The sequence below is a fragment of the Primorskyibacter sedentarius genome (assembly GCF_004342065.1).
GTDB lineage: Bacteria > Pseudomonadota > Alphaproteobacteria > Rhodobacterales > Rhodobacteraceae > Primorskyibacter > Primorskyibacter sedentarius.
The window spans coordinates 1-57,671 of record NZ_SLZU01000012.1; the positions used below are offsets into that span (position 1 = coordinate 1).

Annotated in this window: 49 protein-coding genes and 1 tRNA gene (1 of these 50 running past the window's edge); 24 read left to right on the forward strand and 26 right to left on the reverse strand. The window is 60.5% G+C overall.

What is annotated here, in order from left to right; all coding sequences use genetic code 11:
- Nucleotides 1-307 (forward strand): ATP-binding protein (locus EDD52_RS15390; RefSeq protein ID WP_132246558.1); only part of this gene is annotated, 307 nt, incomplete at its 5' end.
- A 186-nt stretch (nucleotides 308-493) separates the two neighbouring features.
- Here EDD52_RS15390 and EDD52_RS15395 read toward each other — a convergent pair.
- The 4 genes from EDD52_RS15395 to EDD52_RS15410 form a co-directional block, all read right to left on the reverse strand.
- A complete protein-coding gene (locus tag EDD52_RS15395) occupies nucleotides 494-1,120 on the reverse strand; it encodes a hypothetical protein (RefSeq protein ID WP_132246560.1) in 627 nt (208 codons plus the stop codon).
- Nucleotides 1,121-1,305: 185 nt separating this feature from the next.
- Nucleotides 1,306-3,342 carry a tyrosine-type recombinase/integrase gene (locus tag EDD52_RS15400; RefSeq protein WP_165907561.1) on the reverse strand — a complete coding sequence of 679 codons (2,037 nt, stop codon included), beginning with the start codon at nucleotides 3,340-3,342 and terminating at the stop codon, nucleotides 1,306-1,308.
- Between the two features lie 131 nt (nucleotides 3,343-3,473).
- Nucleotides 3,474-3,548 (reverse strand) — tRNA-Asn (locus EDD52_RS15405).
- A gap of 80 nt (nucleotides 3,549-3,628) precedes the next feature.
- Entirely contained in the window at nucleotides 3,629-4,543 is a 915-nt protein-coding gene (locus EDD52_RS15410; protein ID WP_132246564.1) for an MBL fold metallo-hydrolase, read from the reverse strand.
- A gap of 51 nt (nucleotides 4,544-4,594) precedes the next feature.
- Here EDD52_RS15410 and EDD52_RS15415 point away from each other — a divergent pair, with 51 nt between their 5' ends.
- Nucleotides 4,595-5,884 carry an ATP-binding protein gene (locus EDD52_RS15415; RefSeq protein ID WP_132246566.1) on the forward strand — a complete coding sequence of 430 codons (1,290 nt, stop codon included), beginning with the start codon at nucleotides 4,595-4,597 and terminating at the stop codon, nucleotides 5,882-5,884.
- Nucleotides 5,885-5,927: 43 nt separating this feature from the next.
- Here the strand turns inward: EDD52_RS15415 and EDD52_RS15420 are convergent, their stop codons facing one another.
- The 3 genes from EDD52_RS15420 to EDD52_RS15430 form a co-directional block, all read right to left on the reverse strand.
- Entirely contained in the window at nucleotides 5,928-8,150 is a 2,223-nt protein-coding gene (locus tag EDD52_RS15420; protein ID WP_132246568.1) for a hybrid sensor histidine kinase/response regulator, read from the reverse strand.
- A gap of 5 nt (nucleotides 8,151-8,155) precedes the next feature.
- A complete protein-coding gene (locus tag EDD52_RS15425) occupies nucleotides 8,156-9,289 on the reverse strand; it encodes an FIST N-terminal domain-containing protein (RefSeq protein ID WP_243651967.1) in 1,134 nt (377 codons plus the stop codon).
- Between the two features lie 82 nt (nucleotides 9,290-9,371).
- A complete protein-coding gene (locus tag EDD52_RS15430) occupies nucleotides 9,372-10,067 on the reverse strand; it encodes a response regulator (RefSeq protein WP_132246572.1) in 696 nt (231 codons plus the stop codon).
- A 183-nt stretch (nucleotides 10,068-10,250) separates the two neighbouring features.
- On the opposite strand from EDD52_RS15430, the gene EDD52_RS15435 reads away from it, so the two are divergent.
- On the forward strand, nucleotides 10,251-10,910 hold the full coding sequence (locus tag EDD52_RS15435) for a LysE family translocator (RefSeq protein WP_424449920.1): 660 nt from the start codon (nucleotides 10,251-10,253) through the stop codon (nucleotides 10,908-10,910).
- Nucleotides 10,911-10,989: 79 nt separating this feature from the next.
- On the opposite strand, the gene EDD52_RS15440 is transcribed toward EDD52_RS15435, so the two are convergent.
- Nucleotides 10,990-11,784 carry an SDR family NAD(P)-dependent oxidoreductase gene (locus EDD52_RS15440; RefSeq protein ID WP_132246574.1) on the reverse strand — a complete coding sequence of 265 codons (795 nt, stop codon included), beginning with the start codon at nucleotides 11,782-11,784 and terminating at the stop codon, nucleotides 10,990-10,992.
- An 11-nt stretch (nucleotides 11,785-11,795) separates the two neighbouring features.
- The gene (locus EDD52_RS15445; RefSeq protein WP_132246576.1) at nucleotides 11,796-12,764 is read right to left on the reverse strand and encodes an LLM class oxidoreductase; all 969 of its coding nucleotides are present in this window, start codon (nucleotides 12,762-12,764) and stop codon (nucleotides 11,796-11,798) included.
- 141 nt (nucleotides 12,765-12,905) lie between these two features.
- Between EDD52_RS15445 and EDD52_RS15450 the strand changes: the two genes are divergently transcribed.
- The 5 genes from EDD52_RS15450 to EDD52_RS15470 all read left to right on the forward strand — a co-directional run bounded on the left by EDD52_RS15450 (nucleotide 12,906) and on the right by EDD52_RS15470 (nucleotide 18,515).
- The gene (locus tag EDD52_RS15450) at nucleotides 12,906-13,829 is read left to right on the forward strand and encodes a LysR family transcriptional regulator (RefSeq protein WP_132246578.1); all 924 of its coding nucleotides are present in this window, start codon (nucleotides 12,906-12,908) and stop codon (nucleotides 13,827-13,829) included.
- 278 nt (nucleotides 13,830-14,107) lie between these two features.
- Nucleotides 14,108-14,638: an SRPBCC family protein gene (locus tag EDD52_RS15455; protein WP_132246580.1), complete on the forward strand. Its 531-nt coding sequence runs from the start codon at nucleotides 14,108-14,110 to the stop codon at nucleotides 14,636-14,638.
- A 48-nt stretch (nucleotides 14,639-14,686) separates the two neighbouring features.
- Nucleotides 14,687-15,172 (forward strand): (2Fe-2S)-binding protein, encoded by a 486-nt coding sequence (locus EDD52_RS15460; RefSeq protein WP_132246582.1) that lies wholly within the window; start codon nucleotides 14,687-14,689, stop codon nucleotides 15,170-15,172.
- Nucleotides 15,173-15,255: 83 nt separating this feature from the next.
- Entirely contained in the window at nucleotides 15,256-17,619 is a 2,364-nt protein-coding gene (locus EDD52_RS15465; RefSeq protein ID WP_132246584.1) for a xanthine dehydrogenase family protein molybdopterin-binding subunit, read from the forward strand.
- A gap of 107 nt (nucleotides 17,620-17,726) precedes the next feature.
- On the forward strand, nucleotides 17,727-18,515 hold the full coding sequence (locus EDD52_RS15470; protein WP_132246586.1) for an FAD binding domain-containing protein: 789 nt from the start codon (nucleotides 17,727-17,729) through the stop codon (nucleotides 18,513-18,515).
- Between the two features lie 259 nt (nucleotides 18,516-18,774).
- Here the strand turns inward: EDD52_RS15470 and EDD52_RS15475 are convergent, their stop codons facing one another.
- The 8 genes from EDD52_RS15475 to EDD52_RS15510 form a co-directional block, all read right to left on the reverse strand.
- The gene (locus tag EDD52_RS15475; protein ID WP_132246588.1) at nucleotides 18,775-20,241 is read right to left on the reverse strand and encodes a mannitol dehydrogenase family protein; all 1,467 of its coding nucleotides are present in this window, start codon (nucleotides 20,239-20,241) and stop codon (nucleotides 18,775-18,777) included.
- A gap of 1 nt (nucleotide 20,242) precedes the next feature.
- Nucleotides 20,243-21,016 (reverse strand): L-iditol 2-dehydrogenase, encoded by a 774-nt coding sequence (locus EDD52_RS15480; RefSeq protein WP_132246590.1) that lies wholly within the window; start codon nucleotides 21,014-21,016, stop codon nucleotides 20,243-20,245.
- Nucleotides 21,013-22,017, reverse strand: coding sequence for an ABC transporter ATP-binding protein (locus tag EDD52_RS15485; RefSeq protein ID WP_132246592.1), 1,005 nt, complete (start codon nucleotides 22,015-22,017; stop codon nucleotides 21,013-21,015). The genes EDD52_RS15480 and EDD52_RS15485 overlap by 4 nt, the downstream gene beginning before the upstream one ends.
- 10 nt (nucleotides 22,018-22,027) lie before the next feature.
- On the reverse strand, nucleotides 22,028-22,858 hold the full coding sequence (locus tag EDD52_RS15490; protein WP_132246594.1) for a carbohydrate ABC transporter permease: 831 nt from the start codon (nucleotides 22,856-22,858) through the stop codon (nucleotides 22,028-22,030).
- A 13-nt stretch (nucleotides 22,859-22,871) separates the two neighbouring features.
- Nucleotides 22,872-23,735, reverse strand: a complete 864-nt coding sequence (locus EDD52_RS15495) for a carbohydrate ABC transporter permease (RefSeq protein ID WP_132246596.1) — start codon at nucleotides 23,733-23,735, stop codon at nucleotides 22,872-22,874.
- A 113-nt stretch (nucleotides 23,736-23,848) separates the two neighbouring features.
- Entirely contained in the window at nucleotides 23,849-25,150 is a 1,302-nt protein-coding gene (locus tag EDD52_RS15500; RefSeq protein WP_132246598.1) for an ABC transporter substrate-binding protein, read from the reverse strand.
- A gap of 106 nt (nucleotides 25,151-25,256) precedes the next feature.
- Complete coding sequence (locus EDD52_RS15505; RefSeq protein WP_207906040.1) at nucleotides 25,257-26,282, reverse strand: LacI family DNA-binding transcriptional regulator; 1,026 nt, start codon at nucleotides 26,280-26,282, stop codon at nucleotides 25,257-25,259.
- 260 nt (nucleotides 26,283-26,542) lie between these two features.
- A complete protein-coding gene (locus EDD52_RS15510) occupies nucleotides 26,543-27,007 on the reverse strand; it encodes an Lrp/AsnC family transcriptional regulator (protein ID WP_132246600.1) in 465 nt (154 codons plus the stop codon).
- 107 nt (nucleotides 27,008-27,114) lie between these two features.
- Here EDD52_RS15510 and EDD52_RS15515 point away from each other — a divergent pair, with 107 nt between their 5' ends.
- From EDD52_RS15515 to EDD52_RS15560, 10 genes are all read left to right on the forward strand, one after another.
- Complete coding sequence (locus EDD52_RS15515; protein WP_132246602.1) at nucleotides 27,115-28,575, forward strand: aminotransferase class V-fold PLP-dependent enzyme; 1,461 nt, start codon at nucleotides 27,115-27,117, stop codon at nucleotides 28,573-28,575.
- Complete coding sequence (locus EDD52_RS15520) at nucleotides 28,572-29,909, forward strand: MFS transporter (protein ID WP_132246604.1); 1,338 nt, start codon at nucleotides 28,572-28,574, stop codon at nucleotides 29,907-29,909. Before EDD52_RS15515 ends, EDD52_RS15520 begins: the two co-directional genes overlap by 4 nt.
- 37 nt (nucleotides 29,910-29,946) lie before the next feature.
- Complete coding sequence (locus EDD52_RS15525) at nucleotides 29,947-31,419, forward strand: NAD(P)-binding domain-containing protein (RefSeq protein WP_132246606.1); 1,473 nt, start codon at nucleotides 29,947-29,949, stop codon at nucleotides 31,417-31,419.
- A complete protein-coding gene (locus tag EDD52_RS15530; RefSeq protein ID WP_132246608.1) occupies nucleotides 31,416-31,898 on the forward strand; it encodes a hypothetical protein in 483 nt (160 codons plus the stop codon). Before EDD52_RS15525 ends, EDD52_RS15530 begins: the two co-directional genes overlap by 4 nt.
- Entirely contained in the window at nucleotides 31,895-32,482 is a 588-nt protein-coding gene (locus EDD52_RS15535; protein ID WP_132246610.1) for a peroxidase-related enzyme, read from the forward strand. Before EDD52_RS15530 ends, EDD52_RS15535 begins: the two co-directional genes overlap by 4 nt.
- A gap of 112 nt (nucleotides 32,483-32,594) precedes the next feature.
- Nucleotides 32,595-33,698: an NAD/NADP octopine/nopaline dehydrogenase family protein gene (locus EDD52_RS15540; protein ID WP_132246806.1), complete on the forward strand. Its 1,104-nt coding sequence runs from the start codon at nucleotides 32,595-32,597 to the stop codon at nucleotides 33,696-33,698.
- Nucleotides 33,699-33,748: 50 nt separating this feature from the next.
- Nucleotides 33,749-34,855, forward strand: coding sequence for an ABC transporter substrate-binding protein (locus EDD52_RS15545; protein ID WP_132246612.1), 1,107 nt, complete (start codon nucleotides 33,749-33,751; stop codon nucleotides 34,853-34,855).
- Between the two features lie 185 nt (nucleotides 34,856-35,040).
- A complete protein-coding gene (locus EDD52_RS15550; RefSeq protein WP_243651970.1) occupies nucleotides 35,041-35,919 on the forward strand; it encodes an ABC transporter permease in 879 nt (292 codons plus the stop codon).
- Nucleotides 35,916-36,701, forward strand: coding sequence for an ABC transporter permease (locus tag EDD52_RS15555; protein WP_132246616.1), 786 nt, complete (start codon nucleotides 35,916-35,918; stop codon nucleotides 36,699-36,701). Before EDD52_RS15550 ends, EDD52_RS15555 begins: the two co-directional genes overlap by 4 nt.
- A gap of 2 nt (nucleotides 36,702-36,703) precedes the next feature.
- Nucleotides 36,704-37,789 (forward strand): ABC transporter ATP-binding protein, encoded by a 1,086-nt coding sequence (locus EDD52_RS15560; protein WP_132246618.1) that lies wholly within the window; start codon nucleotides 36,704-36,706, stop codon nucleotides 37,787-37,789.
- Between the two features lie 67 nt (nucleotides 37,790-37,856).
- On the opposite strand, the gene EDD52_RS15565 is transcribed toward EDD52_RS15560, so the two are convergent.
- The 3 genes from EDD52_RS15565 to EDD52_RS15575 all read right to left on the reverse strand — a co-directional run bounded on the left by EDD52_RS15565 (nucleotide 37,857) and on the right by EDD52_RS15575 (nucleotide 41,110).
- Nucleotides 37,857-38,441: an ester cyclase gene (locus EDD52_RS15565; RefSeq protein ID WP_132246620.1), complete on the reverse strand. Its 585-nt coding sequence runs from the start codon at nucleotides 38,439-38,441 to the stop codon at nucleotides 37,857-37,859.
- 131 nt (nucleotides 38,442-38,572) lie between these two features.
- A complete protein-coding gene (locus EDD52_RS15570; RefSeq protein ID WP_165907563.1) occupies nucleotides 38,573-40,123 on the reverse strand; it encodes a winged helix-turn-helix domain-containing tetratricopeptide repeat protein in 1,551 nt (516 codons plus the stop codon).
- A 201-nt stretch (nucleotides 40,124-40,324) separates the two neighbouring features.
- The gene (locus tag EDD52_RS15575; protein ID WP_132246624.1) at nucleotides 40,325-41,110 is read right to left on the reverse strand and encodes an SDR family oxidoreductase; all 786 of its coding nucleotides are present in this window, start codon (nucleotides 41,108-41,110) and stop codon (nucleotides 40,325-40,327) included.
- 643 nt (nucleotides 41,111-41,753) lie between these two features.
- Here EDD52_RS15575 and EDD52_RS15580 point away from each other — a divergent pair.
- Together EDD52_RS15580 and EDD52_RS15585 are read left to right on the forward strand one after the other, a co-directional pair.
- A complete protein-coding gene (locus tag EDD52_RS15580) occupies nucleotides 41,754-42,170 on the forward strand; it encodes a universal stress protein (RefSeq protein WP_132246626.1) in 417 nt (138 codons plus the stop codon).
- A 45-nt stretch (nucleotides 42,171-42,215) separates the two neighbouring features.
- Nucleotides 42,216-43,856 carry a BCCT family transporter gene (locus EDD52_RS15585; protein ID WP_132246628.1) on the forward strand — a complete coding sequence of 547 codons (1,641 nt, stop codon included), beginning with the start codon at nucleotides 42,216-42,218 and terminating at the stop codon, nucleotides 43,854-43,856.
- A gap of 125 nt (nucleotides 43,857-43,981) precedes the next feature.
- Here the strand turns inward: EDD52_RS15585 and EDD52_RS15590 are convergent, their stop codons facing one another.
- The 5 genes from EDD52_RS15590 to EDD52_RS15610 all read right to left on the reverse strand — a co-directional run bounded on the left by EDD52_RS15590 (nucleotide 43,982) and on the right by EDD52_RS15610 (nucleotide 50,825).
- Nucleotides 43,982-44,761 (reverse strand): tellurite resistance TerB family protein, encoded by a 780-nt coding sequence (locus tag EDD52_RS15590; protein WP_132246630.1) that lies wholly within the window; start codon nucleotides 44,759-44,761, stop codon nucleotides 43,982-43,984.
- A 168-nt stretch (nucleotides 44,762-44,929) separates the two neighbouring features.
- A complete protein-coding gene (locus tag EDD52_RS15595) occupies nucleotides 44,930-46,348 on the reverse strand; it encodes a protein adenylyltransferase SelO (RefSeq protein ID WP_132246632.1) in 1,419 nt (472 codons plus the stop codon).
- A 39-nt stretch (nucleotides 46,349-46,387) separates the two neighbouring features.
- On the reverse strand, nucleotides 46,388-46,834 hold the full coding sequence (locus EDD52_RS15600; protein ID WP_132246634.1) for a GNAT family N-acetyltransferase: 447 nt from the start codon (nucleotides 46,832-46,834) through the stop codon (nucleotides 46,388-46,390).
- A complete protein-coding gene (locus EDD52_RS15605) occupies nucleotides 46,831-47,772 on the reverse strand; it encodes a nucleoside hydrolase (protein WP_132246636.1) in 942 nt (313 codons plus the stop codon). Before EDD52_RS15605 ends, EDD52_RS15600 begins: the two co-directional genes overlap by 4 nt.
- 437 nt (nucleotides 47,773-48,209) lie before the next feature.
- Nucleotides 48,210-50,825: a calcium-binding protein gene (locus tag EDD52_RS15610; RefSeq protein WP_132246638.1), complete on the reverse strand. Its 2,616-nt coding sequence runs from the start codon at nucleotides 50,823-50,825 to the stop codon at nucleotides 48,210-48,212.
- Between the two features lie 657 nt (nucleotides 50,826-51,482).
- Here EDD52_RS15610 and EDD52_RS15615 point away from each other — a divergent pair.
- Nucleotides 51,483-52,634 (forward strand): RsmB/NOP family class I SAM-dependent RNA methyltransferase, encoded by a 1,152-nt coding sequence (locus EDD52_RS15615; protein ID WP_132246640.1) that lies wholly within the window; start codon nucleotides 51,483-51,485, stop codon nucleotides 52,632-52,634.
- 128 nt (nucleotides 52,635-52,762) lie between these two features.
- Nucleotides 52,763-55,057, forward strand: a complete 2,295-nt coding sequence (locus EDD52_RS15620) for an ATP-binding protein (protein ID WP_132246642.1) — start codon at nucleotides 52,763-52,765, stop codon at nucleotides 55,055-55,057.
- 22 nt (nucleotides 55,058-55,079) lie between these two features.
- On the opposite strand, the gene EDD52_RS15625 is transcribed toward EDD52_RS15620, so the two are convergent.
- Nucleotides 55,080-55,673: a gamma-glutamyl kinase gene (locus EDD52_RS15625; protein ID WP_132246644.1), complete on the reverse strand. Its 594-nt coding sequence runs from the start codon at nucleotides 55,671-55,673 to the stop codon at nucleotides 55,080-55,082.
- 196 nt (nucleotides 55,674-55,869) lie between these two features.
- Between EDD52_RS15625 and recA the strand changes: the two genes are divergently transcribed.
- Nucleotides 55,870-56,949 carry a recombinase RecA gene (gene recA, locus EDD52_RS15630; RefSeq protein WP_132246646.1) on the forward strand — a complete coding sequence of 360 codons (1,080 nt, stop codon included), beginning with the start codon at nucleotides 55,870-55,872 and terminating at the stop codon, nucleotides 56,947-56,949.
- A gap of 126 nt (nucleotides 56,950-57,075) precedes the next feature.
- A protein-coding gene (gene alaS, locus EDD52_RS15635; RefSeq protein WP_132246648.1) for an alanine--tRNA ligase crosses the window boundary here: on the forward strand, nucleotides 57,076-57,671 show its start. 2,065 nt of this gene lie beyond the right edge of the window; the window shows 596 of its 2,661 coding nt (coding positions 1-596); it begins with the start codon at nucleotides 57,076-57,078; its stop codon lies off the right edge, out of view.

Consider the following 57,671-nt stretch of genomic DNA (forward strand, 5'->3'; position numbering starts at 1 on the left):
CCTGATGCGCCTCCAGCGCCAGTTGGCCAAAGTCAAGCTGCTGATCATCGATGAACTGGGCTTCGTACCACTGAGCAAGACCGGCGCCGAGCTCCTGTTCGAACTCATCTCGCAACGCTACGAACGCGGCTCAACCCTGATCACATCGAATCTGCCGTTCGAGGAGTGGACCGAGACTTTCGGCACCGAGCGCCTGACAGGGGCCTTGCTTGACCGCCTCACTCACCACGTCAACATCCTCGAGATGAACGGCGAAAGCTATCGCCTCAGCCAGAGCCGAGCCCGCCTCGCCGCTGCAAACAAATAATCCGACCAGAATTGGCCTCCCGGCCAATGCGCCTTGGACCGTGCTGGCTACATGATGGCCTCACGCTCCAAGGCGCTCGCCCATGTGGCCGACTTTTGCTCCGCCACACTGGCCGGGTTTTGCTCCGCCGTTGACAGTCAGGTCGATTTCTTGCTGCGCCGCGTCACACAGCAATAACTTCGTTGCTCAAGTGGGTAGAACTGGTGCTTGCGGCACAGGGTCGGTGTGCTGTCCCAGCGTTTCCTGCAATATCGCAATCATCTTTGCGCGGAAGTCTTCGTCCCGTTCAAGTTCGGAAATCCGTGCCTTATGAGTTGATGCCTCGATGATTTTTGCTGCCAGTCGCTGCTTAAGAGCGTTGTTTTCTTCCTCCACAGAAGCAATCTCCGCGTCTTTTCTATCGACTTTGGTGAGAAGCTCCCGAATCTGCTCCCGCTGATTTCCGAGATCAACTTTCAATTCCGCCAGTTTTCTGCCCGAAATCGTTGTCAGCGAGCCGTATTGTTCGCCCAGATGCCCGAGGACCGCAGCCTCAACGAGAGTGCCAATCTGCTGCACGGTATCGCGTGTTTCAGCGGGCAATGCCGCGATCAGCTTGTCGCGGCGCTGCTGTTCACGCTCTTCCAGAAGCCTCTGCACCTCCCTGTCAAGGCTTTGTGCATTGATGCCGCTGGTCACGTCCAGTTGCGTGCACATGGCCTTCTTGACGGTGTCCCCGGTTGGGGTGTCACCACTGCGTTCGACGATTTCGATACCCTCCAACACTTGTGCTTCGGTGTATTTTGGCGGGCGTCCATTTCTCTTCTCAGTCATTTTATTTCCTCGGTGCATTTCGCAAATACTTTGCGAAAGTGGGTTTGTGAAAGTGGCAGTCTCTTCTGCTGAGGAGAACTTGGGTTCGATCGACATGCCCCCAAAATCGAATTGGCCGATTTGGAAATGAATTGCGGGACGTTCGGTCTGGAGACCCTCGGGACCATCGTGCCATACCGCAATCCTCACCTGACGGTGGTAAGTTTGTGAACATTCGTATCGTCGGGGGAACCGAAAGGACGTAGGATCCGCGAGCAATCCACGTCGATCCGGTTGACGTAGTCCCGCATCATTTCGATGGTGTCGCCTTCGGGATAATAGTGCTTGTGGGTCACATCGGTAAGTTCGTGGCCCATCAGGAGCTTTCGCGAGTGATAGGGAACCTGTGCCCGGGTCAGCTTGGTCTGGAAGTCTTTCCTGAGCGAATGGAAATCCCGCGAGCGATCATAGATGTCGCATTTCTTGCGGTAGTTGGTGAACCTCTTCGAGAAAATTTCGCCGAACGTGCCTTTTGCCTGTCCCCGTTCGAGGTAGGTGAACAGCCGACCCTGGCCGGCTTTACGACGCAGTTCGACCAGCGACAGGATCCCGAGATCGAGCAGCGTGTCGTGGATCGGAATGCCGCGCTTTGCGGCCTTCGATTTCCTGCTTTGCGCCGCACCGCTGATCTGGACCTTGATTACATGCACTCCGTCGTCAGTGTCGAAGTCATCGGTTCCGAGTTGCAATGCCTCTTCCAGGCGAAGTCCTGCGAAAAGGCCCAGCAGCGGTGCCCAGAACAGCGGATTGCCCGGTTCGTCAAGCGGGCTGGAATAGATCGGAGAACCAAGGAGCCCGGGCAGACGGTCTCCCCAGGGCAAGCGATCGGAATCCTCTTCGTTGGCAAGACGGCGCGAAATCTCTTTTCGGGTCCACTTGACCTGCTTGGCCGGGTTGTCCTGCCGCAACCCTTCGAACTGTGCGAAGGCCATGATCTGGTCGATGGTGTCCATGTGGCGCTTGCAGGTGTTTGTGCGAAGCCTTCTGACATGCAACGTGTCGAGGATTTCTTCGGCTTCGCCGGGACTCAGGCCATCGCGTTGTATCTCGGCCTCCCGACGCTTAATCGTGTTTCGCTCGTCCCGGTCCGCCTCCTTGATGACCTGGCGAATGGGACGACGGTCTTTCGAGGACTTGCCGTGGGTGGCCGGGATCCGGTCGAGAAGCGAGAAGAATTCCACCAGCAGCGCCTCGTCGATGTTTTCCACGAGCATGTCGCCATGGGCTTCGAGAAAGAGCCGAATGGTGCCCTCGAAGTTCGCACGGCTGGTCTTGGTGAAACGCTCTCCCGCCTTGGCGTCGGGCGTCTCGTGACGTCGCTTCAGATCAAATCCCTGCGCGCGCAGATCGAGGAACCGCCCGGCATGTTCGGAAAACCGCCGTCCCTCCCTATGCTTCCCGGAAGCGGCGCGATCGACCCGGGCGATCTTCGCCGGGCCTTGCGCCTTGGAGTGTACCACGGGAGCCGAGATTGCCTTGATGTCACCGGTCACCGACGAGAGGGCGCCGCCAAGCCCTGCGAGGGAGGGCAGGGCGTCGGCGGGATCAAGTCCCTTTCGCACGCAATAACGCAGGTATTCCTCCTGCAGGGTAAAGAGCCCTGTCAGCATCATGTCGAATTGTGCCACGATCTCGTCCGGATCCTCGTGCCACCAGCCCTCGCGGTCGGCCATCTCGAGGAGTGCGCGCTCGAACTCCGGATCGTTGATTCGATTGGAGGACTGGGTGCCGTTTGCGTTCGGTTGCTCGCGCAGCGGGTCTGCTGTCGGCGCCTCGACCGTCATCGATGCCTGTGGCGGCGCGACGATTACAGTCGTGCCCCCGGCATCCATCTGGCGGGCCATCATTTCGGCTTGCGCGCGCAGCGTCGCCGCCATGTCCGCCATGGCACGTTCAAGGTAGCTCTGATCACTCATCCCCAAGTTTCCCGATCTGGCGATCTCGATGCTGCGCCTCTTCTCCTCGAACAGGTGGTTCAGGCGGGCCGCACGACGGCCGGCTTCCCTGAGACAGGGAGTGCGCAGGCTGATCGCGATATGGCCCGGCGCCCCGGACCGATTGTCGTCGGTGCGCACACAGGCGTTTTCAGTGCCACGGGAAGGTTGCAAAAGTATGAAAACGGGCTTGCGTCGGCGCCACCAGAACATGTTGCCGCGCTTCACGAGGTAGGGGATCTTCGTCATTCCGGTCGTCTCCGGGCACAGGCCCGGGCGACAGCCGCGGGCACAGATATGGGCACAGAGGACGGATAAAATGGTCTGGAATCGCAGTGATGCCATATAACAATATGATATCGCTGGATTTTATGAAGAATTGGCTCCGGCGGTAGGGATCGAACCTACGACCAATTGATTAACAGTCAACTGCTCTACCGCTGAGCTACGCCGGAACACGGGGCGGATATAGCAACCTCGGTTGGGGGCGTCCAGAGCATTTGTGGGTCTATCCGATGAAAATGACAGAAAAATGTCATAGCCTGCGGAATTGCCCGTCCGGTTTGAGCGATCCGACAGGCGAGATGAGGTTTTTTCCATTTAAATCAATGAGGTGCGCAAGGACGTTTCGTTCTGCTGCCGGCAGGAGGTTGCTGGGGGTTTCTTTGTAGATGCGCGCGGCCAGGCCTCTGGGCGTGTCGGGCCCGGCCTCTAGCGCTTTCAGAATGGCACCTTCCCGGGTCTCGCGGTGTCGAAGCAACCAGTCGATCCGGTCCGCGGCCGACTCTACAGCGGCGCCGTGGCCCGGCAGGAGTCGCCTCCATGGGGTTTGGGAAAGCCTGCGACAGGAGGCCATGAAATCGGTGAGATCCCCGTCAGGCGGTGACACAAGCGACGAGGCCCATCCCATCACGATGTCCCCCGACAAGAGGGTGTTCCCCAATGCGAAACAGAGGTGATTTCCGAAATGGCCGGGTGTGTGGAGGGCCGTCAGCCGCCAGCCATCTCCCTCGACCTCGGCGCCATCGGCAAGGCACTGGTCAGGCTCGAACGTGACATCGACGCCTTCACCGCCGCCAATAAACCCTTGCGCGGCCAGATTCTGCATGACCGCGCTACGGCCCGACAGCGCATCGCCGAAGGCCAGAACCGGTGCGCCAGTGGCGTCAGAGAGGGGACGCGCCAGAGGAGAATGGTCCAGATGCGCATGGGTCACAAGAATATGGCTGATGCGTTGTCCCGGCCGTAGACTGGCAAGAATCGCCTTCATATGAGCCGGATCATTCGGGCCGGGATCGATCACCGCCACGTCGCGATCCCCCAACAGATAGGTATTCGTGCCCCGGAATGTCATGGGCGACGGGTTCGGCGCCAGAAGACGCCTTAGCCCGGGCTGCACCTGCTCTGCGAGGCCGGGCGTGGGCTGGAAGGAAGGATCCGGATCTTTCATCAACGTCTCTTTCGGCATGGCATGCATCACGGCTCCGGGCTAGGTTTAGCCATGACTTTCCGCTGGCTCAAACGCTATATGCCCCATGGCCTTTACGGCCGCGCCTTGTTGATCCTGATTCTGCCCGTTGTGACGTTGCAGCTTGTGGTCTCGGTCGTCTTCATACAGCGGCATTTCGAAGGTGTGACCCGCCAGATGAGCACTGCGGTCGCGCGCGAATTGAACCTTGTTCTGGAGGTGGGCGAGGAAGACCGCCTGGCCGATGCATTGTCCCTTACGCTGCGCAAGGTGATGGAGGCAGAGGTGCCGCAAACCAACCAGCGCAGATGGTACGATTTTTCCGGCCTCGTGGTGATCGGCACCCTGATGGAGCGTGTGCCGGATATCCGGGCCGTTGCCCTGCCGAATGACCGGCTGGTCACGGTCTATGCAGATGGGCCGGACGGGCCGGTTGCTGTCTCTTTCGACAGGCTTCGCGCGTCTGCCGACAACCCGCATCAGCTCTTGGTAAATATGGTGATTTTCGGGGCACTCATGACGGTGATTGCCTATCTCTACCTGCGAAATCAGCTGCGTCCGATCACCCGGCTGGCAGAGGCAAGCCAGGCGTTCGGGCGGGGCAGGGTGGTGCCCTATCAACCGGCTGGCGCCACAGAGGTGCGCGCGGCCGGCAATGCCTTTTTGGACATGCGCGCCAGAATCGAACGGCAAATCGAACAACGCACGATGATGTTGTCCGGTGTCAGCCACGATCTGCGCACACCTTTGACGCGGATGAAGCTGGGCCTGTCCATGCTGGATGCCGATGATGCCGAACCTCTGGAACGCGACGTGCGGGATATGGAGCGGCTGGTCGATGCCTTTCTGGATTTCGCCCGCGATGATGTGGGCCAGGCTACGGCAGAACCCGTCGACCCGGTGGCGCTGGTCACTCAGCTTGTCGAGGATGCGCAGCGCGGCGGCAAGGCTGTGACACTGAAAGAGGTTGAGGGCGAAGGGCAGGTGGCCTTGCGCCCCATGGCCATCAGCAGGGCGATGGAAAACCTTATCAACAACGCGGTGCGCTATGGCACAAGGGCCGAGGTTTCGGTCACCCTTACGGAGAAATCGCTGAGGTTCCGGGTCGAGGATGACGGGCCGGGCATTGCGCCTGACCGGCGCGAGGATGCGCTCAAACCCTTTGTCCGACTTGATCCCGCACGCAATCAGGATCGTGGTTCGGGCGTCGGGCTGGGTCTGGCGATTGCGGCGGATGTTGCGCGGTCGCATGGTGGCATCCTGCGGCTGGGAGAGAGCAGCACCATGGGCGGGCTGCGGGCCGATATCGTGATCGCGCGGTAGCGGGCAGTTCTCGCCGGGCGCTGCGCTGCCACAATTGAGAGAGTCAGGGCCGACCAGTGCGGCCCTGCGCCTGTGCAGCCGCGTCAAGAACCGCACTCAGACGGTGGCGGTCAAGTGGTTTCGGCAGAAACTCCAACCCGCGCGACTGGCAGAACTGGTCAAGCGGTTCCGACCGGTTGGCGGAAATCACCGCCCCTGGCAGGGGGCCGAGCCGTGACGTGATCGCGTCGAAAAGCTCCAGCCCGTTCATGCCGTTGCCAAGCTGGTAATCAAGCAACAATGCATCCGGCGTGATTTCCAGGTCGATCAAAAGCTCCAACGCGCTGTCGGCATCGGATGCTTCGATGACGTTGACGCCCCAGCTTTCGACAAGGATCGTGATTGCGCGGCGCAAGGCGGGATCGTTTTCGACCAGAAGCGCGATAAGCCCGGACTGCGCCAGACGTTGCGGTCGCGGACCGGGACGCGCGGCATGCGTCACCTGATGGGGCAAGGTCGCAACCGGAACATTCACCATGAAACAGCTGCCCCGGCCGGGTTCCGACCACAGGCGAAGCGGGTGGTTCAGCTTGGCACAGGCGCGTTCGACGATCGCAAGGCCAAGACCCAGCCCTTCGTTGGCGCTGGCTGTCGCGTCAAGGCGGCGGAATTCTTCGAAAATGGCATTCTGGTCCTGCTTGGCAATGCCCGGCCCGGTATCCCAGACTTCGATCCGCGCGGCGCCATTGACACGCCTGACACCCATCACCACCCGGCCGGACTCTGTGTAGCGGATGGCGTTGCCCATAAGGTTCTGAAGTATTCGCCGCAGGTAGGCAGGGTCGCTTTCGACAACCAGCCCGCTGTCGACGATCCGCAGGTCCAGCCCCTTGCGTGCGGCCAGAATGCCCATCTCGTCGCGGAGCGGCGCAAAGACCTCGCGCAGCGCCATGGGCCTTACGTCAAAGGAGATACGCCCTGATTCCAGCTTCGAGATGTCAAGAAGCGCGTCGATGATCTTTTCCGCACCGGAAAGCGCGCTTTCGGCCTTGCCCAGAATGGCCCGGTCATCGTCCTCGGGGCACTTGTCCGCCAGCGATGAGATAAAAAGTTTCGCGGCGGAAAGCGGTTGCAACAGGTCATGGCTTGCCGCTGCGACAAAACGCGATTTCGATGCATTGGCCCGTTCGGCCGCATTCAGCGCGTCCTCAAGCTCCAGCGTGCGCTCCATCACGCGCTGTTCGAGAATTTCGTTCATTTCGGTCAGCCGATGGGCGGCTTCACGCTCTGCGGTGATGTCTGTGCAGCTGATGACAAATCCACGGTCGGGCATTTCGCGGCCGAAGATATGCAGCACCATCCCGTCCGAATGCGAAACCTCGAAAGAAAGCGGTTTGCGGGGCTCCTTTGACAAGGCCCAGTCGCGGAACCCGTCGCGGTCAATGCCTTTGGAAAAAGACAGCTCGCCGTCGATATGCCCCAAGAGGACCGGGAAGGACGCGCCAAGATGCAGACGCCGCGCGGGCAGTGACAAAAGCGCGCCGATCTTGGCGTTCCACCCGACCAGCCGCGCCTGTTCGTCAAAGATGCTCACGCCCTGATCAAGGTGATCCAGCGTGGCGCGGATCATCTGCGCCTGCTTGTCTTTCAGCCTGTCGCGTTCCTGCCGTTCCAGACGGATGATGTCTGTGACGTCCGTTTGCAGGATGACCGTGCCGCCATCGGGCGTGCGATGCTCGCTGACCTGCAGCCAGCGGTCACCGACCAGCTGGGCGTTGAACATGACGTGGCGGTCCTGATGGCGACGGATGCGCCGCTCTGCCCAACGCGCATGGGTTTCGTCGGGCGGCAATGCGAGGTAGCGCGAGCGGCTCACCCTGTCGACATATTCGCCAAAGGGCAGGCCGGGGCGCAGCATGTCGAGCGTGTCGCGGAAATCCCGGCAGAACCGGGTGTTGCACATCACCATGACGTCTTCGGGATCGAAGAGGGCAAAACCCTCGTGCACGGTTTCGATCGCATTGGCGAGGTTCGAACGCGCGGCTTCCGTCTCCCGATTGGCCTCTGCCAGACGGGCGTTGGATTCGTGCAGAAGGTCGAGCGTGCGCTCCAGCTGGGTCGTGCGTTCGCGCACCTGCTTTTCCAGCAGGGCGGCGCGTTCGAACTGGGCGTAGGCGGCGCTCGACTGTTCAGAGCCGTATTCCACCCGCCGCATCAGCGCCTCGGAAATCTTGAGCAGCTTTTCGTTCTGACGTTCCAGGCTGTCTTGTGGATTGATCAGCGCCATCGTGCCTAGGCCTCGGGAATGGGTGGATAGATGGCGACGCCCGTGAAGGTCTGATTGACATGCAGCGCGCCGATCTGTTCGCCATAGGTGCCAAAGCCCACAACACGGTTTTCGGCAAGGATCTGACTGATTTCCCGGCTCTTTTGGGCCTGACCCGCCTCGATCCGGCGCAGCACGCAATCGCAGCCAAGGATGTGGTCGGGCGGCCCGTCCGTGGCCAGCTCTGCAAGGCGGCGTTGCAGATGGTCTGCCATATCCTGATGATCGGCAAGCGTCAGCACCATGCCTTCGTTGATGGCGGAAAAGAACACCAGGTTGCCCTCTTCATCGACGCGCTGGATTGCGCGGACGTGATGCGTGTCGCCCAGCCGGACCACGACGGGGTGCGCGGCAAAGGTGAACGGGTCGAGCTGTTGCGGATCCTTGCCCAGCAGGCGGGCATATTCCTGCGCCGCGGGTTCTGCATTGATCTCGTGCACGATGCGCCTTGCAGGGTCGGCAACCGTCACGACCATGCGCTTTTCGGTTGGCACAAGATGGTCGAGAGAAAAGACCCGGATGGGACAGGTCGTCCGCACCAGCGTAATCACTGCGCTGTTGCGCGATACGACGCCGTCACAGGCAAGCCAGGCAGCATCGAAACGCGTGCCGTCGCCTGCGGAACCCCCGAACATCGGCACCGGCCCCAACCCGGTGGACAGGACAGAGGTCAGGTTCTCTTCGGCCAGCGACAGCCCGTCGATCATGATGAACGCGAATTCCTGCGCCATTCGCGGATTGGCGCGGGCAAGCGCCATACGTGTCTGGATCAGCCGGTCGATCTGCGCCTGCGCGTCAAGCAGTTGGAGATTCTCGATCACATAGCTGGCCGTTGCGAAATGCTCGGCAGACAGGCCAATTGCCACGATTTGCCCGTCCTCGTAGCCCTTGCTGCCAAGTTCTCCGGCGGTTGTGCAGGCACAGACCTGTGTTCCTGCAAACGCCTCTTGCGCGGCCGCGACGACAGCGGGAAAATCCGCCTCTGGTGTGACGAACAGGCAGACGAAGGCAAGTGCCTCAACACCCAACTGGTCGCGGAGGCTGTCCACCGCGTCGGGGTCGCGCCAGTCGACCTGCGCGGAGCGCAAGGCAGCGTGCAATATATTCTCCTCCCGCATATGCGGCCCGTTCGGTTTGCAACCGTTTGTCTTTGCAGGCCCGCCGACGGAGACGATAGGGGTTTCAGTCGCCGCTTGGCAAGACCTTCGCAAAACGCGCTTCCTGTGCGATCAGCACCGCCTGCGTCCGGCTGTGAACGCCCAGCTTGCGCATGATCGCCGTGACATGCGCCTTTACCGTGGTTTCGGCGATGGACAGGTCATAGGCGATCTGCTTGTTCAGTTTGCCCTCGCAGATCAGGCTGAGGATACGTGCCTGCTGGTTCGTCAATGTTGCCAGCCGTGTCAGCGCATCATCGTGCCCGGCCTCGACATCGGTTCCCTGCGGGTCGATATAGCCATCAGGAACGAAGGCCTCTCCGGCGCGGACCGCGTCAAAGGCGCGGCGGAAGACAGAGCGCTGCGAATGTTTGGGCACAAAGCCGTTGGCCCCCGCCTTCAACGCGTAAGAGATCATGCGATTGTCGGCCATGGACGAGGCGATGATGATCGCAGCATCCGGCGCGGCGCCACGCAACCGCACAAGCCCGTCAAGCCCGTTCACATCCGGCAGATTCAGGTCCAGCACGATCAGGCCGGGGCTGCGGCTTTCAGCGATGCGGTCAAGCGCTTCCTGAAGCGTACCGGCGGTGGAGATGTCGTCGAATTCCGCGAGCGACCGCAGCGTGAGGCTCAGCGCGTCGCAGAAAAGCGGATGGTCATCGACCACCATCGCGGTGAGCGGCTGTGCATCAGAAAACGGGGCGGCGGGCTGTTGCATGACGGGCACGTCCTTCTTTGTCTTTGATCCTATGGGTAATGACAGAAAGGGTCACTTGTCCAAAGGTCTTAGTGCAGGGTCGGGATGGCTTTGCCACGGCCCGCAAATACGGCATTGCACGCGTGTCGTCTGCACAAAACGAAATTCGCGGTTTACCATGCACGCGCGTTGTGGCTGAGTGCCATGCAGGGCCCTGAAAAATTGGATGTGATCGTGGAAATACATGTCTGGCTGGCATTCGTCGTGGCGTCGACCGCGCTGCTGCTTATTCCGGGGCCAACGGTGCTGCTTGTCCTCAGCTATGCGATCAGCCATGGGCGTCGCGTGGCGTTGGCCACCGTGGCGGGCGTGGCGCTCGGAGATCTGATCGCCATGACAGCCTCGCTTGCAGGGCTCGGCGCCTTGGTGCTGGCATCGGCCACGATCTTTACCGTGCTGAAATGGGTCGGCGCGATCTACCTCGTCTATCTGGGGGTCAAACTGTTGCGCAGCGCGCCAAGTGCCACCTTGGCCGAGTTAGAGCAGGTCGGCACCAGCAGCGCCGGACATGTCTTTGGCCACGCGGCGGCAGTGACGGCGCTCAATCCCAAATCGATCGCCTTCTTCATTGCCTTTGTTCCGCAATTCATCAGCGTGAGCGAACCGCTTCTGCCTCAATTCGCCATCCTGATCACCACGTTTGTCGGGCTCGCCGCATTGAATGCGCTGGCCTATGCGTTGCTGGCCGACACGCTGCGGGCGCGGATCGCCCGGCCTTCGGTGATCGCGTGGTTTTCTCGGGCCGGCGGGGCGGCGCTGATCGCGATGGGAGTCGCGACCGCGACACTGCGCGGGACGCAATAGGGTGCGTCGCCCTTGACGCTTTGAGGGTGCCCGCCACCACCGTTCCCAACGGCTTGGATGAGCCGCTTTTGAGGGCGGGTCAGGCCTTCAGCAAACGCGATGCGACCTCTTCGATGGCGCGCACCACCTCTGCCACTTTGCCCGCATTCAGCGCGTCGGCATGCGGGCGGTTGAAGGCGTCGGCGTCATTGTCAAAATACTTGCCCGATGCCTCCGAAAACTCTGGATCAAGTGCCGCCCTGCGCAGGATATCGGCACCGATGCCGAGGTCGCTTCCTGCCACGCCAAACCCTTCCTTGACCATCTTGCTGGCCAGCAGCGATCCGGGATTGACTGCGATGAAGACCGGCCCCTGAGGAAGATCGCGGGCCATCTGGATCGTCCACATCGTTATGGCCAGCTTGCTCTGCGCGTAGGCGCCCATGTCGTCTAGACGCGTACGCCCCTGCAAGGCTGACAGGTTCACGGGGGCCTGGGCGGCGGAGGACAGGTTGATGACCCGACTATCGCTGCCCATCAGCGGCAACAGCCGTTTTGTCAGCACATAGGGCGCAACGGTGTTGACCAGAAATCGCGTGTCATACCCGTCTTGCGTGATGGGTGCGGGCATCTTGTAGACGCCGGCATTGTTTATCACGACGTCAAGGTGGCTGTAGTCACGCGCGATTTCGTCGGCCATGCGAACGACGTCTTCCAGCTTTGACAGGTCAGCGATATAGCCTGCGGTCGCGCCGCCAACGGCCGCGCGGGCGGCGTCAAGCTTGGCGCTGCTACGGCCGTGCAGCAGCAATTCATGCCCCTCGGCGGCAAGCCGTTTCGCAGTTTCCAGACCGATACCGTCAGTGGCCCCGGTGATAAGAATTGTTTTGGGCATAGGGAATTTCCTTAGCTTGCAAAGCGGGGCAACACGTCGTCGGCCAGCCGCTTCATCGTTGTTTCAATATCGCCGGTGTTGAACCTGAGGTTCAGCGCGACGTGGTTCACGCCAAGCGTTTCTATTGCAGCAAGGTATCGCATGAGGTGGGTTGTGCCAGACTGAAAGCCCAGATGGATCGGGCGGGCAGGGGCGTCCGGGTCTTCCAGCAGGTCGACATAGAGCGATTGCGTGACAGGTTTGTCCGGCTGTTGCAAAGCCCTCAGGCGGGCGCGGTAGTCATCGATCACCCGGGCCTGCGATGCCGTATCGCGCGGATAGGTGATCCAGCCGTCGCCATTCTGCGCGACCCAGTCCGGATCCTGCCTGCTGCCACCCGTGACCAGCATCGGCAACCTTCCTGCGGCCGGCTTGGGAAGCATGTCCAGACCGGCACGGGATTTGCCCTGCTCCAGATCAAATTCGGGGCGGTGCTCGGCCATTTGACGGATATAGGCAAAGCTGTCGCGGAACCGGTCGCCGCGATCCTCAAAGGACATGTTCATGGCGGGGTATTCGTCCGGCCGGTCGCCAGAGGCCACGCCCAGCAGCAAGCGGCCGCCGGACAGGACGTCGACACTTGCCGCCGCCTTGGCAACATGCGCGGGATGTCGCAATGGCAGGACGACGCTTGCAACGCCAAGCGCGATGCGGCTGGTTTGCCCCGCAAGCAGCCCGAGATAGACGAATGGGTCAAATATCTGCCCTGCGTCACCGAAAGAGGGAACGTTGAACGGCACGTCCCGCAGCCAGAGTGCCGCAAAGCCCAGGTCGTCGGCCAGCCTGGCGCGCTCCAGGTGGCGCTTCATCGTCGGGACGGCGCTGTGGCCGTAGTCTTCCAGCGGCACCACGAGCCCGACGCTCAACCGACCCGGACGGAAAACCGTCCCGAATGCCTTGTTCAACGGGGCAAAGCTGGTGATTGCGTCATGTTTCGTCATTTCGGGCGCCTCCGCCGGGGTTGGGTCCATCTTGCCCTGTAAAAGGAACAATTTGTCTTGCCGCTTACAGATAGATTGTGTTGAAAATTTACATAAGGTAGCAAAACTCAATTTTATAATTCGGGTTCCGGAGATAATCGCATGGACACCAAGAGCGTCAGGCTGTTCGTCCTTTGCGCCGAAAAGCTGAATATCAGCGCCGCAGGCAGGGAGCTTGGGCTGGCGCCGGCCGTGGCAAGTGCGCGGCTGGCGAAGTTGGAAAACCTGCTTGGCGCGGATCTGTTGCGCCGGTCGACGCGGAAAGTGTCGCTCTCTGTCGAAGGGGCGGAATTCCTGCCCTTCGCGCGCGAGATTCTGGCGCAGGAAGATGCGGCCATGGCCGCGCTTGGCATGAGCACTCCGGTCGTCAGCGGTACGCTGCGCTTCGCGGCCCCCAGCACTTTTGCCCAACTCTATATCGTGCCGATCCTACCGAAATTCCTTGAACGCCACCCGGACGTGACACTTGATCTGCGCTTGTCTGACACGCAGTTCGACCTGATCGAGGGCAGCTTCGATCTGGCGCTGCGCAACCTCGAAATCGCCGATAGCAGCCTTAAAGGGCGCAAGCTTGGTGAAGACAGGCGGGTGCTTTGTGCCTCGCCCGACTACCTCGCATCGCGGGGACGGCCGCAAAGCCCCGAAGAGCTGAAAGATCACCAGCTGATTGCCTTCCGGGATCTGTCGACACGGCGCCTGATCAGCACCACCGGCGATGCGGCAGTGTTTGATCCGAAATCCTCGCAGTCGCGTCTTGTCTTCGATGACGGGCAGAGCCAGAAAATCGCCACGCAAGCAGGTGCCGGCATTTCCATCAACTCGCTATGGAGCGTGCATGAACAATTGCAGGACGGCTCGCTGGAAGTGGTCCTGCCCGATTTCATGCTCGATCAACAAACTGCGCTTTGGCTGGTTTATCCAAAGTCCAACGTGCTTACCGCGAAGGTCAGGGTGTTCATAACCTTCCTTCTGGAAGAGGTCGGACCCGTCCTGTCGCGCATCGCGCGGTGGTCGCCGCAGGGGTGATCTGCATGGCGCGACCGGACCGCAAAACCGGTCCTTCCAATGTCGCGATTGACCTAGCGGCAGCATCCGCTTTGCAAAGCACCCCAGCCATGGCATGCTGCGCTTTCACGGCGGGAATTTCGAAATGCGCAAGGGCCTTTATGCGAAGGCAGAGCCGATGATGCGTTCCTTGGTGCAGGCGCTCGTTGATCCGGCCATGTCGGGTCTACACCCATGGTCTAATATGCCCCGCCAAGCGCATTGGCCTAGGCTGGGCGCAGCAAGAGGATTTTCAAGCTATGCAACTCACTGATTCCCGCGATATTGCAGCAGCACCGGAAGTGGTCTGGGCCGCGCTTCTGGATGCAGATGTACTCAAGGAATGCGTTCCCGGATGCCAGGAAATGACCGGCAGCCCCGAGGAAGGTTTCGAGGCTGTCGTCGTTCAGAAGGTCGGCCCGGTAAAGGCCACCTTCAAGGGGCAGGTTACCCTGTCGGAGCTGAATGAACCCAACAGCCTGGTGCTGACGGGCGAGGGCAAGGGCGGCGCTGCCGGTTTTGCCAAGGGTGGGGCGAGTGTCACGCTGACACCGTCTGAAACCGGGACCACCCTCAGCTACGACGTAGAGGCCAAGGTCGGCGGCAAGCTGGCCCAGTTGGGCAGCCGTATCATCGACGGTTTTGCCAAGAAAATGGCCGACCAGTTCTTCACACGCTTTCAGGAAGTTGTTGAAGGCGCAGGTGCGACTGGCGAAGATGCTGGCGAGGGCGGCGGAGAGTCTGCCGCAGCCGGAGAGAAAAAGGGTTGGTTCAAGCGGTTCGTTTCCTGATCCGCGTGGCCCGAGCAAGAATTTGAACAAACTGACGGGAGGAATTTGATGGCAAAGGTAGAAATGACGGTGAACGGCAAGACCGTCTCCGGAGAGGTTGAGGGACGCACGCTGCTGTCCGATTTCATCCGTGGCGGGCTGCAACTGACCGGGACGCATGTCGGCTGCGACACAAGCCAGTGCGGGGCCTGCGTCGTGCATGTCAACGGGCAGGCGGTGAAGTCCTGCACGATGTTCGCGGCCGAGGCCGAGGGCGCAGAGGTCACCACGATCGAAGGGATCGGAGGAAACGACGGGTCGCTTTCCACCGTTCAGCAGGCGTTCCAGGACTATCACGGCCTTCAGTGCGGGTTCTGTACGCCGGGCATGGTGATGTCGGCCACAGCGCTTTTGAAAGACAACCCCAAGCCTACCGAAGCAGAGATCCGCGAGTATCTCGAAGGCAATATCTGTCGCTGCACCGGCTACCATAACATCGTCAAGGCGATCATGGCCGCATCAGGTCAGGACGTGGGCGCCATCGCGGCGGAATAAGTCACTCAGCTGGGTCCAGGGCCCACGCTACCCAGATACCGTAGGGTGGGTTTGTGACCCACCATCCCAAGGGAGGATCATTCATGCCGAAAGATCATGGCATCGGAGCCAGCAGCAAGCGCCGCGAGGACGTGCGCTTTCTGACAGGCACCGGCAATTATACCGACGACATCAACGTTCACGGCCAACTATACGTGCATTTCCTGCGCTCTGACGTGGCGCATGGCCGGATCAACAAGGTCGACACCGCTGCGGCATCTGAAATGCCGGGCGTGGTGCGCGTCTTTACGGGTGCCGATTTCGAAGGCGTTGGCAGCATTCCCTGCGGCTGGCAGGTCACCGACCGCTTTGGCGAAGTGATGCAAGAGCCGCCGCACCCTGTGCTGGCGCAAGGCAAGGTCCGCCATGTCGGCGACCCGATTGCCGCGGTTGTCGCCGAAAGCCTGTCACAGGCGCGCGACGCGGCCGAGGCGATCGAGTTCGACATTGATGAGCTGCCCGCCGTTGTCGATATGAAAGAAGCGCTGAAAGACGGCGCACCCAAGGTGCATGACGACCTCAAGAACAACCTTTGCTACGACTGGGGGTTTGTCGAGGAAAACCGCGAGGCGGTGGACAAAGCGATCAAGGAAGCCGCCCATGTCACCACGCTTGAACTGGTGAACAACCGGCTTGTCGCCAACCCGATGGAGCCGCGCGTGGCGGTTGGCGACTACAATCGCGCCAATGACGAAAGCACGCTTTATACCACCAGCCAGAACCCGCATGTGATCCGGCTGCTGATGGGGGCATTTGTCCTTGGCATTCCCGAACACAAGCTGCGGGTGATCGCACCGGATGTGGGCGGCGGTTTCGGTACCAAGATCTTCCACTACGCCGAAGAGGCGTTCTGCACCTTTGCCGCCCGCCAGCTGGCGCGCCCGGTGAAGTGGACGTCTACCCGGTCCGAAGCATTCATGTCCGACGCGCATGGCCGCGATCACGTGACCAAGATCGAACTGGCGCTGGACAAGGACAACAACTTCACCGCGCTGCGCACCGACACCTATGCCAATATGGGGGCCTATCTGTCGACCTTCGCTCCCTCGGTGCCTACATGGCTGCACGGCACGCTGATGGCCGGTAACTACAAGACGCCGCTGATCTATGTGAATGTCAAAGCGGTCTTTACCAACACCGTTCCCGTGGATGCCTATCGCGGCGCTGGCCGCCCGGAGGCAACGTTCCAGCTGGAGCGTGTGGTGGACAAGGCCGCGCGCGAATTGGGCGTCGATCCGATTGCACTGCGGCGTCAGAACTTCATCTCTGAATTCCCATACGCGACGCCTGTCGCCGTGGAATATGACACTGGCGACTACACTGCCACGATGGACAAGCTGGAAGAGATCGCCGACATCGCGGGCTTTGCCGCACGGCGGAAGGAAAGCGAAGCCAAGGGCAAGCTGCGCGGGCTTGGCGTGAACTGCTATATCGAGGCTTGCGGCATCGCGCCGTCGAACCTCGTTGGTCAGTTGGGCGCGCGTGCGGGTCTGTACGAAAGCGCGACCGTCCGGGTCAACGCGACCGGATCGATCAGCGTGATGACCGGCAGCCACAGCCACGGGCAGGGGCACGAAACCGCCTTCCCGCAAGTGGTGGCAGAGATGCTGGGCATCCCCGAGGATCAGATCGACATCGTGCATGGCGACACTGCGCGCACGCCGATGGGCATGGGCACCTACGGGTCGCGCTCGCTCGCGGTTGGCGGGTCGGCCATGGTCCGAGCGACCGAGAAGATCATCAACAAGGCCAAGAAAATCGCCTCGCATCTGATGGAAGCCTCCGAGGCGGATATCGAGCTGAAAGACGGTCAGTTCACCGTTGCGGGCACCGACAAGTCGGTCGCTTGGGGCGATGTTACGCTGGCCGCCTACGTGCCGCATAACTACCCGCTCGAAGATATCGAACCGGGCCTCGAAGAGACGGCGTTCTACGATCCGTCAAACTTCACCTACCCGTCGGGCGCCTATGCCTGCGAGGTCGAGCTGGACCCGGATACCGGCAAGGTCACCGTTGAACGGTTCTCGGCCGCCGATGACTTTGGCAACATCATCAACCCGATGATCGTATCCGGCCAGGTGCATGGCGGGATCGCGCAAGGGGTCGGTCAGGCGCTTATGGAAAACTGCGTCTATGACGAAAACGGCCAGTTGCTGAGCGCCTCCTACATGGATTATGCGATGCCGCGTGCGGATGATGTTCCGTTCTACAGCGTCGATCATTCTTGCGTCACGCCCTGTACGCATAACCCGTTGGGCGTGAAGGGCTGCGGCGAGGCCGGGGCAATCGGATCTCCGCCCGCGGTGATCAATGCCGTGGTGGACGCGCTGCAATCTGGCGGACATGATGTGACCCATATCGACATGCCGGCTTCGCCCTCGCGGGTCTGGGCGGCGATGAACGGCTGAGATGAGAGGGCAGGTCCGGGGCATTGTCCCCGGACCCCCGACCTATTTGGGAACCAAAGAAGCAGGGGGCCGGCGCGCCGGGAACTGCTTTGGGAGAGGAAGAGACGATGTACAATTTCGACATTGTAAGGCCATCAAGCGTGGCCGATGCGGTTGCTGCCCTTGGGGAAGAGGATGCGCAGGCCCTGGGTGGCGGACAGACATTGATACCGACGTTGAAGCAGCGGCTGGCGAGCCCTGCCAAACTGGTCAGCCTCGCCGGGATCGCCGAGATGAAAGGCGTCTGCACGGGCGATGACGGTGTGCTTTGCATCGGGGGTGGGACCACCCACGGGACCGTCGCGGCAGAGGCCACGGCCTATCCGGCACTGGCCGCTCTGGCGGGCAATATCGGGGATCCCGCGGTGCGCAACCGGGGCACGATCGGCGGTTCGCTGGCCAATAACGACCCGTCGGCCTGTTATCCGTCTGCGGCACTGGCATCCGGCGCCACGATCGTGACCAACACGCGCGAGATTGCGGCAGATGACTTTTTCGAGGGCATGTTCACCACGGCGCTGAACGAGGGCGAGATCATCTGCGAAGTGCGCTTCCCGGTGCCCGAGAAGGCCAATTACCAGAAGTTCGAACAGCCCGCGTCGCGTTTTGCGCTGGTCGGTGTCTTCGTCGCGAAATACGCTGACGGTGTGCGTGTGGCTGTCACGGGCGCATCGAATGACGGCGTGTTCCGCTGGACCGAAGCCGAAGCGGCGCTGTCTTCGAACTTCTCGTCCAGCGCCTTGGATGGGATGTCCGTGTCGTCCGATGACATGATTGCCGACATGCACGGAAGTGCTGCATACCGGGCGCATCTGGTTGGCGTGATGACCAAGCGGGCCGTCGCCGCAGCGGGCTGACCGCTGAGCCATGACGTTTGAGACCCCCGGTTTTACCGCCGGGGGTCTTTTTTTGTGCTTGTGAATTTGGTGATTGTCCGGCGTCGGCGGCGAACCAAAATTGTGGCACGGCCATCCCCGCGCTGGTTGACTGAGCGCATCGGAAGCTCATCGACTTGGAAATGCGATCACCCGGCGAGAGTGCCGGGTGAAACTGCGCAATGGATTTGTCCGAGGGCAGGGGCCCCAGCGGGTTGCTCCCGGCTCACAAGGGCAGGGTTCAGGAGTGAAGATAGGCGCGCAATGCGGCCTCTGTCCCTTCATCGCGGATCATCCGCAGCCAGCGCAAGAAACTCTCGGCAAAGCGCGCGTTGTCGCCCAGATCGCCGTAAAGATCACGCTGTTCCAGCCAGGCCTGCGGGTCGTCCCGCGCGGCGAGGGCTGCGGCATTCAGCTTGTCCCATTGCGGATCGTTGGGTTCAATGATGCTGCCATCTTCGCGCGTGCCGGCGCACATCCGCGCCCAAAGCGCCTCTGTCAGCGCGAGCCCGTCAATCGGCGTACCTGCGTCCAGAGCGTCGCGTATGGTCGGCAGCAGGAACCCGGTATGCCGCGACGATCCGTCAAAGGCCACGCGCCGGACGGTGTCCACGATCTCGGGGTTTGAAAAACGGCTGCTGATCAGATCGACATAGGCCTCGGGCGTCATGCCGGGAACGGGATGGACCTGCGGGACAATCTCTTCCCCGGCCACCTTGCGGAAGAACGAGCCGATCAACGGATGCGCCATGCAGCCAGAGATGAACTCGACCGACAGGATCTCGCCGGGATTGGAGATGACCTGATGCCCGCCGTTGAGAATACGGATTTTCATCGCCTCGAAAGCGTGCACATCGTCGGTGAAGGTCGCGCCAACCTTGTCCCAATCCGGACGTCCGGCGCAGAAATCATCCTCGATGACCCACTGGCGGAAATTCTCATGCGTCACCGGGGCTGCATCGTCGATCCCGAATTCCTTGACCAGCGCCAGTTCCTTGGGGCCTGTGGCGGGCACGATGCAATCCACCATCGAGTTGGGGAAGGTGCAGTTGGCATCGATCCAGTCCGCAAGTTCCGGATCAGACATCCGCGCGAGGGAAACGACGGTCTGCCGCAATATCGCGCCGTTGCCTTGCAGGTTATCACAGCTTTGCGCGGTGAACGGCCCGGTGCCGGCCTCGCGTCGCTGCCGAAGTGCTGCGATCATCGCACCAAAGGCGGTGCGCGGCGTGTCCGGGTTTGTCGCATCATGCTGGATATCGGCATGGTTGGCGTCAAACCCCTTGGTCGCGGCGTCGATATAGTACCCGCCCTCGGTCACGGTCAGGGCAACAATTCGAATGGCGGGATCGGCCATCTTTTCGATCAAGGGTCCGTTGCCATCCTCGACCGGCACGAAGTCGATCATCGAGCCTACCACTTCGGCCGAGCGGCCTTTCGGGTCCAGCTCGATCAGGGTTGTCATGTAATCCTGCGCGGCCAGACGCTTGCGCTGAGCCTCGTCCCCTGCGCGCACGCCTGCGCCGATGATGGCCCAATCCTGCGCCAGACCCTGCTGCATGAGGCGATGAAGATACCACGCCTGGTGGCCACGGTGGAAATTACCAAGTCCGATATGGACGATACCCGGTGTCAGCGCGCCCCGGTCATAGGTCGGACGGGCGATGTTTTCGGGCAGGTCGTTGAGGGTCTCGTTGGACAGTTTCATGTCAGCTCATCCATTGGCCGCCGTCGACGTTATACGTCTGCGACAGAATGTAATCGGATTCGGAGGAGGCGAGGAAAATCGCCATTCCGGTGAGATCGTCAGGGGTGGCAAACCGGCCGGCGGGAACCCCCGCGGCGACCTCGGCCTTTTTCTGGCCGGGCGCCTTGCCTTCGAGCTTGGCAAACATCGCATCAACATGTTCCCAATGCGCGCCGTCGACGACACCGGGGGCAATGGCATTGACGTTGATGCCGTGCTTGATGAGGTTAAGACCGGCCGATTGCGTCATCGAGATCACCGCAGCCTTGGTCGAACAGTAAACCAAAACAAGGGGTTCGCCGCGCCTTCCGGCCTGGCTTGCCATGTTGATGATCTTGCCGCCATGGCCTTGCGCAATCATCTGGCGCGCCGCGGCCTGCATGGTGAAAAGGGTGCCCGCAACATTGACGGCATAAAGCCTGTCATAGCTTTCGCGGGTGATATCCACCGTCTCTGCCGCATCGAAAAGCGCCGCATTGTTGATCAGGATGTCCAGCTTGCCCGCCTTGTCCACGACCGTGCCGATAGCGGCATCGATACTGTCCTGGCGGGTGACATCAAGCTCTATAGCATAGGCGGCTTCGCCAATTTGGTCGGCTGCCTGTTTGGCCGCCGCCAGATTGATGTCCGCGATGGCGACCGTGGCCCCCTCGCGGACATACGCCTCGGCGAAACTCAGCCCGATCCCGCGCGCAGCGCCTGTGATCAGGGCTGATTTCCCCGCGAGCCGTTTCATTCGATCCGCAGGCCTTGCGCGTCGAACTTGTGCAGATGGGTCAGGTTCGGCGTCAGCCACACGGTGTCACCATGTTTCACGCCCACTTCGCCGCCCGCCCGCACGGTCAGCGGATCGCAACCGGGAACGCCGTGGATATGCATGAACGTGTCAGACCCAAGATGCTCTGCCACACCAACGGTGCCCTGCCACAGGCCTTCGGTGGTCGACACATCGATATGCTCGGGACGGATGCCGATCGTATGGGCGTTGTGCTTGGCAGCCTCGGCCCCTTCGATCAGGTTCATTTTCGGGCTGCCGATGAAACCTGCGACGAACTTGTTGCGCGGGGCGCGGTACAGTTCCAGCGGGCTGCCGACCTGTTCGATCACACCGGCCTGAAGAACGACGATCTTGTCGGCCATGGTCATGGCTTCGACCTGGTCGTGGGTCACGTAGATCATCGTGGTGGCCAGCTTGGTGTGAAGCTCCGAGATTTCCATCCGCATGCCGACGCGCAGCGCCGCATCCAGGTTGGACAGAGGTTCGTCAAAGAGGAATGCCGCGGGTTCGCGCACAATGGCACGGCCGATGGCGACACGCTGACGCTGACCACCCGACAGCTGCCCGGGGCGGCGGTCAAGATAGTCGGTCAGGTTCAGCGCCTTGGCCGCAGCAGCGATACGCTTGTCCTGCTCTTCTTTCGGCATCCCCGCCATTTTCATCGGGAAAGCGATGTTCTTGCGCACCGACATATGCGGGTAAAGCGCATAGCTTTGGAAAACCATGGCCAGTCCGCGTTTGGCGGGGGGCAGGCCCGTGGCATCCTTGCCGTCGATCTCGATATTGCCTGCGGTGGTGTCTTCCAGACCCGCGATCAGGCGGAGCAGGGTGGATTTACCGCAACCCGAAGGTCCGACAAACACCACGAATTCACCATCGTTGATTTCCAGGTCGAGCGGCGGGATGACAGTCACGTCGCCGAAGGATTTCTTGACCTGCTTGAGCTGAATATGTCCCATTTGTCTTTCCTTACTTCACAGCGCCGAAGGTCAAGCCCCGGACAAGTTGTTTCTGGCTGAACCAGCCAAGGATCAGGATCGGAGCGATGGCCATGGTCGAGGCGGCGCTCAGTTTCGCGTAGAACAGACCTTCAGGGCTCGAATAGCTGGCAATGAAGGCCGTGAGCGGCGCGGCCTTGGCCGCAGTCAGGTTCAATGTCCAGAACGCTTCGTTCCAAGCCAGGATGAAGTTCAGCAGCATTGTCGACGCGATCCCGGGAACCGCCATCGGCGTGAGGATATAGATGATCTCTTCCTTCAGGCTGGCGCCATCCATCCGGGATGCTTCCAGGATCTCACCCGGAATTTCGCGGAAATAGGTGTAGAGCATCCAGACGATGATCGGCAGGTTGATCAGCATCATCACGATGACAAGACCGGTGCGGGTGTCCAGAATGCCCATTTTGATGAAGATCAGGTAGATCGGGTAGAGAACACCCACCGCAGGCAGCATCTTGGTCGAGAGCATCCAAAGCAGGATGTCCTTGGTCCGTTTGCTGGGCACGAAGGCCATCGACCAGGCGGCCGGAACCGCGATGATCAGACCCAGGATGGTTGATCCGCCGGCGATGACCACCGAATTCCACAGGAAACGCATGTAGTTGGAGCGTTCCTGCACGACCGAGTAGTTTTCCAGCGTCCAGTCGAAGAACAGGAAGACCGGCGGGTCGCTGATGGCCTGCGCTTCTGTCTTGAAGCTGGTCAGGATGGTCCAGAGGATCGGGAAGAAGATCAGCAGACCGATCGTCCAGGCAATGGCGGTGTTCAGCGCCTTGCGGTTGTTTGTGACAGCACGTGCCATGTTTCGCTCCTCCCTAGTCCAGGTTTTTGCCGACGATGCGCATCAGGAAGATGGCAACGATATTGGCAAGAATGATGGCATAGACACCGCCTGCAGATCCCAAACCGATATTCTGGCTTTCCAGAACACGCTGGAAGATCAGGTAGGACAGGGTCCGCGTACCGAAGGCACCGCCGGTGGTCACAAAGATCTCTGCAAAGATCGACAGCAGGAAGATCGTCTGGATCAGGACCACGATCGTGATGGCCCGCGCCAGGTGCGGCAGGATCATGTAGATGAAGCGGCTGTGGAAGGGCGCGCCATCCATCTCTGCGGCTTCAAGCTGTTCGCTGTCCAGCGATTGAACGGCGGTCAGCAGGATCAGTGTCGCAAAGGGCAGCCACTGCCAGCTGACAATCATGATGAGCGACTGCATCGACGCTTGGCTAAGCCATTCGACGGGCGTGGCGCCAAAGAATTTCCAGATATGTGCGAACAGCCCGTTCACGGGGTCCATGAACATGTTCTTCCACACCAGCGCCGAAACGGTCGGCATCACGAAGAACGGCGCGATCACGAGGATGCGGACGATGCCCTGTCCCCACATCGGCTGATCAAGCAGCAGCGCAAGAATGATGCCAAGCACAATCGTGATGACCAGCACACCGCCAACGATGATCAGCGTTGTCTGGACGCTTGGCCAGAAGGAGCTGGAGCCTATGAAACGTACGTAATTGTCGAAACCGGCCCATCCCAGATCACCGCCGCGCAGCGGCAGGTAGTTCCGGAACGAAAACCATAGAGTCATGATCAACGGCACCAGCATCCAGCCCAAAAGCAGAATAACGGCAGGTGCCAACATGAACCTTGCAGCGGATCGTGATTGTTGGGTCGCCATGGACACATCTCCCCCGTTGACGGACGAACCGTCACAGATGATTGGTCAAAAATGAAAGATCAAAACTGGTGTCGGAGGGCGACGCCAAAGGCCGCCCTCCGGAACTGTGACGCTTAGTAGCCTGCGGCTTCCATCGCGTCGGTTGTCAGAGCCTGCGCCTTTTCAAGCGCTTCGTCGATGCTTTGCTGGCCTGCAAGAGCGGCCGAGAATTCCTGACCGACTTCGGTTGCAATACCCGCAAATTCCGGGATGGCTGCGAACTGAACGCCAACATAAGGAACCGGATCAACCGTCGGGTTCTGCGGATCGGCAGACAGGATGCTCTTGAGGGTCATCGACGCGAACGGAATGTCTTTGTAGTTCTCATTCTCGTACAGCGAGGTCCGCGCACCCGGAGGAACGTTGGCCCAACCTTCATTTGCCGCAACAAGCTCGATATAGTCTTTCGAGGTTGCCCACTCTACGAACTCTTTCGCAGCGGCTTCTTTCTGGGTGCCGGCAGGAATGCCAAGTGCCCAGGCCCAAAGCCAGTTGGAGTTCTTGCCAAGACCGGTATTCGGTGCCAGCGCAAAGCCAACCTTGTCAGCAACGGTGGAGTCGTCAGGGTTGGTCACGAAAGAGGCCGCAACCGTCGCGTCGATCCACATGCCGCACTTACCCTGTTGGAACAGCGACAGGTTTTCGTTGAAACCATTGGTCGATGCACCGGGAGGGCCCGCGTCATTCATCAGGTTGACGTAGAATGTAAGCGTTTCTTTCCACGCGGGCTGATCGAACTGGGCATTCCAGTCTTCGTCAAACCAACGCGCGCCAAAGGCGTTCGACGTCGCGGTGAGGAACGCCATGTTCTCACCCCAACCGGCCTTGCCGCGCAGGCAGATGCCGTAGATCTCGTTGTCCTTGTCGGTCATGGCGCGTGCAAGTGCCGCAACCTCTTCCCAAGTCGGTGCTTCGGGCATTTCCATGCCAGTCGCTTCAACAAGATCGGTGCGGTACATGATCATCGAGCTTTCGCCGTAGAAGGGCGCGGCATACATGGTGCCGTCATAGCTCAGACCACCGCGCATGGCGGGCAGAATGTCGTCGGCATCGTATTCTTCAGACAGATCGTCCATTGCGACGAGCCAACCGTTTTTGGCCCAGATCGGCGTTTCATACATACCGATTGTCATCACATCAAAGGCACCACCCTTGGTGGAGATGTCGGTGGTGACGCGCTGACGCAGCACGTTCTCTTCCAGCGTCACCCATTCGACCGTGTGCCCGGTCTTTTCGGTGAAGTCGGCGGTGAGACCCTGCATGCGGATCATGTCACCGTTGTTCACGGTGGCAATGGTCAGCTCCTCGGCAAAAGCGGCGGTCGCGGAGACCGACACAAGTGCGGTTGCGGCGCAGAGTGCGTTTCTCAAATTCATACTGGTTCCTCCCTGGAACTGCTTTGGTGCAGTAGTACGAATTAACCCTGCGTCGCGGAACGAGTCAATAAAAAACTTTACTCACGTAAACTTTTCAAGCGAACGCCTAAGCGGAAGACCGCAACACAAGATTCCCTTTGAACAAGGTCTCAACCCTAGATTGATACTTGTTGCCCCCGTTGATCAAGTCAAAAAGAATCTCGACGCTCCGGTCGGCAATAGATGAGTAATCCTGCGAAACGGTTGTCAGGGGAGGGCAGGTGTAGCGTGACCAGGGATGGTCGTCATGCCCGGCAATGCGCATCGCGCATTCGGGTCCGTGGCCCACGCGCAGGCCTTTCTGATAGGCGGCCGCGATCAGGCCGATGGCAAGCCGGTCGTTGCTGCACAGAACAGTGTTCGAGGGCAGGGCGCGTTGTTCGATCAGCCGCTTGCCGCCTTCAAGGCCGATCTGTTCAAACTCCCATGAAGCGCCATCCACCTGAACGATTTCCGGCGTCTGGCCCAGGTTTTCCATCGCCATGACATAGGCTTCCCTGCGCTTGTTCGCGTTCGGGTTCAGCGGTGGCATCTCGAAAAAACAGGGCGGCTCCCCCGTCCGGCACAGGTAATCGACGATAAGCTCTGTGCTTTGAAAATTGTCATGCCCGACAAATGCCTCGCCGACATTAACATTGCTGTCGAAGACAACCGTGGGAACATCTTCTGCAAACCGCCGCACCGCTTCGAAATCCGACCGGCGACCCAAGGGCGCAATCAGCGCACCGGCGGGGCGCAGCGACTGCATCGTCGCCAGCGCGTTGTTTTCAAGCTCCTGCTCGCCATGCGCGCTGAAGACAGTGGGCCAGAAACCCGCTTCGATACAGCTAAGCTCTATCCGGCGGGCGATTTCGGCAAAGAACGGATCGGCAAGATAGGGGACCAGAATGCCGATCGTCTTGGTCAGCTTGCGGTTCTGGTTGATCGCGAAAATATTCGGCCGGTAGTCATATTTCTCGAGGGCGGTCTCGATTTTCTGTCGGGTGGTTTTGCGCACGCTTTCGGGGTCGTTGAAGTATTTCGAAAGCGTCGGGCGAGAGATGGAGCTTACTTTCGCCAGCTCATCCATGTTCTTGATTTTCTGTCCGGCCAAGCGTTATGCCCCTGTTTTATCATGCGTGTCTGTCAGCGTTCGCGCCACAATGAACCGATTTTTTTCGTCAAGATCATAACTTTACGCACGTCATCTTTCGTTGACCTTAAGTCTCAAACTTGCCCCTCGTCAAGAATCTTGTCGTTTGGTAAAGTTTTGAAGCAGGGCGGCGCACCGGTTTTCGGGGACAGTAGCACCTGCGCCGCGCCCAGGCCGATCGACCGGTATCCAAGTCTGACAAGGGCGGTGTTTTTGGGCGTTCAGGTCAGCGGGATGGGGCGTTGCTCTGCAATGGCTTCCATCGCGAAGTAGGAGGTGACGGTTTCCAGCTCGATCTCTTCGATCAGCCGTTTGTAGACACGGTCATAGCTGGTCATGTCCTGCGTCACGATCTTCAGCAGATAATCATATTCGCCGCCGATGCGGAAAAAGTCGATCACTTCCGGGATTTTGGTGACTTGCTGGCGAAATTCCTTCAGCCAGCTGGCCGAGTGGTGCCGCGTCTTCACCATGACAAAGACAACCAGCCCCATGCCCAGTTGCTTTCGGTCAAGCACAACGGTGCGATTGCGCAGGATGCCCGCACCCTCAAGCGTCTTGAGCCGCCGCCAGCACGCGTTTTGTGACAAGCCGATCCGGTCGCTCAGCGCGCGTTGCGACTGGGCGGAATCGCGTTGGAGCTCTTCAAGGATGCGCTTGTCAATATGATCTAACTTCAGGGTCATTCACCGTTCATATGATAGCATATTGGTGTCTACAAGGTAAATTTAGGTGAATATTTTTCCAGATCAGGTGTCATGCTTCATATGAACCAACAGTGCACGGAGCCGGGATGTCGCCTCTAGACGAATTCAGATCATCACTTGCCGGGCCAGAGCTCGCAAGCCGGTTGCGGGACGGGTTGATCGGTGACGGCGTGATGATCGATGGCCCCTTCGGGGCACGGCCTTTGCTGTATGCGGACTATGTGGCCTCCGGGCGGGCGCTGGCTCAGGTCGAGGATTTCATTCGCGACCGCGTGCTGCCCTATTATGCCAACAGCCATACGCAAGCCTCCTTCTGCGGCGCATTCACCACGCGTCTGCGCGAGGCCGCGCGTGCAGAAATTGCCCGCCTGACAGGGGCAGGGCCGGATACGAGCGTTGTTTTCACCGGCTCTGGGTCGACGGCCGGTCTGAACCGTCTGGTTGGTTTGCTGGACATTGCCGGGATCACCGCACGCGGCGGGCGTGTGGCGCTGATCCTGGGCCCCTATGAGCATCATTCCAACCTGTTGCCGTGGCGCGAAAGCGCCGCCGACGTCACTGAAATCCCGGAACATCCGGGCGGCGGGCCGGATATGCAGGCTCTGAACGATGCGCTTGTCGCCGCGAAGGGGGCGGATCTGATTGTCGGGTCTTTCTCGGCCGCGTCCAATGTCACGGGTATCGTGACGGATGTGGATGCCGTGACGCGTATGCTGAAACAGCACGGCGCGCTTGCCATCTGGGATTATGGCTGTGCCGCTCCTTACACGGAAATGGACATGCGGGCGGGCAGTTCGGCCGAGAAGGACGCGATTGTTTTCTCTCCGCACAAGTTTCCCGGCGGACCGGGATCATCCGGGATCATGATTCTGCGCGACGACATTGCCCGCAGTGCGCGCCCGACCCTGCCGGGTGGCGGAACCGTCAGCTTCGTATCGCCTTGGGGCCATGTCTATTCGTCGCGCCTCAGCGACCGCGAAGAGGGCGGCACGCCCAATGTTCTGGGGGATATTCGCGCGGCGCTTGCGCTGATGGTCAAGGATGCACTGGGTCAGGCCTGGATGGATGCGCGCCAAGAGGACCTGCGCGCACGGGCGCTGAAGGTCTGGTCGGAAAATCCGCGCATGGAGCTGCTGGGCCAGCAAGGCGCAAAGGCGTTGCCGATCTTCAGCTTTCGCGTCCGAGACGGCGCGGGCGGCTATGTGCATCATCAATTCTTCACCCGTTTGCTCAGCGATGTATACGGCGTTCAGGCGCGCGGCGGCTGTGCTTGTGCAGGGCCTTACGCGCATCGCCTGCTGGGACTGGACGAGGCGCGCTCTGCGTCCATGCGCCGGGCCATCGAGAATGGTGAAGAGCTTGAAAAGCCGGGCTGGGTTCGGCTGAACCTTTCGGCTTTGCTGACCGACGAGAAGGCGGATGCCATCATTTCGGCGGTGGACAAGCTGGCGCTTGCAGCGTCAGACTATGTGCATCATTACCGGGCCGATCCCGCGACCGCCCGATTCACTCCTATCGCCCCAGTCGAAGAAGACCTCGCATCGTGACCGGACCACTGGCAAATCCTTCCTTCCGTCGCCTGTTCACGGCGCAGATATGTTCGCTCGTGGGGGTTGGTTTGCTGACGGTTGCGTTGTCGCTTGCCGCCTACCGCATCGGTGGGGTGGCTGCGGGTGGCAAGGTGCTTGGGCTGCTTCTGGCGCTGAAAATGGTGGCCTACGTTCTGCTTGCACCATTGGCCGAGACCCTGCTCGCCGGAGTGTCACGCAAACGCGCCATGGTGGGGCTGGATCTTGGGCGCATGCTGATCCTGCTGCCAATGGTGTTTACGACGCAAACCTGGCACGTCGCCGCGCTGGCCTTTGCCTTTTTCGTGCTGGCCGCCGGGTTCACGCCGCTATTTCAGTCGGTTATCCCGGATGTTCTTCCCGATGAGGAGGATTATACGCGCGCGCTGGCCTGGTCCCGGATCGCCTACACGCTTGAGGCGGTGCTAAGCCCGGTGATCGCCGCCGCGGTTCTGAACCTTGTAACTGCCGAGGGGCTGTTCATCGCCGCAGCGCTGGCCTTTGCAGGCTCCGTCCTCGCGCTTCTGGCAACCCGGTTTCCGCCCCGGGGCGAGGCCGCCCGCAAGGGGCCATTCGTGCAGCGCGCCGCGCGCGGCATGTGGATTTACGGCCGGACGCCACGGCTGCGCGGGCTCTTCCTGCTGAATTTCGCGCTGTCGCTCGCCATGGCTTGGGTGTTGGTCAACTCGGTCGTCTATGCGGGTGCGCGACTGGACGATGCCGAACGGTTCTACCCGATCCTGATGGCCTTTTACGGCTTGGGGGCGGCAAGTGGCGCCGTCATCGTGCCGCGTCTGCTCAAACGGGTCAGCGAGCGTACGGCCATGCTTGCCGGGGCGTTCGGTTTTGCTGCGGTGGGGGCCGGGTTTTCGCTGCTGCCCACACCTGCATTTGCGCTTATGGCAGCCGCCTGGATCGCGTTCGGCGCCGCCTCTTCGCTGGTGCTCACGCCCGGTGGTCTGGTGATCACCCGCTCTGCCAGCCAGTCAGACCGGGCCGCGGTATTCGCTGCGCAATTCTCTCTCAGCCATGCGGGCTGGCTGGTCGCCTATCCTCTTTCCGGATGGCTCGCGGCAGCCCTTCCGCTGGAGACGGCTCTGCTCATCCTTTCCGTGACCTGTGCGCTGTTCGCAGCCCTGGCCACGCGTGTCTGGGCAGCCGATGACCCATTGGAGCGCCCACATAACCACCCGGACCTTCCCGACAACCACCCGCATCTTCTGAACGTCCCCGCAAAGGGGGCCCAACACCGCCATGTACATGCTTACCGGATCGACGAAATCCATCCGGTCTGGATGGACAGGGCAGGTTGATGCTGAACTGATTCACATAACTTCGTAGGATGACTACATGCAGATGACGGAAGCGAGTCCCATTGACGGACAGGGCCTACCCGCACTGGAAGCGCGGTTGAAGGAAGACCTCGAGTTCCTGTGCTATCCCGGCAAGGACTGGGTACCGCAAAGTGAAGGTGTCTCGGATGTCGTGATCATCGGCGGTGGCATGTGCGGCATGGTGGCATGGCTTGCCCTGAAAACGGGCGGCATGCAGAACATCCGCATCCTCGACCGCTCAGAGGCTGGAAATGAAGGCCCGTGGCTTAGTTATGCGCGGATGGAAACACTGCGCTCCCCGAAAGTGCTGACGGGTCCGGCCTATGGGCATGGGTCGTTGACCTTCCAGGCGTGGTACCGCGCGCAGTTTGGAACGGCGGCATGGGAAGAGCTGGACAAGATCCCGCGCCCGATGTGGATGGAATACCTTAAGTGGTACCGAGAGGCTCTTGATATCCCGATTGAAAATAGCGTCTCCGTTGACAAGGTGGAACCCGAGGGCGACCTGCTGCGCCTGACGCTGTCCGGCACGCAGAGCGGCACGGTCCTGACCCGAAAACTGATCTTCGCCACCGGGCGCGACGGCACGGGCGGGCCGAATATTCCCGGTTTCATCCGCGATCTGCCGCGTGATCTTTGGGCGCATAGTGCCGATGACATCGACTTTGACGCGCTCAAAGGCAAGCGCGTCGCGGTGATCGGCGTTGGCGCCTCTGCGGTCGATAACGCCGCCGAAGCGCTGGAGCATGGCGCGGCCGAGGTTCGTCATCTGGTGCGGCGCAAGGAGATGCCGCGGATCAACAAGATGATGGGCATTGGCAGTTTCGGCTTCACCGCAGGATATGCCGCGCTGCCTGACGAATGGCGCTGGCGGTTCATGCAGTACAGCTTTGCCACCCAGACGCCGCCGCCGCATGGGTCGACGAAACGTGTCAGTCGCCATCCCAACGCCTATTTCCACTTTGGCAAGGAAACCACGAGGATCGAGAAGCGCGGCACGTCGGCTGTCGTTCACTTCGCGGACGGCACATCCTACGAGGCGGATTTCGTGATCTTCGGGACCGGGTTCGTGATCGATCCGATGGCACGGACCGAATTTGGCGAGACCGCGGGCGACATCCTCCTGTGGCAGGACGTCTATACGCCCCCCGAAGGCGAAGAATCCGGCGATCTGGGGCGTTTTCCGTATCTGAACGAAGATTTCACCTTTCGCGAAAAGCATCCCGGCACGGCGCCCTGGCTCAGCAATGTCTATTGCTTCAACTACGGCGCCTCGGCCAGCCTGGGTAAGGTCAGCGGCGATATTCCGGGGATCAGCGACGGGGCCGCATGGCTGGCGCGGTCGGTGGCAGCAACGCTTTACGCTGAAGACGTGCAGACCCATTGGCAAGCCATGCTGGACTATGACACGCCAGAGTTGAAAGGTGATGAATGGGAGCCGACAGAGCTTGAGCTTGGCGCGCAAACGCGAGAAGGTCAGGTTGCATGACCTACACTGACACCACCACATTCACCATCGCAGGCCTTCCCGAAAGCGGCTCCGTAGCGGACGCAGTCGCCACCCGTGCGAAGATTTTTGCAATGACCCAAGCCGCCGAGGAAGCGGTCCTGCGGCCACAGGACTGCGGCGCGTTTTCGCATACGCTTCGCGCCGGGCTGGCGGCACGCGTGGCGCAGCAAGCCAAGGACGAGGCGCTGGCGCAGCACTATCTGAAGGGCGCGGGCGAATACGCAAACCTGACCGACTTGGCAGAGACGGGCGCCGGGCAGGGGCTTCGGACGGTTGTGACCTTTGTCGACAAAGTCGCTAATCAGACCCGCGATATTTCGGCCGAGGATATTGCCGGACTACAGGCCGAGGGCGTCGCAGATGCCGATATCGTGCGGCTGTGCGAACTCGTTGCCTTTCTGGCCTATCAGAGCCGGGTGATTTCCGGGCTGCGGCTGATGCAGGGGGCCGCGGAATGAGCAGGATCATTCACAAGTTCACCCGCAACGTGCCGCACTGGCAGCCCCGCGTCACGCCGGTCAAACTGGCCGAGGCGACCGAGGCGCAGCTTGAAGCGCTGCAGGTGACGCCGTCCAACACCAAAGTGTCGGACTACGTGCTGACATTGGCGCATGATGTCGAAAGCCTGAAAGTCCGCTCGCCGCTCTTCAATGCAATCATGTATGATCCCGGCGGGATGAGCCGGGCAGAGCGCGAGCTGGGCGCACTTGGCGCGTCCATGGTCAACCGCTGCATCTATTGCGCGGCCGTTCACGCGGACCGCCATGCAAAGATTGAAAAAGATACCAGCGTCACCGATGCGCTTTTCGCAAAGGGTGAAGATGCTGACCTAAGTGACCGGAACAGAGCGATTTTCGACTTTGCCCGCAAATCCGCCGAAGCGCCACCCTCTGCTGGCGCGGCAGAGGTTTCAGCCCTGCGCGATGCGGGCTTGTCCGACGAAGAAATCCTGGACCTGATCCTGTCCTCGGCCTTGTTTGGCTGGGCCAATCGCCTGATGCATGTGCTGGGCGATCCTGTCCGTAAAGAAGTTTCCGCCTGACGCGGGTCATGACCTTTCGGTCTGGTGGCAACCTGTACGCCGCCGTATCCAGTTTGTTGTTTTGCACGCAACCAGTCCCGGCATCCGGGCCTGAAAAGGGAAAGAATTGACGTTGACGCAGGCCAAGGTAGGTATCGCAGGTGCAGGTTCCATCGCTTTCGGAACAGCTGCATTGCTGCATGAACAAGGGCATGACCCGATGCTGTGGTCCCCGTCAGGGGCAAGGACGCAAGCCCTGCAAGATGGGCCCCTGAACGCGTCAGGTGCCATCGAGGCCGCGTTTTCGCCGCGGGTTGCATCGTCGCCTCAACAACTGGCCGAGGAAAACGACGCGCTCTTGATCGCGCTGCCGGGCTATGGGCACAAGACCGTTCTGGATGCGCTGGCGCCGCATATCCGCGAAGGGCAGCATGTCATCATTTCGTCCCATGCGTCGCTGGGGGCGGTCTACCTGACGCAATTGCTCGCCGCGCGCGGCATCAACGCACCGGTCACGGCATGGGGCACCACCGTGGTGACCGGGCGGCGGCAGGAGGGCGCCAATGTTCAGGTCAACACCATCCGCGCCCGCGTGGATCTGTGTACTGTCCCCGAAACCCGCGCTGATTGCGCTCTGGCTGTGTGCAAACGCCTGTTCGGCGACAGGTTCCAGCCGCGCGACGGGCTTTTGGCGATTTCACTCTCCAACCTCAATCCGCAGAACCATCTGGGCATCGCACTCGGCAACATCACCCGGATGGAACGTGGCGAGACGTGGAGCCAGGGGCAGAACGTGACCCCCAAAGTGGGTCGGCTGCTGGAGCAGCTGGATCTGGAACGGCTTGCCATTGCAGAGGCGCTTGGCCTGAGCGTCCGGACGATCTTTGAGCATTTCCATCTCAGCTTTCACGTGCCGGTCGCGTCGATTTCCGAGATGAACCAGCAGATGCACGCACAGGGCAATGGCGGCACCGGGCCAGCCACCGCCGACAGCCGCTACGTGACAGAGGACGTTCCCTACGGGCTGCAACTTACGGCAGTTCTGGGGCGGCTGGTGGCTAGACCCGCGACGCTGCACGAGGCCGGCATACAGATATTCTCGGCCATGTATGGCCGCGATTTTGCCCGTGAAAACGATATTCTGAACGCGCTGGAGCTTGACCGCTTCGGCCTTGAAGACCTGCAACAGGCTGCCCGTACCGGGCTGTTGCGGGGCACGCCGGAACCGGTGACTTGAAAAGATACGGGAAACTTTGATCCAACAAATCCAACAAGGAGAACACTCACATGACCAAACTCATTTACAACCGCCGCCGTTTTCTGGGCACTGCCGCCATGACCGGTGCGGCCCTTGCCAGCCCCGCCTATTTGCGCCGTGCCCATGCGGCGGGCGGCGAGGTGAACATCTGGACCTATAACGATTTCGTCCCGGCCGCATTCAAAGAGCAATTCGAGGCGGAAACCGGCATCAAGGTGAATGTCCGTCTGGTCGATGACCAGGGCAAGCAGTTCAACCTGCTGGCCGCCGAACAGCCCAACCCCACGGTCGACATCATGACCGTTGCGGGCCACCGGTTCCTGCAATTCATCGAAAGCGATCTGCTGGATCCCCTGGACACCGGACGGCTGTCGAACTGGGACAAGATCAACCCGACATTTTCGGAAAGCGACTGGTCGACGATCAATGGCGAGAAATGGGGCGCGCCGATCCTGTCGGGCATGGAGGTCCTGTCCTACAACACCGAGCTGGTCAGCGAAGAAGAGGCCCTGACATGGGACACGCTCTTCAGCGAGAAATACAAAGGCCGGACTGCTTATATCATTCAGGACATGATGTCGATCGTCATGCTGATGAAGGGCTATGACGGCAACATGGTCGAATATAAGGACGACCCCGAAAAGGCGGCGGCGATTGTTCAGGAAGTGCAGGAGTTCCTGATCGAGAAGAAGCCGCTTGTGCGCAAATACTACGATGGCGGCGCAGAGTTCCAGCAGATGATGATCAATCAGGACATCGCGTTGGGCCATAGCTGGAATGGCCCTGCCGCGGCGCTGATCAATGACGGCTTCCCGCTGGCAATGACCATCCCGCGCGAGGGCTCTTATGGGTTTGTCTACACCTACAACATCGCCAAGAACGCACCCAATGCGGACAACGCCTATACCTTCCTTGATGCGATCCTCGCCTCGCCGGAGATTGGCGCAGCCATGACGAAAGCGTCGGGCTTCATTTCGACCTACAAGGATGCCACGCAGTATCTGACAGAGCTTGAGAAGAAATCGACCAGCTTCCCGGACGAACAACTTGCCAATCTGCAGTTCTTCCGCGCCGAAGCCAACGAGATCAAGTACAGCCTGATCGACGTGGCCGTCGAGAAGGTGAAAGCGTCCTGACGCCTTCCTGATACCAGCTTCCGACCGGGTCCGCCCGGTCGGAAAACCTCCGCACTCACTCGGAAAGTAGGAATTGGATGACACTTGATACCTCGACGGCAACTGATGCCCGTTCGGGAGACCCGAAAGATGGGGGTCGGTCCGTTTGGGCGCGCCTTGCAACGTGGACGCCTTATCACGCGATGATGAGCCTGGTGACGGCCTCACCACGGCGACAATTCCTGATCCTTGCGATCTTTCCCATCATCTGGGTTCTTACCCAGCACCTTGGGCCGATGCTTCAGATGCTGCGCGTCAGCCTGACCGATGCCTACCCCGTAGCCCCCGGGGTCGAGCAGAACCTGACCCTTGACAACTATGCCCGGTTCTTTGCCGACAGCATCTTCATGATGCCGTTTTTCCGGACGCTGGTCTATGCGGCGGTCTTTACCTTCTGCACGCTGATCATCACCTATCCGGTGGCCTATTTCCTGGCGCGCCATGTCAGCCGCAAGAACCAGATGCTGATGCTCTTGCTTCTTCTGACGCCGTTCTGGGTCGGAGAGATCGTGCGCACCTACGCGATCATGATCTTGCTGGGCAACACGGGCGCATTGAACCTTGCGCTGAAATGGCTGGGCCTGATCGAGCAACCGATCCCGTTCATGTACACCTCTTTTTCGATGGGGGTGGGCGTGGTCTATCTGACGGCGCTTTACATGCTTCTACCGCTTTATTCCGCGCTGGAGAAACTGCCCAAATCCATGAACGAGGCCGCCGCCGATCTGGGCGCGGGACCGTGGACGCGTTTTCGCCGTGTCACCCTTCCCATGTCGATCGAGGGTATCTCTTCGGGCTGTACGTTGGTCTTTCTCATCTCCACCGGTTTTTACGCCGTCGCTGTCTTGCTGGGCGGGCCGTCGACCACGGTCTTTGCTGAGACGATTGCCGGGTTCTTCCATGTCGCGGGGGATCAGTGGCCCACGGGTGCGGCCTTTGCCACGATCATGTTTGCAACCGCTCTGCTGATCACCGGGGTGTTCCAGATGATCATGAAGTCCTTGCGTAAGGGAGACCTGACATGATGCGCGGCAACCGGATATTCCTGACCTGTTTTTACTGGGCCTTCGTCCTTTACGTCTTCATCCCGCTGATCTTGATGATCACGATGGGGTTCAAGGACAGCAAGTTCATCGGCTTTCCGATCCGGTCCTGGACGCTGGATTGGTACGCGTCGGTATTCTCCAATACCGAGATCCTGTCGACCTTCGGTTACTCGGTCACCATCGCGGTTCTGGCAACCCTGATCTCTGTCTTCGTCGGCACCTGGATCGCGGTCCTGCTGGAAGGGCGCAAGTTCTGGGGCCGCATGGTTATCATGGGTCTGACGGTCATGCCTGCGCTGGTACCGGGCATCATTTCGGCCATCGCCTTCCGCATCTACGCACGCCTTCTGGGGATAGAGCCCGGCATGGGCGCGATTGTCTGGTCGCATGCGGTGCATACCGTGCCATTCGTGGCACTGGTCGTGATGGCGCGGCTGTCGACCCTGCCGAAAAGCCAGATCGAGGCGGCGCGCGATCTTGGGGCCGATCCGTTGATTGCCTTTGTCAGGATCACGCTGCCATACCTTATCCCCGCCATTATCGGCGCTTCGATCTTCTGCATGTTGATCAGCTTTGACGACTTCGTCCGCTCCTTCTTCCTTGGGGGGTACGAGCCGACGCTGCCTGTCTTGATCTTCGCCAAGCTGAGATCGGGCATGTCGCCCGAGATCAACGCAATCGCCACAGTGGCGCTTGTCCTGACCGCCGCCATCGGCATCTGGGCAGAGCGTTTCACCCGCCGCATGAACAAGGATTCCTGAACATGACCGATCAAACACCCCTTGTCCGGATCGAGGGCGTCTCGAAGCATTTCGGCGACACCGTGGCGCTGGACAACCTGACGCTGGACATCGCACGCGGCGAGTTCGTGACCTTTCTCGGCCCGTCGGGCTGCGGCAAGTCCACCACATTGCGCATCCTTGGCGGGTTCGAAAGGCCGACCTCTGGCCGGGTCATCCTTGACGGCAAAGATGTCACCACCCAGCCGCCGGAAAAGCGGCAGGTGAACATGGTCTTTCAGGACTACGCCCTGTTTCCGCATATGACGGTAAAGCAGAACATCTCTTTCGGGCTGGAGTTGAAAGGGATGGACAAGCGGGGCATTCAGCGGCGCTCGGACGAGATCATGGCCTTTCTGGAGCTCTCTGCCTTTGGTGACCGCTATCCCGGTCAGCTGTCGGGCGGGCAGCGTCAGCGCGTGGCACTGGCGCGCGCATTGGCGCCGAATCCGGCACTTCTGCTGCTTGACGAACCGCTCGGCGCGCTGGATGCCAAGCTGCGCGGACAGGTTCAGCAAGAGCTGAAATCGATCCAGCGCCGGACGAACAAAACCTTCTTCTTTGTCACCCACGATCAGGAAGAGGCGTTGACCATGTCCGACCGGATCGTTGTCATGAACCAGGGCAAAGTCGAACAGGACGGCACGCCGGAAGACCTGTATTTCCATCCCGCGAGCCGCTTTGTCGCCGAATTCATTGGCGAAACCAACCTTCTGTCCGGCGAGATGCGCGGGCATGAGGATGGCGCAGTGGTGATGGATTGGTTCGGGCAAACCCTGCGCGGCCACGCGCCCGCCGGTGCGCCCCGGACGGGTGCGCCGATCACCGCGTCAGTACGACTGGAGAAACTGGGTTTTCACGCCGAACGGCCTGCCACGGCAAATGCGGTTCAGGGCAAGGTCGTCGGAAAGACCTTCCTTGGCAGCCGTATGGCGGTGGATCTTATGATCGAGGATGCGCAGGGCGCGACCTTGCGGGCCTTCGTCGATGCCGAAACCGGTCAGACGGTGGGCGCAGATCCGGTCTGGGTCGGATGGGACAGCGACAGCATGGCCGTGCTGCGCGATTGAACTGGCGATTGCGTCAGGCGCGGGCAGGGCGGGCTCAGGCCCGCCCGGCAATCAGGTTACGACTGGCTCAATTCGCCTCAAGCGTGGCGGAGGGTGCCTGAACAAGGGTCAATCTCGGCTTCGGTGCCGCAATCCCGGCCTGCCGGTAGTATTCCGAAGCATTGAACCAACCGCGAGAGCATTTGATCTTCGTACCATCCTCTAGATCCCATTCGCTCCAGCCGGAAAACCGGAGCGCTTTGCCGGTTTCGACGTGGTGGCCGGTCAACGTCCACAGATATGCGACCTGATCGCCCGCGATCCGACAGCCGTCACATACAAGCGACAGGTTGGGGACCTCGTCCAGAAAATCCTCGACCAGATTGGCCAGATTGGCCGCGCCCCGCATGACGGGCCCGCCATTTATCGAAACCTCGCAATTGGGAGTGAAGAACTCGACAACAGACTCGGAGTTGCCACTGTTCCATGCAGCAGTGTAGCCCGCTACCATCCCGGAGGCAGCGCCGCCAGGATCAGCCGTTGGACCATCCCCTTGCGGGAACCGAAGAGGCGGTTTACGCGCGAACTCTGCCGCATTGGGGCGTTCTTTGTGCTGCCCGGATAGTACGTCGTTAACCGACACAACGCGGAGATTTGGTTTGCCATGTTGCATGATGTGTCACGACCCCCCGTGAATTTTCACTGGCAAGGTAGGTGCCAGTTGAACTCATGAGCCTGAATGCAACCTGTATGCGCCATAACGTCGGCTAAAAATTCATAAATAACGTTGCGTAAGTAACTGGTTTAGCGCCGTTCACAAACGGATTTCGGCAACGCGAGGCCCGCCGCGACGTGCAAATAGTGCTGCGCCCGTTTGCGGTATTCAACGTTTGAGGTGAGCCAGTGACCGGCCAGACGCGCATCGATCAGCGCCGGGGCGACCTTTTCCAGCTTGTAAAAGGCATCGCGCGCGCCGTCATAATCGCCCAGTCCGACCCGCGCGAGTGTCGACAACAGCAGCGCCGAGGCGGATTCGGTCGATTCCGAAAGCGACGCATCGGCGGCGCTGCGTGCGGCCGCGTAGTTACCCAACACAACATTGCAAAAGCCAAGCATGGATTGCATCACACCGCGGGAGGGATCTCGCGGGCTTCGGCGCAGCGCGGCCTCGATCAGGGGCAGCCCCGCTTCGGCGTCGCCATAATGCGCCTCGCACACACCCAGCCAACCCAGCGTGATCGCACAATTGGGGTTCATCTCATGAGCGTTGCGCAGCACCGTCATCCCCGACTGGTAATCCTTGTCCACGAAATGGAGCAACGCCTGCACCCGCCGCGCGTGGTGGTCTGTGGGGTCGGCCGCGATTGCGCGTTTGGAGGTGTCGAACCCGTCCCGCAGCGACTTTTCAACAGATCCCGACGCACCGTAGTAAGCATCCCACCACGCGACCCAGGCCAGCACGCGCCATGCCAGGGCAGAGCTTTCATTGCGCGCAAGCGCTTGTCGGGCAAGGTTCCGTGCCTTGTCGCGAAGGCCGAATTCCGGGCTCATTTGTGCCGTGGACACCACCGACCATGCCTGCATTGCCAGACCATGAGCGGTCAGATCCTCGGGTTGGGCGATGCTGATGCGCGCGGCTTCGGCACGGTCGATCTGCGGGGCGAGGCAGCTTACAATGGCCCGTGCCACCATGGTCTGGGTGTCGAAATGGCCTGCAAGGTCACGATCGAATGTCTCGGCCCAGACCTGCCCACCATTGGCGGCATCGACCAGTTGCGCTGTCACGCGCACACGGTCGGCCGTTGCACGGACGCTGCCTTCGACAACATATCGCACGCCCAGTTCCTGCGAGATGACGGGCAGGGCGCGCGGCATCTGGCGGTAGGCATAAGCGGAGTTGCGGGCCACCACGAAAAGATCGCGAAAGCGCGACAGCTCCGTCGTGATATCTTCGACAAACCCATCTGCGAGCCAGTCCAGATCTGCGTCGCCGCCCAGGTTTGTGAAGGGCAAGACAACGACAGAAGGGCGGTCCGGCAAGCTCAGCGGGGTCGCTGTGCCATTGGCAATCTCCAGCGCAAAACGCAGGCCGCGGCTTGGGACCGTCACGATCGCTTCCGGGCCAAGGATGCGGCGAAGATTGGCAACCTGCACGTTGAGATTGTTGTCCCCGACCACGGTGCCGGGCCAGACATGGGCCATAATTTCGTCCCGCCCGACCACCCGATCGCGTTGTTCGATCAGCAATTCGAGAAGGTCATAGGCACGGCCACCGATTGGAATATCTTCCTCTCCGCGGCAAAGCCTTCGCGTTTTGCGATGCATCGTGAAATCGGAAAATCTGATACTGTCCATCATCTCAATTTTACTGTTTGTAAATTAGTGTAGTAATCCAATTCGAAGACTGGGCGGGGCACAAGGGAAAACTCGGTTACGGAGCCTCTGCGCTGCGATTTCCTGAAAGTTTGGATTGCCCTGTCTCTTCAATCGTCCGCTCTGGTGGTTTGTAGGGTCTGGTGTGGTGCGAAATTCCGCTGCGCGATCGTGGCAAATTATTCATCCTTGTTCAGGGGTTGCGGCGCTGCCCGCAAGTAGCCCGCCGTCAATATTCAGCTCCGCACCGGTCATGTAGGCCGCCTCGTCCGAGGCCAGAAGCACGGCCAGCGCGGCCACCTCTTCGGGCGCACCGAAGCGCCGCAAGGGCGTGTCAGCGACAAAGGCTGCCACACGGGCTTCGCGCTCCGGCCCGTCGCCCAGCATCGGGTCCCACATCGGGGTGAGGATGGCCGCCGGATGGATCGAGTTGCAGCGGATGTTCAGACCCTGTTCCGCGCAATAGAGCGCGACGGATTTCGTGTGGTTTCGCACCGCCGCTTTTGACGATGCATAGGCCGCCGCCGCCGGAATTCCGACAAGGCCGGAACGCGACGAGATGTTGATGATCGACCCTGCACCCTTGCCGCGCATCGCCCCGATTGCGTAGCGACACCCAAGGAACGTGCCGTCGAGGTTCACGGCATGCACGGCCCGCCAATCTTCCAACGAGGCATTTTCGGGGTCATGCGGGCGCATCGCTTCCTCGAAACCGGTGATCCCGGCATTGTTCACCAGCGTATCGCATTGCGGCCATGCAGCCGCCAAGCTGCGCCAGTCATCCTCTGATGCCACGTCCAGACGCTGATGATCGCCCCCTATTTCCTTGGCGACCCTTTCGGCACTTTCTGCGTCCTTGTCTGTGACCACAACCTGCGCACCTTCCCGCGCAAAGGCCGCGGCGATTGCTGCGCCTATACCGCGTCCACCCCCGGTGACGATGCAGGTTTTTCCGGTCAAACGGGTCATGACTGCTTTCTTCTCACGTCGGTCTGGACTTGTTCCCGCGCAGGCTTAGCCATGCGTGGTTGAGTTTCGTAATTTAGCCACTAAAGGGTAGTCGTAGTATCGTATACTATATCTGCAATGCTGCGCCATTGCCAGTCAATGGAAACAATCAGTTTTCGAAAACGTCCAATGACGTCCTAGGGTTGCGCCGCCTATTTAGTGTTCGCTCTCAAGTTGGCAAAACATGAAATAATCGCCAAATCCCAATGCCGAGCCCAAACCGTGATAGGTACCTGCGGTTCGCGGCCGACAACCAAGGTGACGGGCGAGCAAGGTTTTACATGGAAGCGTCAGTCCAATCTGGCCACCACGCTTCGCCGCGCTAGCTCATTCATCAACGACGTGCCATCGGCCTGTGGGCAAACGAGCGTGCACGGGTCCCTGCATCAGATCGGGTTGCACCGGTTCCGAGACGCAGATAGGGGTGCGCCACCAGATGTCGTTTGGTTTCTACGACAGGTCGTTTTGTGGCGTCGGATTTAAGGGATGCGCGCCACTCTGGGGTATCGAAGAGCCCGTCGGCCCCTGCGCCGCCATATCTTCGCAGCCGAATGAAATGCAGCAAGGCATCTGTTTTGCGACGCATGCGACAGGAGGGACAAAAATGTTTGCGACCATCATGATACCGGTGGATCTGGCCCATCAGGACCATTTGGGCAAGGCGCTGCAATGCGGCGCGGATCTTGCCCGGCAGTATGGATCCAGGGTGATCTATGTCAGCGTGGCCACCGCAGCACCAAGCTCGGTCGCGCATAATCCGGCGGAGTTCGATGCGAAACTACAGGGTTTCGCCGCATCGCAGGCCGAAACCCACGGGATCACGGCCGAGGCGCTGGCCGTGTTCAGCCATGATCCGGTGACGGACCTTGATCCGACTCTCTTGAAGGCCATCAAGGACACCGGGGCGGATCTGGTCGTGATGGCCAGTCACCTGCCCAGACTGACCGACTACATCTGGCCGTCGAATGGCGGAACCATCGCGTCGCATTCCGGGGCTTCGGTCTTCGTGGTGCGTGGATGACTTCGCATCCGACCAATTGGAAATGAAATAAAACGAGGGGTCAAAATGACCGACGAAAACACCAATCAGGGCATACCCGAGCCGGAAGGCGAGGCCGCCCTGATCGACACCGATTACGAGATCGGACAAGACAATATCGACGGCTCTGTCGGGCCGTTCGGCTTTGATATTCATAACCCTGTCTTCCTGATATCAGGGCTTTGCGTCTTTTTCTTCGTGTTCTACGCGCTGGCTTTGCCCGAACAGGCAGGATCGGTGTTCAGCTGGCTGTTTTCCTTTGTGACAAAGGGCTTTGACTGGTTCTTCATCGGCGCGGCCAATATCTTTGTCCTGTTCTGCTTTCTTCTGATCGTCACGCCTTACGGTCGTGTCCGTCTGGGCGGGGCAGATGCGACACCGGATTATTCCTATCTTGGCTGGTTCGCGATGCTCTTTGCCGCTGGCATGGGCATCGGGCTGATGTTCTACGGCGTTGCCGAACCGATGAGCCATTTCAGCAGCTCTCTCGGCGGAACGACCGTGGGTGAAGACGGCATCCGGACCGACTGGGCACCACTTGGTGGCGCAGCAGGGGATCAGGCAGAAGCCGTTCGTCTGGGCATGGCTGCCACGATCTTTCACTGGGGTTTGCACCCTTGGGCGATCTACGCTGTCGTGGCGCTAAGCCTCGCGCTATTTTCTTATAACAAGGGTCTGCCGCTGACGATCCGCTCAGCCTTCTACCCGATCCTGGGCGAACGTGTCTGGGGATGGTGGGGCCACTGCATCGACATCCTTGCCGTCTTTGCCACGCTGTTCGGGCTTGCCACATCGCTGGGCTTCGGCGCGATCCAGGCCAATGCCGGCCTGAACGAGCTGTTCGGCATCCCCATCGGGTCAACCACAGAGGTCGTGCTGATTTCCGCCATCACCGCTGTGGCGTTGATCTCTGTCCTTCGCGGGCTTGATGGCGGGGTCAAGGTCCTGTCCGAGATCAACATGGGGCTTGCTTTTGCGCTCTTGCTATTCGTGCTGCTGGTCGGACCGACATTGTTCCTGCTGACCGGCTTTTTCGACTACCTTCTTGCCTATGTTCAATACCTCCCCGCACTGGCCAACCCGATCGGTCGCGAGGATGTCAACTTCAGCCAGGGCTGGACCTCGTTCTACTGGGCCTGGTGGATCAGCTGGTCACCGTTCGTGGGCATGTTCATCGCCCGCGTCAGCCGTGGCCGCACGGTGCGCGAATTCGTCACCTGCGTTCTTCTGATCCCCAGCCTTGTCTGCGTGCTGTGGATGAGCGTTTTTGGCGGTGCCGCGCTCAACCAGGTCATCGCGGATGGCTATACGGCGGCACAGGACGCGGATCTGGAGATCAAGCTGTTCAAGATGCTGGCGGAACTGCCACTGGCCTCGATCACTTCCTTTATCGGGATCGTGCTTGTCATCGTGTTCTTCGTAACCTCGTCGGATTCGGGGTCGCTGGTGATCGACACGATCACGGCAGGCGGCAAGGTTGACGCGCCGGTACCGCAGCGGGTCTTCTGGTGTGTCTTCGAAGGTGCGGTGGCCATCGTTCTGCTGCTGAGTGCGGGCGGTCTGCAATCGTTGCAGTCCATGGTGATCTCCACCGGCTTGCCCTTCACGGTCGTGCTGCTGGCGATGTGCTGGGCAATCTGGCGCGGCCTGAGCACAGAGGCACGCTGAACAAACAAAAATGGGCACCGCGCATGTCGGTGCCCATTTGATCTTGCGGGTCTGGCCTGAAGGATCGGACCACCACCTGTTAGCAAGCGAATCCGCCCAGAAACGAGCTTTCGATTGATCGACGCTCAGGCGTAAAGAGGCTGCATCCCAAGCTGGACATGCATTGCGTTGACCGCGGCTTCTGGAATTTCCAGCGCCTGTGCAAGCTGATGCAGGTATTGCGCCTCGGCCTCTGTGTCGACCCGGATGGTGGTCAGCGAGGCAGAATAAACCTGCATCTTCTGCGCGGCAGGCGTATCGGCTGCCAGCCCCTCGACATCGACATCGGCCGCAAGCTGGGCCTGAATGAAGGCGATGTCCTCGGCATCGGCATCGTCGCCAACGGTTTCAAGGATCTTCGCCTTCTCCTCGGCGTCAATGCCGCCATCGGCCTTGGCGGCCTGGATCATCGCGCGCAACATCAGGGCGGCCGCAGCCTCGGCATCGGGCATCACCTCGGCGGTGTTGAACTGGTCGATCAGGCTGCTCAGCCCCTTGCCCTGCGCCTGCGCCATCGCGCCGACACCGGCCAGCATGCCTGCCAACCCGGTGCCGCCCCCCGAGCCGGAGGACAGAAGGCCGCCTTTTTCGCCGCCCTCATCTGCCTGCCCGCCGCCCATCAGGGCGGACAGGTCCAGTCCGCCTTTCTTCATCTGATCCATCAGGCCCTGCAAGGGATTGTCCTGACCCGCCGCACCGCCCGGAAGCTGTGACATCATATCACCCAGCCCGCCGGTCTGCTCTCCCTTGATCTGAGCGCCGCCGCCCAGCAAGCCCTTCACGCCCTGACCTCCTGACAGCTTGTCGACTCCGCGTGCGGAGGCATATCCGATGGCGATCTTGGCCAGTGTCCCCATAAGGCTCATGTGGTCTCTCCCTGCTGGTTTGCATCAAACTCAGCAGTCACCATGCCATGTCAGGGCCAAGCTGTAACCGGAAATCTGCCGGAACACCGAAAGCGGCAAAGGTTTATGCCGGATACAGCGCCCGGTACCCGCGATCTGCGACCTGCAGCAGGTGGCGCGCAGGTCGGATCAGGTGCCGCAGAACGTGGCGGGGACAACCTCGGCGGGCAGGGGCGGTCTTGCCATATCCTCTGCCTCCGGCTGGTCCTCATAGGGGCGCGACAGCACCTCCAGCATCCGGTGGAAGGGCGCGTCATCGCCCGCAACCGCGGCCTCGATCATCTGCTCCACCCGGTGGTTGCGGGGGATGAAGGCCGGGTTGGCGGCGCGCATGGTCTTCTCTGCCTCCGGTTCCGCCTCCAGCCGCTGCATCCAGCCTTCGGCCCAGCGATCAAAGGCTGTCGGATCGGTGAACTGGTCGCGCGCCTTGCCGGTGGGCAGGGCACGGAACGTGTTGGTGAAATCGGCCTGATTTTCATCCATCGCCGTCAGCAAGCTGCCGATCAACGCGGCATCCTCGGGCCGGGGAGTGGCAATGCCGATCTTGGCGGCAAACCGCGCTAGCCATGCGGTGCGGATCTGCGTGGCCATGGCCTGCACGTCTTCGGTAAAGCCCTTCACCGCCGCGTCCGTGTCAGGCATCAACGGCACCAGAGCGGTCGCAAGCTGCGCCATGTTCCAGATGATGATATCGGCCTGATTGGCATAGGCGTAGCGACCCCGCCGGTCGATGGACGAAAACACCGTGTCGGGATCGTAGACATCCATGAAGGCGCAGGGGCCGTAATCGATGGTCTCGCCCGAGATCGCACAGTTATCCGTGTTCATCACGCCGTGGATGAACCCAACAGACATCCACTGCGCGACGAGATCTGCCTGCGCAGCAATCACCGCCTGCAACAACCCGCGCGGCCCATCGGCATCCGGGTAGTGGCGGGCGATCGCGTGCTCCGTCAGCTCGCTCAGCGCCTTGCTGTCCTGCCGCGCGGCGAAAACCTGGAACGTGCCCACACGAAGATGGCTGGAGGCCACGCGCGTCAGTACAGCGCCGGGCAGGGCGCCTTCGCGGTAAACCGGCTCTCCGGTGCGGACAGCGGCTAGCGCGCGGGTGGTAGGCACGCCAAGCGCATGCATCGCCTCGGAGACGAGGTATTCGCGCAGCACGGGGCCAAGCCAGGCGCGCCCGTCACCGCCGCGGGAATAGGGTGTGCGGCCCGATCCTTTGAGTTGGATGTCGCGGCGAAGGCCATCCCGGCCCACCGTTTCTCCCAGAAGGATCGCGCGGCCATCGCCAAGCTGCGGGTTGAACTGACCAAACTGGTGTCCGGCGTAAAGCTGCGCCAGCGGGGCTGCGCCAGCGGGCAGATCGTTGCCCGCAAAGATCGCAGCAAGACGCGGATCATCGGTGCCGGTCATGCCCATTTCGGCCGCCAGCGCGTGGTTGAACACGATCAGCTCCGGCGCGGCCACCGGCGTCGGCGCTTGCCGGGTGAAAAAAACATCGGGCAGGGCGGCGTAGGAATTATCGAAGGGGATCGTTAGTGTCATGGGACTCACATAGGCGTTGGGGCCGGGAATGCCAGTGGTCTAAAGCACCCGCGACATGAAGAGGTATCCGTCGCGCGGGCGGAACCCGGCGCGGGTGTAAAAGCGGGTCACCGGTTCGTCGTTGCGATCCGCCTCAAGATGCAGGGCGCCCACGCCGCTGTCCCGCAGCGCATGGGCAAGGGAATTGACCGCCTCGAACCCCATGCCACGGCCACGCACGGCAGGGCGGATGTAAAGTTCGTCAACAATGCCGTCCAACCCGCCGAATTCGACCGACCAGCCGAAGGTGACAACAACATATCCGACCGGCGCCTTGCGTGGCCCGATCAGCCAGATGGCACCATGCGGCGAGCCCTCCAGCAAGGGCGCAATCGCGGCGCGCTGGTGGTCCTCGTCCGTGCCAAATCCCTGATGTTCGTGAAAGGCGGCCACCATCGAAAGAAGCCGGGGCAGATCGTCAGGGCCTGCAAGGTGAAGGGTTTTCATAGCCGGGCCAGCCGTTCGGTCAGAAGGGTGAAAAAGCCGTCAGCGTCGAGATCCCCCATGAAGGTGGCGTTGCGCGGCCGGTCGGTCACGCCCCACCAGTCGGCAACCGTCATGCCAAGCGTCAGCTCGGACGTGGTTTCAACCTCGACATTGATGTGGCGGCCATGGAACAGATCCGGCTGGATCAGGTGTGCCGTCACGCAAGGGTCATGCAAAGGCGCGCCTTCGCTGCCGTATTTCTCCTTGTCGAACCGTTCGAAGAAATCGGTCATCAGCGCCACGGCTTCGCCCACCGGAGTGCTGAGCGCGCGGAACGCGTCATTGCGATGTGGTGTGACAAGCGCCTTATGGGTCACATCCAGCGGCATGATGGTAATCTTTGCGCCGGATTTCAAAACGATGTCAGCGGCTTCGGGGTCGACATAGATGTTGAATTCAGCGGCGGGGGTGATGTTGCCCACCTCGAAATAGGCGCCCCCCATCAGCACGATCTCGGCAATCCTGGGCGCAATGTCAGGCGCCCTTTGCAATGCCGTGGCGATGTTGGTCAGCGGCCCTAACGGGCAGAGCGTGACAGTGCCTGCGGGATGCGCGCGCAGCGTCTCGATGATGAAATCGACGGCATGGGCATCTTGCAGTGGCATCTTTGGATCGGCGAGTGTTGGTCCGTCCAGCCCGGTCTTTCCGTGGACATGCTCGGCCGTAACCAATTTGCGTTTCAGCGGCGCGTCACAGCCCGCAAAGACGGGAATGTCAGTGCGGTTTGCAAGTTCGCAGACGATACGCGCATTCTTCTGCGTTAGGGCCAGCGGCACATTGCCAGCGACAGCCGTGATGCCCAGCACCTCGATCTCTTCGGGAGAGGCCAGCGCCAGCAGAATGGCCACCGCATCGTCCTGACCGGGATCCGTGTCGATGATGATCTTGCGTGCTGTCATGTCTGCGCTCTCCCTGTCGGTCCGCCGCGCCGCAAGACGCGTTTTTCCGACAACCGTCTGACAGAGCCTTGTCAACGTCGCAAGCAAAATGGGCGTGTGAAGGCGAGACAGCGCCGAGGGGTGGGTCCGCGAATTGGGGCGCTGGACGACGACCACGCAAGCGCAGCTTTCACTTGGGTTGCGAACGGAGACCCCTGCGGCGCGTCAGTTCCAACGCCGCACCCGCCGCCAGCGAGGCGGGCGTTGCGGCCCATCGTCAAGTTAAGGACTGCCGGGCCAGCACAAGAGCCGTCGCTCAAGGCGGTCCATCCGCAGTGTCGCGCTCAACTTTGGGGGCAAACCGTTGCCCAGCGCGCCTGTAACGGTCTGCGGCATGGAAACGAAGAAAGGCGGCGACATATCTGCCGCCACCTTCGGTGTCATGTCGCTCGCGACGATCAGGCGAGCAGGTCGATGAGGTTACCATATAGCGACAGGTTGATCTCGGTGTCACCGGCACCATCAATCAAGGTCCAGAGGACTTGGCCCGTAGGATCGAAAGTCACGAATGCCTCGTCGATTGCGGCATTTCCGGCCCCGGTATTGGCGAAATGCACGGAAAAGTCTGCCGCGGTGGCTCCGCCTGCGCCGTATAACAGGACATCGCCTTCGGTGGCTGTATAGTCCTTGACCCAGTCGGTTCCGTGAGTGCTCGAACCGGCATGGTAGAACCTGTCGGCATCCGCCCCGCCCGTCAGCCGGTCGTTGCCGTAGCCGCCATTGAGGAAGTCGAAACCGTCCCCGCCGGACAGCATGTCTCCCCATTCTGATCCGGTCAGCTGGTCATTTCCGTCCTGACCGAGGAGCGTGTCGGCCCCCGTTCCGCCGTCAATCACATCATCGCCGTCCCCGCCGTAGACCAGGTCATTTCCGGCGCCGCCGTCGATCGTATCGTCGCCCAGACCGCCGATGATGACGTCACCCGCGTCAGAGATTGCATCGCCGCCGGTAAGCACATCGTCACCGTCGCCACCATTGACCGTGTCGGCCCCTGCGCCACCATCAAGCTGATCCGCACCGGCAAGACCGATAAGGCGGTCATTGCCCTCCAGCCCATCAATGATGTCATCCCCGGCAGTCCCGACGAGAAGGTCGTCTCCTGCGGTGCCGAGGATTGGCTCGGAAACGTTGGATTCGCCCGGCGCCATGGTCAGGAAACTGGAGGCTGTCAGGAATTCAGTCACGCCCTGAAGCGTTACCAGATCAACGCCGTCGATGGCCAACTGCAAATCTCCACCAACCACGGTCTGGGTGATGTTGGTGTCCACCATGATCGTATCGATGGTCATGGGCGTGACATCCAGACCGATCAGGCCGAGGACGTCCTCGCCCGCGATGAAGTCGGTGATCACCGAGTTCTGAATATCGGCAGTCGTCGGCGCACCGTAGGAGAGAACGAAGAAGTCAGAGTCCGCCCCGCCGGTCATGGTGTTGCCACCCTGGCCGACAAGGTAATCCTCGCCCGCGCCGCCCGAGATGGTCTCGCCCGCGGCATAGGTGGTGATCTCTTCGTAGCTGAGCACCAGTTCCGAGCTGTAGATCGACGTGGGCTTGATATCGCCCTTGACGTAGACGGCCACATCGAAGGCCGATGTCATATTCAGGCCGTTATCCGTGACCGTGCCTGCCGCGTTCTGCCATCCGGCACTGATCGCCAGCGGCGAGAACGGGTTTTCCCAGTCCAGAAGGTTGATGACGGTCTGCGTCTCTGCGCCAACGATGTATTTCTCTTCACCGTTTTTCACCGGAGGGGGCGTGGAGGGATCTTCGGGGATCACGACGCTGGGCAGGTCCTGACCGTATTTGTCAGGCTGAAGCCGCCAGCGGGGCCCGACAACATATTCAGTGCCGTCTGCATTCAGCTCCGGTTCAAACGGCTCACGGTCCATGGTGGTGTACCAGGCGTTGGTGAACCCTTCGGCGCCATCAATCGCCCCGATCGCGGCCATATCAGAGGTCGCCCACGCCGCCGCAAGGGCCGGATCTTTCAGAACGGTCCCGGCCGGATAGAGCGTGCCGTCGCCGGCATAATAGTCATCGGTCGTGACCCAGGAACCATCCGCGAGGATTTCGTAGGTCGGCAAGGTGCCGATCGCGAATTCGTTTTCAAAATCCTCGGGGCGGATCTGATCGTTCGGGTTGTTGGTGATCAGGTGGTGGGTGACAAGCTCTGCCGCAGTGATCTTGTAGAGCGGCTGAATATCCCCCTCGGAATCCTTGGTATCCCATTCCGACGGCAGGTCCAGCGTTGCTTCGAGCCGGATGTCGTTGGGTTTTTTGATCGTGTTGCCCCAGCGGTACAAAAGCTTGCCATCGTCCTTCAGCGTCACCGAATAGTCGGCGCTGGCGGCGATGTTGATGTCGATCTCGGTCTCGTTCGGTTCCAGAACGTCCTTCAGATCGGCCACGCCGTCGCCATTGGCATCGCCCGCATCCGCGATTGCATCCGCCGCAAGCCAGCCGTCATAGGCCCCACCGATCATGTAAAGATCGTTATCCAGCGGATAAACCGCATCCGGATCGCCGGGATACTTCTGATCCGACAAGACGTTCTGCATGACGACATAGTGTTCGGTCGATGCTTTCACGGTGTTGCCACCCAGACCTGACAGCCACGTCCCCAGAACAGCAGGTGTCTTGAACGTATCGGTCGGAGAATCCGAAACGGTGATCCCGATTTGCTGACCGTAAGTGCCGGTGATGTCGCCCGCCCAACCCTCTGCATATTCCGGGTTCAGCACGAAATCCTTTTCCTCGGCGCCGACAAAGTCAGTCACGATGAAGCCGAATTCGCTGTTGATCGGGTAAAGATTTGTGCCGTCTTTGGCGACAAGCGGCGTAGCCGAGAAATCGATCACCGGCGTTTCGCCGGGTGCCACGTCACCTTGGGTCAAACCAGAGTAGGTGCCGGTGACATCGGCGGTGCTGTAGACATGTACGGATGTAAAATCCGGGGAGGTGTTCAACGGCTGATCGATGTCGATTGCGTTGCTCGGGTCAATAATTACGGCCATTTTGGTCTCCTCACGTTTGAATACCGGTTCGTGTCCTGAGGACCTGTTGGTGTCAGGCCGCGCTGTTCCGGCGAATGTCGGCTCTCTGCCTGAGAGCGCGGCTCCCGGTTGTCTCGTGGCATCAAGACCGCCAAAATCGCGCCTTCACGGATATGTTATGTGCAGAAAGTGAGATGTGTTCTTGACCGAAATCAATTTTTCTAAATAAACTTAAATCCCGGGTGATGAGGCGTATGACGGCATGGGCTCGGCCCTGTCATCCGTCTGAATTTTTTGAGGAAAGGGAGGCTTGCGAGCCGATCCAACCGCAGAGGTTCAGGCGCATCAATCGGCGGTCAAATCAGCGTCTGTGTTTGGTGCAGCCATGATCTCAGCCCCTTTGGCGCGCCACAGATCGTCAGGACATTGCAGCGCCGCCGAAACAGCATTCGGGCAATCTGCGCGACCACTTGATCGCGACGGGCGCAGCGCGGGGGTTCGCAACCCACCGCGGGCATTGCCCCATTGCGGTCAGCCTTTCATTCAGCCGGTTTTCGGCGTAGGGGCAGAAAGGATCGGATCCCTGCAAGACCCGGTTCTGCAATGACATGCGGATGTGCTCCGCCCGTTTCGTCCGGGCTTTACGCTCCGGACAATTGGATATGAGGAGTTTTCCAGATGACGCCAGCAGCACGGTATCAGGCCGCGATCGAAGTTCTGGATCGCGTGGGCTCCGGGCTTGCGGTCGAGCAGGCCCTGACGAACTGGGCGCGCGGTGCGCGGTTTGCCGGATCAAAGGACCGCGCGGCTGTGCGTGACCATGTCTATACGGTCGTCCGTCGTCGGCGCAGCTGCGCAGCCCTTGGCGGTGGTGAGCATGGCCGGGCGCTTGTGCTGGGTCTTTTGCGGGACGAAGGGGCGGACCCGGCGACAGTCTTTACCGGCGAGGGTTACGCGCCCGATCCCCTGACCGAGGCCGAGCTGTCTCTTGGCCATGCGCCCGAAGGTGCTGCCGCACTGGATTTGCCGGACTGGTTGCTGCCGCTGTTCGAGGCGTCGCTCGAGGATCCCGAGGCAACCGCCCTGGCGCTGCGTGATCGCGCGCCCGTGTTTCTGCGCATCAACACGTTGCGTGGCGATGTTGATACGGCGCAACAGTCGTTGCTGCCCGAAGGGGTCCAGACCCGCCCGCATCCGCTCTCTCCCAGCGCGCTGGAAGTCACCGAAGGGGCGCGACGCGTTCACCTGTCGCAAGCTTACGCCGATGGGCTGGTGGAGCTTCAGGACGCGGCAAGCCAGGCCGTGGTCGACAAACTGCCGCTGCGCCCCGGCATGCGGGTGTTGGATTACTGCGCCGGCGGCGGTGGCAAGTCGTTGGCAATAGCGGCAAGGCTGTCCGGGCCGGTAGAGGCGCATGACGCCGATCCGCGCAGGATGTCCGATCTGCCCGCGCGTGCCATGCGCGCAGGCGCCGAGGTTGACCTCGTTGATCAGCCTGTCGGACCCTATGATCTGATCCTGTGTGATGCGCCATGTTCGGGGTCGGGCGCATGGAGACGGTCCCCGGAAGGCAAGTGGCTGTTGACCGCAGAGCGCCTGACGGAACTGCAGGACATCCAGTCGGAGATATTGCAGAGCGTGGCCGACTTGGTGGCACCTGATGGGGTGCTGGCCTATGCCACCTGTTCTGTTCTGGCAGAGGAAAATCGCGCGGTGGTTGACCGTTTTCTGGATGCGCATCCGGGATGGCAATACACAGAACAACACCAGTTCCTGCCCAGCCAGGGCGGGGACGGTTTTTTCCTGGCTCTTTTGAAAGCAAAGGCTTGACCGACGTTTTCAACCCTGAGACGATCTTGGTAGCCTTAATAACCGGTTAACGAATCTCTCGTCGTAATGGCTGTGGCAAGAATCACATGGGGGTCGCCTTGGCCTATACGTCATTGAATCCCGGACCGATGACACGCGCATCCGGTCGTGTCTCTCAACGGCTTGGCCTGTTGCTGATCCTGTCAGCGGGGCTGCTTGGCGTCTCTTTCCTCGTGGCTTCCAGACAGGTGCAACTTGCACTTTTGGTGGCGGGTATGACTGCGCTCAGCCTTGCGCTTTTGTCCAAGGCCCTTACCGCATTGCACCGAATTCGTCGCAAATGGACATTGGATGCGCTGGCGCAGGCTGTGGCTCTGGACGGCGCCTATACGTTCTTTACGGATTTCGAAGGGGAAATCCTGTTCCGCAACCGCGCCGCCGAAGAACGCTGCGGCGCGCGCTCGGACATAACGCTGGGTGGGGAGTTGAAAGAGATCCTCGCCAATCCCGGCAGCGTGCTCCACCGGTTGAAAAGCCGGATCGGGCCGGGCGGTACGGCCAGAGAAGAGATCGTCACCCGTCAGGGATGCATCCGCCTTTCCGTACATGCCTTTGCCAGGGACGGCCTGCTGTGGCGGGTGGAAGAGAGCGCAGTGACAGAGAAGTCGCCGCTGGCCACGGCGATGGATCATATTCCGATGGTGTCCTTGGGGCGGAACAACGCCGTTCTTCAGATGAACGCAGCCGCGACAGAGCTTGTCGGCGCCCGGATCAAGGCGCTGGACCGGCTGATCCTTGACCTTCCGCTGGTCTCCGGTGGCGTCCACGATATCAGCGTTGCAGACGGCGTGGTGCGGCGCCTTGTGATCTGCGTGCAAACCAATGCCGGGCGGTCAGAGCTTTTCCTTCTGCCGGAACCAAAGATTGCAGCCTCTGACGACGCGGCGGCGGCCTTTGATGCCTTGCCTGTGGGCTTGCTGAAGCTGTCGCCCAACGGTGCGCTTTTGCGGTCCAACAAGGAGGCCCGCGCGCTGCTGGGGGGCGATTGCGCTCAAAGCAAGCTGCTGTCGGACTATATGGAAGGGCTTGGGCGCCCGCTGACAGACTGGATTCAGGAAACAGCGACCGGGCGCGGCACGAACCATTCGGAATTCCTGCGCCTGACCCGCGCTGACAAGGAGGTGTTTGTTCAGGTCACGCTGAACAGGATCACCGAGAACGGACAGACCGCCCTGATCGCCGTCATCAACGATGCGACAGAGCTGAAGACCCTCGAAGCGCAATTTGTTCAAAGCCAGAAGATGCAGGCCATCGGTCAACTCGCCGGGGGTGTGGCGCATGATTTCAACAATCTTTTGACGGCGATTTCAGGGCATTGCGACCTGTTGTTGCTCCGTCACGATCAGGGTGACCCCGATTTTGGCGACCTTGTCCAGATCAACCAGAATGCCAACCGTGCGGCCGCCCTCGTCGGGCAGCTCCTGGCGTTCTCTCGCAAGCAGACTCTGCGACCGGTTGTTCTTGATCTGCGCGACACGCTGTCCGACCTGACCCATCTTCTTAACCGGTTGGTGGGTGAAAAGGTGGTGCTGGAACTGCGGCACGACCCGGTGCTGAAACCGGTCCGTGCCGACAAGCGCCAGCTTGAGCAGGTGATGATGAACCTCGTGGTGAATGCGCGCGATGCGATGCCCACGGGTGGGCGGATCCTGATCGAAACGGAGATGAAGGTGCTGCATCAGCCGATGCGGCGCGACAGGGCAGAGGTCGCGGCGGGCGAATATGTCTCGGTCAAAGTGACCGATGATGGCGTGGGTATCCCGCCGGACAAGATGCAAAAGGTGTTCGAGCCCTTCTATACGTCGAAACGCACCGGCGAGGGCACGGGGCTGGGGCTGTCCACCGTCTATGGGATCGTCAAGCAAACCGGGGGTTTCATCTTTGTCGACAGCGTGGTCGGGTCGGGCACCTGCTTTACCCTGCTGCTGCCCGCCAGCGAAGTTGAAATGGCCGTCGGCGCATTGCCGCGTCCGGTCGAGAAGAAACCCGCGATCCGCCATGGTGACGGCGTCGTGCTGCTGGTCGAGGACGAGGCGCCGGTCCGTGCCTTTGCATCCCGCGCCCTGCGTTTGCGCGGCTACACGGTGCTCGAAGCCGCATCAGCGGAAGATGCGCTGAAACTGCTCGAAGACCCCACGGTCGAGGTCGACGTCTTCGTAACCGATGTGGTGATGCCGGGCATGGACGGGCCGACATGGGTGCGCGAAGCGTTGAAAGAACGCCCCGACGTCCGCGTTGTCTTCGTGTCGGGATATGCCGAGGACGTGTTCCGCGACAGCGAGGCACGTATCCCCAAATCTGTATTCCTGCCCAAGCCGTTCTCACTTGGCGACCTGACAGAAACGGTTCACAAACAGCTGTCTGGCGCGACCGAATCCAACTGACTTCGGCCGCGCGGGTAACCGCTCAGGTGCCGCTTTCCCAGATCTCGTATTCCGCCGCGCATTTGCGGCGGAACCGTTGCACAACCTCCTGAGATATCTCTAGGTCCAGCTTCGGCGATACGTTCGTGCGCGGCAGATCAAGCGTGACTGATAGACGGTCCTCAACAAATGCGCGCAGGGCGGGCTGGTGTTCGTAACGGAAGAGGTGATTGATCCTCACACCATTGGGCCGGGGTTCGAGAAATTTCGCCTGGCTCCCGACATTCGCGAAAGGGGGCTTGTCACCCTTCATATAGGCAAGCACGAATTGCTCAAAGCTGACATCGGCGGTGGAGGTCCGCTTGCCATCAAGAAAGGGGCGCCTGCGATAGCGATACCAGCTTCCCAGCCAGTCCAGCGGATCGCGCACGACAGCAAGCGTTTCCATGTCCTCTCCGCCCGTGCGTTCGAACATGGGCCGGAAAAACCGGTTGTAGCGGTAAATCGGCGCGTGTTTTAGCTCTGGCGGATCAAGGACGGCGATGGAGGCCCGCGTCTGCCACGTCGCCTCATAGGCCGAAGTCCCGGTCTTGGGCACGGCCAGGAAGACCAGTCTTTCTTTCCAGAACACCAGCATTACTTGCTCCTCTGCAATGACCCGGGAGTCTCGCGCAGGCTCCTCAACCCTTCCTTAACCAATTCGACCAATACTGACGAGAGCAGGAATTGACTTGAATTGTTCTCGTTTTGATCTCATATAGAAAAGAACAAGAGGCGAACAAGCAGCAGCAATTGCCGCCCGGGTCCGGGTGTGGAATAAGGACGTGAAACTCATGGCAACGGCAGATCTTCTGACTATGGACAGCAAGCGCAACGCAGATAAACAAAAGGCGCTCGACAGTGCGCTGGCCCAGATCGAACGTCAGTTCGGCAAGGGGTCCATCATGAAACTTGGTGGCGACAATGTCATCAAGGATATCGAAGCGACGTCGACCGGATCGCTTGGTCTGGACATCGCGCTGGGGATCGGCGGGCTGCCCAAAGGCCGCATCATCGAGATCTACGGGCCTGAAAGCTCTGGTAAGACCACGCTGACCCTGCATTGCGTGGCCGAAGAGCAGAAAAAGGGCGGTGTCTGCGCCTTTGTCGATGCCGAACACGCGCTCGATCCGCAATACGCCCGCAAGCTGGGCGTGGATCTGGACGAATTGCTGATTTCGCAGCCCGATACCGGTGAACAAGCGCTGGAAATTACCGATACGCTGGTGCGCTCTGGTGCCGTCAGCATGGTCGTTGTCGATTCGGTTGCCGCGCTTACGCCGAAATCCGAACTCGAAGGGGACATGGGTGACAGCAGCGTCGGCGTGCAAGCCCGCCTGATGAGTCAGGCCATGCGCAAGCTCACCGGCTCGATCAGCCGGTCGAACTGCATGGTCATCTTCATCAACCAGATCCGGATGAAGATTGGCGTCATGTTCGGCAGCCCCGAAACGACCTCTGGCGGCAACGCGCTGAAATTCTACAGCTCCGTTCGGCTTGATATCCGCCGCATCGGATCGATCAAGGATCGCGACGAGGTTGTCGGCAACACGACCCGCGTCAAGGTGGTGAAGAACAAGGTGGCCCCGCCCTTCAAACAGGTCGAATTCGATATCATGTTCGGCGAAGGCATCAGCAAGATGGGCGAACTTCTGGATCTTGGCGTGAAGGCCGGCGTGGTCGACAAATCCGGAAGCTGGTTCAGCTATGGCGACGAACGCATCGGGCAGGGCCGCGAGAATGCAAAGAACTTCCTGCGTGAAAACAAGCAGATGGCTCTGGAGATCGAGGACAAGATCCGCGCCAGCCACGGGCTTGATTTCGACATGGGCGGCTCTGGTGAAGATGCGGCAGACGATGTGATGGAAAGTTGACCGCTGCGAAAAGACGAATTTGAGGGGCCTGCACCGTAATTGGGTGCGGGCCCTTTTTCATTGCGTCATGGACAGTTGCGGGGCAGGGCGATAAACCTCTCGAAAATCCTTGCACGAGACCGAAATATGCCCTCGCTCAACGACATACGCTCTACCTTCCTCAACTATTTCGAGAAACAGGGCCACCGTATCGTTCCCTCCAGTCCGCTGGTGCCGCGCAACGATCCGACGCTGATGTTTACCAACTCCGGCATGGTGCAGTTCAAGAACCTGTTCACCGGGATCGAACATCGCGACTACACCCGCGCCACAACGTCGCAAAAATGCGTGCGGGCAGGGGGCAAGCATAACGACCTCGACAATGTCGGCTATACCGCGCGCCACCACACGTTCTTTGAGATGCTGGGGAATTTCAGCTTCGGCGATTACTTCAAGGCCGAGGCGATCCCCTTTGCCTATGAGCTGATCACCCGCGAATTCGACATCGATGCCTCGCGCCTTCTGGCCACGGTGTACCACACCGATGACGAAGCCTTCGAGATCTGGAAGAAGATGGGCATCCCCGAGGATCGCATCATCCGCATCGCGACGTCGGACAATTTCTGGCAGATGGGGCCGACCGGCCCCTGCGGTCCGTGTACCGAGATTTTCTACGATCACGGCGACCATATCTGGGGTGGCCCTCCGGGCAGCGCCGAGGAAGATGGCGACCGGTTCATCGA

Bases quoted from the DNA above. Each gene is read 5' to 3' on its own strand.
- EDD52_RS15395 (WP_132246560.1), bottom strand. From the start codon at position 1,120: ATGACTGAGAAGAGAAATGGACGCCCGCCAAAATACACCGAAGCACAA.
- EDD52_RS15400 (WP_165907561.1), bottom strand. From the start codon at position 3,342: ATGACGAAGATCCCCTACCTCGTGAAGCGCGGCAACATGTTCTGGTGG.
- EDD52_RS15410 (WP_132246564.1), bottom strand. From the start codon at position 4,543: ATGAAAGATCCGGATCCTTCCTTCCAGCCCACGCCCGGCCTCGCAGAG.
- EDD52_RS15415 (WP_132246566.1), top strand. From the start codon at position 4,595: ATGACTTTCCGCTGGCTCAAACGCTATATGCCCCATGGCCTTTACGGC.
- EDD52_RS15420 (WP_132246568.1), bottom strand. From the start codon at position 8,150: ATGGCGCTGATCAATCCACAAGACAGCCTGGAACGTCAGAACGAAAAG.
- EDD52_RS15430 (WP_132246572.1), bottom strand. From the start codon at position 10,067: ATGCAACAGCCCGCCGCCCCGTTTTCTGATGCACAGCCGCTCACCGCG.
- EDD52_RS15435 (WP_424449920.1), top strand. From the start codon at position 10,251: ATGCAGGGCCCTGAAAAATTGGATGTGATCGTGGAAATACATGTCTGG.
- EDD52_RS15440 (WP_132246574.1), bottom strand. From the start codon at position 11,784: ATGCCCAAAACAATTCTTATCACCGGGGCCACTGACGGTATCGGTCTG.
- EDD52_RS15445 (WP_132246576.1), bottom strand. From the start codon at position 12,764: ATGACGAAACATGACGCAATCACCAGCTTTGCCCCGTTGAACAAGGCA.
- EDD52_RS15450 (WP_132246578.1), top strand. From the start codon at position 12,906: ATGGACACCAAGAGCGTCAGGCTGTTCGTCCTTTGCGCCGAAAAGCTG.
- EDD52_RS15455 (WP_132246580.1), top strand. From the start codon at position 14,108: ATGCAACTCACTGATTCCCGCGATATTGCAGCAGCACCGGAAGTGGTC.
- EDD52_RS15460 (WP_132246582.1), top strand. From the start codon at position 14,687: ATGGCAAAGGTAGAAATGACGGTGAACGGCAAGACCGTCTCCGGAGAG.
- EDD52_RS15465 (WP_132246584.1), top strand. From the start codon at position 15,256: ATGCCGAAAGATCATGGCATCGGAGCCAGCAGCAAGCGCCGCGAGGAC.
- EDD52_RS15470 (WP_132246586.1), top strand. From the start codon at position 17,727: ATGTACAATTTCGACATTGTAAGGCCATCAAGCGTGGCCGATGCGGTT.
- EDD52_RS15475 (WP_132246588.1), bottom strand. From the start codon at position 20,241: ATGAAACTGTCCAACGAGACCCTCAACGACCTGCCCGAAAACATCGCC.
- EDD52_RS15480 (WP_132246590.1), bottom strand. From the start codon at position 21,016: ATGAAACGGCTCGCGGGGAAATCAGCCCTGATCACAGGCGCTGCGCGC.
- EDD52_RS15485 (WP_132246592.1), bottom strand. From the start codon at position 22,017: ATGGGACATATTCAGCTCAAGCAGGTCAAGAAATCCTTCGGCGACGTG.
- EDD52_RS15490 (WP_132246594.1), bottom strand. From the start codon at position 22,858: ATGGCACGTGCTGTCACAAACAACCGCAAGGCGCTGAACACCGCCATT.
- EDD52_RS15495 (WP_132246596.1), bottom strand. From the start codon at position 23,735: ATGGCGACCCAACAATCACGATCCGCTGCAAGGTTCATGTTGGCACCT.
- EDD52_RS15500 (WP_132246598.1), bottom strand. From the start codon at position 25,150: ATGAATTTGAGAAACGCACTCTGCGCCGCAACCGCACTTGTGTCGGTC.
- EDD52_RS15510 (WP_132246600.1), bottom strand. From the start codon at position 27,007: ATGACCCTGAAGTTAGATCATATTGACAAGCGCATCCTTGAAGAGCTC.
- EDD52_RS15515 (WP_132246602.1), top strand. From the start codon at position 27,115: ATGTCGCCTCTAGACGAATTCAGATCATCACTTGCCGGGCCAGAGCTC.
- EDD52_RS15525 (WP_132246606.1), top strand. From the start codon at position 29,947: ATGCAGATGACGGAAGCGAGTCCCATTGACGGACAGGGCCTACCCGCA.
- EDD52_RS15530 (WP_132246608.1), top strand. From the start codon at position 31,416: ATGACCTACACTGACACCACCACATTCACCATCGCAGGCCTTCCCGAA.
- EDD52_RS15535 (WP_132246610.1), top strand. From the start codon at position 31,895: ATGAGCAGGATCATTCACAAGTTCACCCGCAACGTGCCGCACTGGCAG.
- EDD52_RS15545 (WP_132246612.1), top strand. From the start codon at position 33,749: ATGACCAAACTCATTTACAACCGCCGCCGTTTTCTGGGCACTGCCGCC.
- EDD52_RS15550 (WP_243651970.1), top strand. From the start codon at position 35,041: ATGAGCCTGGTGACGGCCTCACCACGGCGACAATTCCTGATCCTTGCG.
- EDD52_RS15555 (WP_132246616.1), top strand. From the start codon at position 35,916: ATGATGCGCGGCAACCGGATATTCCTGACCTGTTTTTACTGGGCCTTC.
- EDD52_RS15560 (WP_132246618.1), top strand. From the start codon at position 36,704: ATGACCGATCAAACACCCCTTGTCCGGATCGAGGGCGTCTCGAAGCAT.
- EDD52_RS15565 (WP_132246620.1), bottom strand. From the start codon at position 38,441: ATGCAACATGGCAAACCAAATCTCCGCGTTGTGTCGGTTAACGACGTA.
- EDD52_RS15570 (WP_165907563.1), bottom strand. From the start codon at position 40,123: ATGGACAGTATCAGATTTTCCGATTTCACGATGCATCGCAAAACGCGA.
- EDD52_RS15575 (WP_132246624.1), bottom strand. From the start codon at position 41,110: ATGACCCGTTTGACCGGAAAAACCTGCATCGTCACCGGGGGTGGACGC.
- EDD52_RS15580 (WP_132246626.1), top strand. From the start codon at position 41,754: ATGTTTGCGACCATCATGATACCGGTGGATCTGGCCCATCAGGACCAT.
- EDD52_RS15585 (WP_132246628.1), top strand. From the start codon at position 42,216: ATGACCGACGAAAACACCAATCAGGGCATACCCGAGCCGGAAGGCGAG.
- EDD52_RS15590 (WP_132246630.1), bottom strand. From the start codon at position 44,761: ATGAGCCTTATGGGGACACTGGCCAAGATCGCCATCGGATATGCCTCC.
- EDD52_RS15595 (WP_132246632.1), bottom strand. From the start codon at position 46,348: ATGACACTAACGATCCCCTTCGATAATTCCTACGCCGCCCTGCCCGAT.
- EDD52_RS15600 (WP_132246634.1), bottom strand. From the start codon at position 46,834: ATGAAAACCCTTCACCTTGCAGGCCCTGACGATCTGCCCCGGCTTCTT.
- EDD52_RS15605 (WP_132246636.1), bottom strand. From the start codon at position 47,772: ATGACAGCACGCAAGATCATCATCGACACGGATCCCGGTCAGGACGAT.
- EDD52_RS15610 (WP_132246638.1), bottom strand. From the start codon at position 50,825: ATGGCCGTAATTATTGACCCGAGCAACGCAATCGACATCGATCAGCCG.
- EDD52_RS15615 (WP_132246640.1), top strand. From the start codon at position 51,483: ATGACGCCAGCAGCACGGTATCAGGCCGCGATCGAAGTTCTGGATCGC.
- EDD52_RS15620 (WP_132246642.1), top strand. From the start codon at position 52,763: ATGACACGCGCATCCGGTCGTGTCTCTCAACGGCTTGGCCTGTTGCTG.
- EDD52_RS15625 (WP_132246644.1), bottom strand. From the start codon at position 55,673: ATGCTGGTGTTCTGGAAAGAAAGACTGGTCTTCCTGGCCGTGCCCAAG.
- recA (WP_132246646.1), top strand. From the start codon at position 55,870: ATGGCAACGGCAGATCTTCTGACTATGGACAGCAAGCGCAACGCAGAT.